Genomic DNA, 57024 nt, shown 5'->3' with positions numbered 1-57024 from the left:
CCAGTTAAACCAGCGTCAGGTTGACCTGCTGGTCGACAGCTTCCCCCACAGCGGGCAGGCGATTACGCACCATGTGCTATTTCAGGATAGCGTACATATCTTCTGCCGGGCAGGGCATCCGGCCCTCGCGCTCCCCGCAAACTCAGCAAACCTGGGCCAATATGAATTCGCTCTCCTGCAGCCCGAAGGACAGCGCTATACGACCATCCTGCGTCACCTGCAGGAGCATCTCGGCGAACGCCGCTATGGTTTCAGTAGCTATAATCTGTTAACTCAAGCAGCCCTGGTCAACGACAGCGATATGCTGGGGCTAATCACTTCCGGAATGTTTTCCCTGGTCGAGAAGATTTGGCCCTTAAAAATGCTCGATTTCCCGCCGCTGCGGGAAGAAAAAATTGATATTGCGCTGCACTATAACAAGCTCAGCGCGCAGGAGCCCTTGCTGAAAGAGATCGTAGAGACGATTCGTCAGGCTTTTTAGCCGATAAGGCACGAGAGGGAAAAGCATAAAACAACAACTATTTTACAATTTGCCCGGCCAGCAGGCTGCTTTATGCCCCGTATCAATGATATACTGCCTGCGTTTAATTCAAAAATAGTTGATAAATGCAACATTTACTTGAATTGATTCGCTTTCCTTCGTCACTCGCAACTGGAACACGCACGCTATGAGTAAACCCATTGTGATGGAACGCGGTGTAAAATACCGCGATGCCGATAAAATGGCCCTTATCCCGGTGAAAAACGTGGCAACTGAGCGTGAAGCTCTGCTCAGAAAACCGGAATGGATGAAAATCAAACTTCCGGCTGACTCGTCCCGTATCCAGGGGATCAAGGCAGCGATGCGTAAGAACGGCCTGCACTCCGTGTGCGAAGAAGCCTCTTGCCCTAACCTCGCGGAATGTTTTAACCACGGAACGGCAACCTTTATGATCCTGGGCGCCATCTGTACCCGTCGTTGCCCGTTCTGCGATGTTGCCCACGGTCGCCCGGTGACACCGGACGCCAACGAACCGCAAAAGCTGGCGCAAACCATCGCCGATATGGCGCTGCGCTATGTGGTGGTGACTTCCGTGGATCGCGACGATCTGCGCGATGGCGGCGCTCAGCACTTTGCCGACTGCATCAGCGCGATTCGCGAAAAAAGCCCGACGATTAAAATTGAAACCCTGGTGCCGGACTTCCGCGGCCGTATGGATCGTGCGCTGGAAATCCTTCAGGCGACGCCGCCGGACGTGTTTAACCATAACCTGGAAAACGTGCCGCGCCTGTATCGCCAGGTCCGCCCGGGAGCCGACTACAACTGGTCCCTGAAGCTGCTGGAACGCTTTAAAGAAGCCCACCCGGAGATCCCGACGAAATCGGGCCTGATGGTGGGGTTAGGCGAAACCAATGCTGAAATCGTAGAAGTGATGCGCGATCTGCGCCGCCACGGCGTCACCATGCTGACGTTAGGCCAGTATTTACAGCCGAGCCGCCACCACCTGCCGGTACAGCGCTACGTCAGCCCGGATGAGTTCGAAGAGATGAAAGCCGAAGCGATGGCCATGGGCTTTACCCATGCTGCCTGCGGGCCGTTCGTTCGTTCCTCCTATCATGCCGATCTACAGGCCAAAGGCATGGAAGTGAAATAATCTCTGCCTCGACCGCGGCGTGATATTTTTAGCGCAGCGGTCCGTTCTGCCGATGCGTTCCGTTACCCGCTCAAAATCCCAACCCGGTAACAGTTGGTTGCATCTTTTTCGTCAAAACCCAGTGCAAATAACAAAAAGAGGCCGCAGCGCTATCGCTGCAGCCTCTTTGCCGACGCGGTTTATCCCCGTCGGTAGCGAGCCCCCTCGTTCAGGAAACTCGTCGCGAATTACTCTTTATGAGAGAGCTTCTGCGCCGGCGCTTCTTCAGCACTGGTCTTTTTCGCACTGTCATCGTCATCGTTCATGGCTTTTTTAAAGCCTTTGATAGCCGAGCCCAGGTCTCCACCCAGCGTGCGTAACTTTTTGGTACCAAACACCAGGATAATCAGCGCTGCGACTACCAGCAGTTTGGTAATACTAATCTCACCCATAGCTAACCTTCTTCTCTAATACAAGCTGCGAATACGCCATCATACACGCATACAATTAACGGCTATTTGACGCGCGGACACAATAGCAATCTGTAACAAGGTGAATCAAGCCTTGTTTAAAAAAACGTCATAATAATTGCGGTGGCGCAAAGCGGCGATTCTGCAACACCGGCAGACGCTCGCGTACCTGCTGAATATAATCAGCTGAAAGTTCGGCAAAAATCAACTGCGGCCGCTCTCCTGCCCCGGCAAGCGTTGTCCCTAAGGGATCGACAATACGACTCTGGCCGATATTACGCGTCCCGCACTCCCCGGCGGCGACAAGATAACAGGTGGTATCCAGGGCCCGCGCCGCTAATAGCGTCGCCCAATGATGCTCCTTCAGCGGCCCTTTTACCCACGCGGCGGGCAACACGATGAGCTGCGCACCGCTGAGCGCTAACGACAGCGCCAGCTCAGGGAAACGTAAATCGTAGCAGGTCATCAGCCCGACGCGCATCCCATCCACCTCGATAAGCGGCGGAATCTGCCGCCCGGCATCGACCAGCCGGGACTCCTGAATATTGAAAGCATCATACAGATGCAGTTTCTGATATTGCGCAATAATCTTGCCCTGACGTAGCGCCACCAGCGTATTCGCTGCCCGTCCTTCGCCGGAAGGAATATGCAGGGTCAGCGCCGTCGTCAAGGCGTTGTTTTCGCTCTCTGCCAGCAAGAGCCGTAGAAAGCCGCCATCAAGGCGCTGGGCGGATTTAACCGATAAGTCCGCATCGTTATCGTCTCGCGCCAGCAGCGCTTCCGGGAGAACCAGAAGCGCGGCCCCCCGCTCCGCGGCCTGACGCATCATGCTCACGCAGGTCTGCGCGTTTTCCGTCCAGTCCGGCGTTACGGCAAATTGTCCGGCAGCAACAAGCATCTTTTCTCTCCCGTCAGGTTAGTCATAGCCAGTGAGGCCTTTCGCGCGCTACACTCGAAGTTTAGTCTCGATCAATAAACAGGGAATGACCGTGTTGCAACTCCTTTTGGCTGTGTTTCTTGGCGGCGGCACCGGCAGCGTTTTGCGCTGGTGGCTGGGTATGAAGTTTAACCCCATGCATCATGCTATCCCCATTGGTACGCTCACCGCTAACCTGCTGGGCGCTTTTATTATCGGCGCAGGGCTGGCATGGTTTAACCGCCTGACGGATATCGATCCGATGTGGAAGCTGCTTATCACCACCGGCTTTTGCGGCGGGCTGACCACCTTCTCCACGTTTTCCGCCGAAGTGGTGTTTCTACTCCAGCAGGGGCGCTTTAGCTGGGCGTTACTCAACGTACTGGTCAACTTGTCAGGCTCATTTGCCATGACGGCCGCCGCGTTCTGGCTGTTTTCACATGCGGCCAGCCGCTAGCCCCTGACCGCAGGCAAAAAAAAACCCGCCATGAGCGGGTTTTTATATTCTACTGACGCGTTGCTTAGATAGGCATTACGTTTGCAGCAGAAGGGCCTTTGGCACCGTTAGTGATTTCGAACTCTACGCGCTGACCTTCAGCCAGAGTTTTGAAACCGTTGGACTGGATTGCAGAGAAATGTACGAATACATCTTTGCTGCCATCTTCCGGAGTAATGAAACCGAATCCTTTGGACTCATTAAACCACTTAACGTTACCTTTAATCTTAGACATCAAAATTACCTTTATATGAAAAAATCGACACTAATACTGTGTCGGGTATCAGTACACCAATTGTGGTACCTTTTGTCCAGCGCAACTTTGCTAAAAAGTGATAAAAGTCTCTATCTTTTTGCACCGGGCTCACGTTAGTCTTTGTTTTTCAACAAGACAGTCCGCTTATCTCTTTTATTGCTATAAAAAATCGCATCAAAACTGAATGCGCGCCCAGGCAAAGTAAACGTTTCCGTTGTTATAGGTGCCCGGGATATAGGTCATCTGGAACGTGGCCGGGCCGTACCCGATAGAAGCCAGAGGCAGCACGACCGGAATCGGGATGTAGTTCCAGTTATCGCGCGCCGTCACGCCAAGCGTATAGCCTAAACCCAGATGGAAATTATCGTCTGCTAAGGGACGCCAGGTTTTCTCCCAGCCATAGCCGCCGATAGGCTCCCACTTATTATAAGAGTCTTTAAAGGCCATCAAATAGATGCCATGCCAGTTCCCTTTATCATCCCAGCGCGAGACGCCGAAGCCGGCGCCCCAGGGACGTTCGTTGTAGCGGTCCGTTTTCTCTTTGTCGTAGGCGAAACGGGCGTGCCAGGTCACCGCGGGGATATAAAGATCATAGTGCTCAGGCTCATTCCAGGTCTGCGCGACGTTATCGCTCAGCGTATTGTAGCCGTCACGAAGCGTCGAACTAAACGATGCATTAGCGGAGGTGGATGATAGCAGCAGGCCCAGGCATCCCAGAAACAACCCTATAAATCGACGTCGCATTACACTTTTCTCTTACCAGTATCATTTTTAAAGCGGAGTAAGATAACAAAGATAATCTTAATACTACCTTAACGGTATTAGGCAAACTCTTGATTTATCCGGTGCAAAAAATCTGAAAATCTCTCGCGTCCTGGCTTTGACCAGGCGGGCATGGTACCGCCTGACAGGAATTCTCATCGATTTATTGATTTGCGTCAGCGAGTTTCGCCCGTTTTTTAGGCACATTCCCTCACTAAATTTTTTCTTCGCTTCATTTATTAGTAGATTCTTTGGGTTAATGGTTTAGGGGTAAAAGAATGCTTACGCTAGTAGAGATCCTGATTGGGATTGTGGTCATTGTGGGCGTCGCCCGCTATATCATTAAAGGCTATTCCGCCACCGGCGTGCTGTTCGTCGGTGGCTTAGTATTACTCATCGCCAGCGCGCTGATGGGGCATAAGGTTTTACCAGGCGACGCAAAGAGCACCGGTTATTCTGCAACCGATATCGTTGAATATATTAAGATACTGCTGATGAGCCGCGGCGGCGACCTCGGCATGATGATCATGATGCTCTGCGGTTTCGCGACTTATATGACGCACATCGGCGCCAATGACATGGTGGTGAAGCTGGCGTCAAAACCGCTGCGCTTCATTAACTCCCCCTATCTACTGATGATCGCCGCTTATTTCGTTGCCTGCCTGATGTCGCTGGCCGTCTCCTCCGCTACCGGTCTGGGAGTACTGCTGATGGCGACACTGTTCCCGGTGATGGTCAACGTTGGCATCAGCCGCGGCGCTGCCGCCGCTATCTGCGCTTCTCCGGCGGCGATTATTCTCTCCCCCACTTCCGGCGACGTCGTGCTGGCCGCCAAAGCCGCCGAAATGCCGCTGATTGACTTTGCCTTTAAAACCACGCTGCCCATTTCTATTGTGGCCATTATCAGCATGGCGATCGCTCACTTTTTCTGGCAGCGATACCTGGATAAAAAAGAAAACGTCGCCCATGAAATGCTCGATGTAAACGAGATAACCACGACCGCCCCCGCTTTCTACGCCATTCTGCCGTTTACGCCGATAATCGGCGTACTGATTTTCGACGGCAAATGGGGCCCGGAGCTGCACATCATCACCATTCTTGTGCTCTGCATGCTGCTGGCGGCGGTTCTGGAATTCTGCCGCGGCTTTAACACCAAAAATGTGTTCAATGGCCTGGAAGCGGCGTATCGCGGCATGGCTGACGCGTTTGCCGGTGTGGTGATGCTGCTGGTAGCCGCCGGCGTCTTTGCTCAGGGTCTGAGTACCATTGGCTTTATTAACGGTCTGATCTCTATCGCCACGTCGTTCGGCTCCGCCAGTATCATTCTGATGCTGGTGCTGGTCATTCTGACCATGCTGGCGGCGATGACCACCGGTTCCGGTAACGCCCCCTTCTATGCTTTCGTTGAGATGATCCCGAAGCTGGCGCACTCTTCCGGCATCAATCCAGCTTATCTCTCGATCCCGATGCTGCAGGCATCTAACCTTGGCCGAACCATTTCTCCGGTCTCCGGCGTGGTGGTCGCCGTGGCCGGTATGGCAAAAATTTCGCCGTTTGAAGTGGTGAAACGGACCTCTGTCCCGGTGCTGGTTGGTTTGTTAGTGGTGATTATCGCCACCGAAGTTCTGGTTCCCGGCAGCGCAATCCGCTAAAGCTGAAACCGTGTGAAAAGGCGCCTGTTGGCGCCTTTTTTATGCTTTAATAACTCAATGTTATCAATGACCATTTGTCATCAGGAATAAAAATGTTCAGGAAGGATTTCGTTGCCATTGCCCTTTTGCTCAGCGCCGCCCAGGTCAGCGCAGATCCGCTGATCGCCACGCAATACGGTGATTTTGACCGCTACGTGCTGGCTCTCTCCTGGCAAACGGGGTTCTGCCAAAGTATGCAAGACCGCAACCGCAGCGAACCGGAAGAGTGCCGCCTGCAGCAGGAACTCAGCAATAAAGCCGATTTTCTCACCGTTCACGGCCTGTGGCCGAGCCTGCCAAAATCTATTGCCGCACGGGGGGTGGACGAGCGGCGCTGGATGCGCTTTGGCTGTGCGACCCGCCCTGTTCCCAATATGCCGGAAGCAAAAGCCGGGCAAAAATGTCGGGCGGCTGAAACCGGGCTCTCGCTGGAAATGGCGAATAAGCTTAACGGCGTGATGCCGGGTTCGGGCGGAAACTCATGTCTCGAACGTTATGAATACGCCAAGCATGGCGTTTGCTTTGGTTTCGATCCTGACAACTATTTCGGCACCATGGTGCGCCTGAACGGCGAGATAAAACAGAGCCATCTGGGCGCTTTCCTGGCCAAACACTATGGGCAAACCGTTAGCCGGGATGGCTTCAACGCCGCGGTTGCTGAGGCCTATGGAAAACAGAACGTCAGGGCTTTCAAGTTAACCTGCAACGGCAACCCCGCCTATCTGACTGAGATGCAAATCTCCATCAAAGCAGCGGCCATTAATGCCCCTCTCTCCGCTGATTCATTCTTACCCCAGCCCCATCCGGGGAACTGCGGTAAGCAATTTCTGCTGGATAAAGCCGGCTAGATTTCATACAACTCCGCTATGGTTCGTTGATGAATGTGCGTTTAATCACTTCAAACCACCAGCAAGTCTCAGTATGATGAGAGGACATTAACCCTTGCCATTTTCGGCGAGGGTTTTCTTTTACGGACAGGTTCCTGGATAACATGGAGTATGAGATGACCAGACCCGCAATTATCATTAATGAACTGGATGCAGAACGCATCGACAGACTGCTGGAACAACCGGCTTTCGCCAACTCACCGGTAGCGGACGCGCTGAATGACGAGCTTGACCGCGCGCAGATGCTGGCCCCGGAAGCCATGCCGCATGATGTTGTCAGCATGAATAGCAAGGTCAGATTTCGCGATTTAACCACCGGTGAAGAGCGCATCCGCACGCTGGTTTTCCCGGCGCAGGTCACGGATAGCGCCACCCAGCTTTCGGTGATGGCGCCGGTTGGCGCAGCCCTGCTGGGCCTCAAAGTCGGCAGCACGATTCACTGGGAATTACCGGGCGGCACCTCAACGCACCTTGAAGTGCTGGAACTGCTGTATCAGCCGGAGGCCGCTGGCGATTTTCACCGTTAATCTCCCCGCTGCCTGAAGCGTTTCGCGCTTTATTCAGAGGATGTTACTGCATCCTCTTTCTGCATCTTTCGCTCTTCTCCTCTCTTTTGACAAACTTTTACGCCGCCCTCGTACCGTTCTGACAATTTTGCGACCTGAATGGCACAATACTTTCCTATAATGTGTTGATATAAAAGCAGACGAACAAGGAGGAATGCATATGTATAAAACCATCATTATGCCCGTTGATGTCTTTGAAATGGAGTTAAGCGATAAAGCCGTTCGCCATGCGGAGTTTTTAGCCCAGCAGGACGGGGTTATCCATCTTCTCCACGTACTACCCGGTTCATCAAGCTTCACGATGAGTCGTTTTACCGCCGATCTGCGCCGCTTTGAAGAGCATTTGCAGCATGAAGCAGAAACGCGCCTGAAAACGATGGCCGGCCATTTCAGCATTGACCCGTCGCGAATCAAAATGCACGTCCGCTTTGGCAACGTGCGCGATATGGTCAATGAACTGGCCAATGAAATTAAAGCCGATGTGGTGGTGATAGGCTCCCGTAACCCTTCGATCAGCACCCATCTGCTGGGTTCCAACGCCTCAAGCGTGATTCGCCATGCGCATATTCCGGTGATGGTGGTCAGGTAGCGGCGGTAAGGTAAAAAAAGAGGCTACCCCAGGGTAGCCTCTTTGCTGTGCAGGTTTGGTCTTACTTTATTATGAATTATGCAGTCTTAGTGCGAATCAGGTAATCGAACGAGCTCAAAGACGCCTTCGCACCTTCGCCGGTGGCGATAATAATCTGTTTGTACGGAACGGTCGTGCAGTCGCCGGCAGCGAAAACGCCCTTCACGTTGGTTTCACATTTCGCATCAATGATGATTTCACCCATGCGGTTGCGCTCAATCGCGCCTTCCAGCCAGTTGGTATTCGGCAGCAGACCGATCTGCACGAAGATCCCCGACAGCGCCACGTGATGCTCATCGCCGCTCACGCGGTCGCGGTACTGCAGGCCAGTGACTTTGCTACCGTCGCCCACCACTTCCGTGGTCTGCGCGTTGAGAATGATATCGACGTTTTTCAGGCTGCGGACTTTATCCTGCAGAACCTGGTCGGCCTTCATTTCCGGCGCGAACTCCAGCAGAGTAACGTGTTCAACAACGCCTGCCAGATCGATTGCCGCTTCCACACCGGAGTTACCGCCGCCGATAACCGCCACGCGTTTACCTTTAAACAGCGGGCCGTCGCAGTGCGGGCAGTAGGTCACGCCCTTGGTACGATACTGATCCTCACCCGGCACGTTCATGTTACGCCATTTCGCGCCGGTGGCAATGATAACGCTACGCGCTTTCAGCACCGCGCCGGAGGCGGTCTCAACCTGATGCAGGCCGCCTTCAACCGTCGCCGGGATCAGTCTGGAGGCGCTCTGAGAATCGATCACATCAACATCGTATTCGCTGACGTGCGCTTTTAATGCGCCAGCCAGTTTCTGGCCTTCCGTTTTGGGTACTGAAATATAGTTTTCAATATCAACGGTATCCAGCACCTGGCCGCCAAAGCGTTCACCCATCAGGCCGGTACGAATACCTTTACGCGCGGAGTAAACGGCTGCCGCTGCGCCGGACGGGCCGGAGCCAACGATTAAGACATCATAGGCTTCACGTTTATTCAGCTCTTCCGCCGCGCGTTTTTCCGCGCCGGTATCCACTTTGGCAACGATTTCCGTCAGCGTCATGCGACCCTGACCAAATTCCTTACCGTTCATAAATACCGCCGGTACGCCCATCACGTTGCGTTCGGTGATTTCATTCTGATACGTTCCGCCGTCAATCGCCGTGTGCTTGATGCGCGGGTTCAGTACCGCCATCAGGTTCAGCGCCTGAACCACGTCCGGGCAGTTATGGCATGAAAGCGAATAGTAGGTTTCGAATTCAAAATCACCGTCGATATTGCGGATCTGCTCCAGCAGAGTCTGCGCTTCTTTTGACGGATGACCGCCGGTCCACAGCAGAGCCAGAACTAAAGAGGTGAATTCATGTCCCAGCGGAGAGCCGGCAAAGCGCGGCCCCTGGCTGGAGCCGGGGTTGGTAATCAGGAATGACGGCTTACGCACCGCCAGGCCGTTATCTTCTTTGAAGGTGACTTTATCTGACAGTTCAGCAATTTCAGCCAGCAGTTCCCTGATTTCTGCCGATTTAGCGCCGTCATCCAGCGTGGCAATCAGCTCAACAGGTTTGGTCAGCTTCTCAAGATAAGCCTTGAGCTGGGTTTTCATGTTGGTGTCGAGCATTTTTATCTCCTGGGCTTAAAACATCATCATGCAAGCGGCCTCGTTCAGGCAGCCTGACTACGCTTGCATCATGGTGTTGGAATAAAATGGGCGCCGGTGCGCCCATGACTGAAATAATTTCCCAAGTATTTCACGCCATAGCTGCGTTGGCGTGAAAGACGATGGAAATTTAGATTTTGCCGACCAGGTCCAGAGATGGAGCCAGAGTCGCTTCACCTTCTTTCCATTTAGCCGGGCACACTTCGCCTGGGTGAGAAGCTACGTACTGAGCTGCTTTGATTTTACGCAGCAGGTCAGACGCGTCGCGGCCGATACCTTCAGCGGTAACTTCGATAGCCTGGATGATACCCTGCGGGTCAACAACGAAGGTGGCACGATCTGCCAGGCCTTCATCTTCACGCATGTTGTCGAAGTTACGGGTCAGGGCGCCAGTCGGGTCGCCGATCATCGCGTATTTGATTTTCGCGATGGTTTCAGAGCTGCTGTGCCACGCTTTGTGGGTGAAGTGAGTGTCGGTAGAGACGGAGTAAACGTCTACGCCCAGCTTCTGCAGTTCTTCGTAGTGGTCTGCCACATCGCCCAGTTCAGTCGGGCAAACGAAGGTGAAGTCAGCCGGATAGAAGAAGAAGACGCTCCAGCGGCCTTCAGTATCTTTCTCGGTAACTTCGATGAATTCACCGTTTTTGAACGCCTGGTTTTTGAAAGGTTTGATTTTGGTATTAATTAAGGACATCTATACTTCCTCCGTGTTTTCGTTGAGGTCTAAGTTAACGAATTTTTCCTGACTCGACCAATGCGTTTGCATTATCGAATCAATAAGCGTTATCTAACAACCGGAACAAGACAACTTTGTGAACCTGTCAACGCGATGACAATCTTCTACCGCGTTTCGCATTATATGCGCTGAAAAGTAAAAAGGCCGCCCTCGCAGGCGGCCCCGTTACCTGAAACACCCGCAGGTAGGTTCAGCGCCAGTAGCTGGCAATGTGTTGCGCTCTACACCTTAATGTAACAGCTAAGGGATTACATCACCCGCTGAACGAAAGGGCAATCCACGCGGCGGCAGGTGTTACCTATGACTGTGATAGGTTTTACCGCTACCCCTACTTTTCCGGTGATTTCACAGAGTATCACCATGTCAAAATGCCCGTTCTTTGTGACATGTTTCCCGCGTTAGCGCGATGCAGACGCCCCCACTGCCGCTCTTCCACTTGCCATACTTGCCCGCAGGACCAGCGAAAGCCGGAGAATAAAGAATTTAATTACCGCCCGCGGTTGATGAACATCCTCAGTGCCGCTCACGTATCAGTAATTTATAATATGAATAACCAAATAAACTTCAACAAGCGTTCAGGCTTCCCGTTAAAGAAAAACTACAGATGCTAAGCGGGGCAAGGTAAGTATTTATAAATAACCCACTCCCCTGACTTTAGCGGTACACAAAAGGATCTGGTAGAATACGCAACGGTAGTATATATTTAGATAAACTTAATGACGGCGCCTGCATTAAATAACAAGAAACAAATATTCATACAATGAATATAATACAGATACATATTCACCAGTTTCCCTTACCGCCAGCTTAACAGGACGTTGATAATGGCTAATCTTTACGATCTTAAGAAATTTGATCTGAACCTACTCGTTATTTTCGAATGTATTTACCAGCATTTAAGCATCAGTAAAGCGGCGGAAACGCTATTTATTACGCCCTCCGCCGTCAGTCAGTCGCTTCAGCGGTTACGCACCCAGCTGAATGATCCGCTATTCGTTCGTTCAGGTAAAGGAATTACGCCGACCACCGTAGGGGTTAATCTCCACCATCATCTTGAAAAAAATCTTAATCAATTAGAACAAACTATTTATCTCACCAATCGTTCTGAGTTAAAGAAACGCCTGGTTGTCTATGCGCCGCAGCTTTTTATTACCCCAAAAACAACCAGCCTGATCCATATGTTATTAGATGATTCAAACTTACACGTAGAACATCACGATCTGCTGGCGTCCGGAGAGTCGGTAGAAAGCCTGTTGGCCTACCGTAAAGCCGACCTGATATTTAGCACCACGCCCCTGTCATCGCGGGCTACCGTGTGTAAACGTATTCAGGAGCTGGGCATTTCTCTGGTCTGTAGTGAAAATCATCCTCGGCTGGCATCGCTAACAACGACGAAAGCCATACTGCAGGAGCGCTTTACGTATTATATTTGCAACGATCAGGGAACGAAGTCGTTTCAAAGCCAGGCGGCCGGCATACTGTCTGACAGGAAAATTTCGTTCCGTAGCGATTCATACATAGCGATCCTTAATGTTATTCAGCAAACTGATATTATTGGGTTTGTACCCACCTGTATTTTAGAACACATCAGTTTCCATAATAAATTTAAGGTTATAGAGGCGCCATTTAAGATCCCTTCCATCACTATTTATATGATTTACAATCGGGTAAACCTTGACGACCCGAACTTTGCAAACTTTATCGACGAATGTGAAAAGAATAAAATTATTGAATAGTTAATGCCATTTAATTTGATTAACGAATAATAAGTAATCTCTTGATTAAGAAATAAATGTGATATAAGTACACAGTATCTTTTAGCATTAAAGGAATAATGGCTGTGTCTTTTATAAAACTTCCATTACCCGAGTCCGTTCTGCAGGCCAGTCAGCAGCGAATAGAATGGGTAATGGAAAACTTCTCACGTGTTTGCGTCTCTTTTTCTGGCGGTAAAGATTCTACAATCATGCTGCATCTCACGGCGCAGCACGCCCGCCGTACAGGCAAAAAGATTTGCGTCCTGTTTGTGGATTGGGAAGCGCAGTTCTCTTGCACCATTGCGCATTGTGAAAAGATGCGCGCAGAGTATCGCGACGTTATTGAGCAATTTTTCTGGGTCGCGTTGCCTCTCACTACCCAGAATTCTCTGACCCAATATCATCCCGAATGGCAGTGCTGGGAACCCGGCGCGCCCTGGGTGCGACAACCGCCAAAGGACGCGATTACCGATCCCGGCTTTTTCCCGTTTTATCAATCGGGCATGAGTTTTGAAACGTTCGTTCGCGAATTTGCCGATTGGTTTTCGCAAAACCGCCCCGCGGCGGTGATGATCGGCATCCGCGCCGATGAATCGTTAAATCGGTTTATCACCATCTCCTCGCAGCGCAAGCTTCGCTTCGCCGACGATAAACCCTGGACCACCTCCGCGCCGGGCGGACACGCGTGGTACATCTATCCTATCTACGACTGGAAAACCGCCGATATCTGGACCTGGTTCGGCAAAAGCGGCCTGTCCTACAACCCGCTCTATAACCTGATGTATCAGGCGGGCGTTCCGCTGCGCTATATGCGTATCTGCGAACCCTTTGGCCCGGAGCAGCGCCAGGGGCTGTGGCTCTACCATGTGCTGGAGCCTGAACGCTGGGCCGCCATGTGCCATCGCGTCAGCGGCGTCCACTGCGGCGGAGTTTATGCCGGTCACGATAATCAGTTCTACGGCCATCGAAAGCTGGATAAACCTGCGCAGCATACCTGGAAAAGCTACGCCCTGTTTTTACTCGACAGCATGCCGGAGAAAACGGCGGAACATTACCGCAATAAAATCGCCGTCTATCTTCACTGGTACCAAAAAAAGGGAATGATAGATATTCCGGACACGCAGCCGGCGGATATTGGCTCGAAAGACGTCCCGTCCTGGCGGCGCATCTGTAAAGTTCTGTTGAACAATGATTACTGGTGCCGCCAGCTCTCTTTCAGCCCGACCAAAGCGAATCAATATAAACGCTATCGCGAACGGATGAATAAAAAGCGCCAGCAATGGGGGATACTATGCAACGACAATTAATCCAGGATCTCGAACGCTATCTGCAATCGCTGGAAGATGAAGAGGAAAAGATTACTGCGCTTAACGCCTTTCGCCAGATTCTGCATGAATATAGCCCCTTCAAATCCCAACCGGTTGACTGCGTATTGTGGGTAAAACAGGGCGCCGTTTTGCCTAATGATTACAACCCAAATAATCTTGCGCCACCGGAAAAACGCCTGCTGTTTACCTCGCTGGAAACGGACGGCTTCACGCAGCCCGTTGTGGTAGTGAAACAGGATCAGGAGCGCTATTCCATTATCGACGGTTTTCACCGTCATGAGCTGGCGAGCGGCAGAGCGGCGCTGAAGAAACGACTGAAAGGCTACCTTCCCGTCACCTGCCTGGAAAAGAGCAGCCCCAGGCGTGATTCGCTGATGGCCGCCACCATCCGCCACAACCGGGCGCGCGGACGTCATCAGATTCATGCGATGTCGGAAATCGTCCAGGAGCTGGCGCATCTCGGCTGGTGTGACGAGAAAATCGGCAAAGAGTTAGGGATGGACTCAGACGAAGTATTGCGCCTGAAGCAAATCAACGGTCTGGTGGAGATGTTCAGCGACCGTCAATTTTCTCAGGCGTGGACCGTTAAATAACTACAGACGACACAGTCGTTCCGCCGCAGCCAGCAGCGTGGCTGGCTGTTTGGCGAAGCACAGGCGTATCAGCTTATGCGGGAACGGATCGGCGCAGAACACCGATAGCGGAATCGCCGCGACGCCGATTTCGGTGGTTAACCAGCGGCAGAAGCTGACATCATCCAGATCCGAGACCGCGCTGTAGTCCGCCAGCAGGAAGTAGGTCCCTTCGCAGGGCAAAATGTCCAGCCGACTGGCGCGCAGCGCATCAATAAACAGGTCCCGCCGCTCGCGGTAAAACGCCGGCAGCTGGCGATAGTGCTCCGGCTCGCTGCGCAGCATATCGGCAATCGCCAGCTGAGCGGGCGTATTGACGGCAAAAGTCAGATACTGATGCACTTTACGCAGCTCGGCGCTAATGGCGGCAGGCGCCACGCAGTAGCCCACCTTCCAGCCGGTCATATGGAAGGTCTTGCCAAACGAAGAGACCGCCACCGCCCGCTCGCGCAGCTGCGGATGCGCCAGCACGCTGGCATGCCCTTCGGCGGCAAAGCAGATATGTTCGTAAACCTCATCGCTCAGCACATAGATTTCACGATCGGCAATCGCCTGCCACAGCGCGGCAAAATCTTCCCGCTGCCATACCGTCGCTGACGGGTTGTGCGGCGTATTGAGGATAACCAGTCGGGTTTTGTCGCTGAGGCTCGCGGCGAACTGCTGCCAGTCAACGCGAAAATGCGGCGGCTGGAGAGCAATGCGCTTCAGCACGCCGCCCGACAGCTCAATCGCCGGGGCGTAGCTATCATAGCTAGGGTCAAAGCAAATGACTTCGTCGCCGGAACGTACCAGCGCGGTAATCGCCGCATACAGCGCTTCCGTCGCGCCGGCGGTAACGGTCACGTCGCTGTTGGCATCGGGACGATAGCCGTACAGCTCTTCCGTTTTATCGACGATGGCGTCGCGTAGCGCGGCCACGCCTGTCATCGGCGCGTACTGATTCGCCCCCTGCGCCACGTGATACGTCAGACGCTCCTGCAGATAGCGCGGACCATCGAAATCCGGGAACCCCTGCGACAGGTTAATCGCCTGATGCTGCTGGGCCAGAGCGCTCATTTGGGTAAAGATCGTGGTGCCAAGTGAAGGGAGTTTACTCTCAGGAATCAGTGGCTTATTGCTCATTCTTTTTGTACCGTCTGTCATGCTGTTGTTGAAGCCACTATAACACGATGTTAATATTTGGCAATCAAGACGCTTAGACGTCTAAATGATAATGTTATTTCGCTTATGCTTATGAGTGGAAAACAGCGAGCAGCACAACGCCACCGTCAGCACGACCTACCGCTCACTCTGGAGAACTCATGATCCGCGCTATCGTGACCGATATTGAAGGCACCACCAGCGACATTCGCTTCGTCCACAACGTCCTGTTCCCGTACGCTCGCGAACGCCTGGCCGGCTTCGTGACCGCCCAGCAGTTTGTCGATCCGGTAAAGACCATTCTCGATAACCTGCGCGAAGAGATCGCCCAACCGGCGGCCAGCGTCGAGCAGCTTATTGCTACCCTGTTCGCCTTTATGGATGAAGACCGCAAATCCACCGCCCTCAAGGCGCTCCAGGGGATTATCTGGCGCGAAGGCTACGTCAATGGCGACTTCACCGGCCACCTGTATCCTGACGTCCTGCCGTCGCTGGAAAAATGGAAGTCACAGGGTATTGATTTATATGTATATTCCTCAGGCTCCGTCGCCGCGCAGAAATTGTTATTTGGCTACAGCGACGAAGGTGATATTACTCATCTGTTCAACGGCTATTTCGATACCCTGGTAGGCGCCAAGCGCGAAGCGCAGTCCTACCGCAATATTGCTGAGCAGCTGGGACAGCCTCCTGCCGCCATTCTGTTCCTGTCCGATATCCATCAGGAGCTGGATGCCGCCGAAGAGGCCGGCTTCCGCACCCTACAGCTGGTGCGCGGCGACTGTGACCCGGCCAGCCACCATCCGCAGGTTCAGCGTTTTGACGATATTCATCCGGAGCAGATCCCAGCATGAGCGCATTAACCATTTTTTCCGTGAAAGACCCGCAAAACTCTCTCTGGCACAGCACGAACGCCGAAGAGATCCAGCAGCAGCTCAACGCCAAAGGCGTCCGCTTCGAGCGCTGGCAGGCCGACCGCGATTTAGGCCCGGCGCCAGCCTCAGAAACGGTTATTGCCGCCTATCAGCATGCGATTGATAAGCTGGTGGCTGAGAAGGGTTACCAGAGCTGGGACGTGATCAGCCTGCGTGCGGATAATCCGCAGAAAGAGGCGCTGCGGGAAAAATTCCTCAACGAGCATACCCACGGGGAAGACGAAGTGCGCTTCTTCGTCGAGGGAGCCGGCCTGTTTTGCCTGCATATTGGCGACGAGGTATTCCAGGTGCTCTGTGAAAAGAACGACCTGATTTCCGTTCCGGCGCACACGCCGCACTGGTTTGATATGGGCTCGGAGCCCAACTTCACCGCCATCCGCATCTTCGACAACCCGGAAGGCTGGATTGCCCAGTTTACCGGCGACGATATCGCCAGCGCCTACCCGCGGCTGGCGTAACGCGCCTTATCCGGGCTACCGATCTGCAGACAACTGTGAACATGTAGCCCGGGCAGGCGCCCTGCGCCGCCCCCGGGAGCAGAACGCAGCGTGGCTGAATTTCCCGGAGGCGATGCTGCGCATCTGTCCGGGCTATCCGCCCCAGGAGGGCTTTGATTCCGTAAGCCGGGAATTACCGGGCGCCTAACCCTGAATAAACATCGGCGGGTCGAAAGCGGTCACCGGCGGCAGCGCGTCCCGCCACGGCGCAATCTCCACCCAGCAGCTTTGGGCGCTGCAGCCCTGCCCCAGCCGCGAGCTGCCGCGATCTTCGGTCAACACGTTGGGATTGCCGTGCTTATCCAGAGACCCCTTTTCAGCCGGATCCAGCGGATCGTACCAGGCGCCGGTCGACATCTGCACCACTCCGGGCAAAATCTGCTCGCTGAGGTGCACCCCGGCAAGAATGGCTCCCCGGGCGTTATAGACCTTGACCACGCTGCCTTCGCTGATATCCCGCGCCTGCGCATCCTGCGGATGCATCCACAGCGGCTCGCGCCCCCGAATTTTCGTCGCCCGGCTCACGCTGCCGTGATCGTACTGGCTGTGCAGGCGGGTGCGCGGCTGGCTGGAGAGCAGATGCAGCGGCCAGCGCGCCGCCTCCTGCCGCTGCCAGGCCGCCTCCTGCTCATCCCACCACGGGTGGCCGGGACACTCGCGATAGCCAAACCCGGCGATGGTTTCGGAAAAAAGCTCGATCTTGCCGGAAGGCGTAGAGAGCGGATAGCGCTGCGGGTCGGCGCGAAAATCCGCCAGGAAAACCTGCGGTTTCTCCGGCGCGCTGTATTCCAGCACCCCCTGCCGCCAGAATTCATCAAACGACGGCAGCGCGATCCCCTCTTCCCGCGCGCGCGGCCGCGACGCTTCGTAGATCTCCCGCAGCCACTGCCCGGCGTCGCGCCCCTCGCTAAAGCGCTCGCCGCAGCCCAGCCGCTCGGCAAGGTCGCAGAAGATGGCGTAATCATCGCGCGCTTCGCCTACCGGCGGGATCTGCGCGCTCATGGCGATCATAAAACCGTCGTGACCGCCGCTGCCGATATCTTCCCGCTCCAGCGACGTGGTGACCGGCAGAACGATATCGGAAAATTTGGCCTGCGCGGTCCAGAACTGTTCATGAACGACCACCGTTTCCGGCCGCCGCCAGGCTTCACACAGGCGGTTAATATCCTGATGATGATGAAACGCGTTGCCGCCGGCCCAGTAGACGAGGCGGATGTCGGGATAGCGCAGATGCTGGCCGTCAAACTCGTATGCCTCGCCCGGATGCAGCAGCATATCGGAAAGGCGCGCCACCGGAATCACCTGGTTTACCGCGTTCTCTCCGGCGGGAAGGCGCGGGCCGGAAAAGGCCTTACGCGCCGCCCCCGCCAGATTGGTGCAGGCGTAGCCAAACCCCAGACCGCCGCCCGGCGTACCGATTTGCCCCAGCAGCGCAGTGAGCGCCACCGTCGCCCAGTAGGCCTGCTCGCCCTGGCGCGCCCGCTGAATCGACCAGGAGATATTGACCATCGTGCGCTGGCTGGCCATCTCGCGCGCCAGCGCGGCAATCCGCTGCGCCTCAATACCGGTTATCGCCGCCGCCCACTCCGGCGTTTTTGCGACGCCATCGCTCTCCCCCATCAGGTAGGCGCGATAGGGCGCGAAACCCACGGTATGGCTGGCGATAAAACCGCTGTCGTAGAGGGATTCATTAATCAGCACATAACAGAGCGCCAGCAGCAGCGCGGTATCGGTTCCCGGACGAACCGCAAGCCACTCGGCGCTCTCCACGGCGCTCAGGTCATTGCGCACCGGGCTGATATTGATAAAGCGCGTCCCCTGCGCCTGCATCTTTTCCAGCCAGTATTTCAGCATATGGTCGTTGGCGCCGCCGCCGTTGACCTGCGCATTACGCAGCGGCAGGCCGCCGAATGCGACAAACAGCTGGCATTCGCGCGCCAGCTCGGAAAAGTGGGTGTGCTGGCGGTGCAGCGGGCTCAGCGGCCCGAGAATATGCGGCAGGATGCGCTCGCCCGCCGCGCTGCTGTAGGTGTTGGTGCTGGCGGTATAGCCGCCGAAGCACTTGAGGAAGCGGTGCAGCTGACTTTGCGCGTGGTGAAAACGGCCGGCGCTGGCCCAGCCGTAGGAGCCGCCGAAAATCGCCTCATTGCCGCAGCGCGCTTTGACCGAATTCAGTTCGCGGGCCAGTAAATCGAGCGCCACCTCCCAGCTCACCTCAACAAACGGCTCTTTACCGCGCCCCTCGCGCGAAGCCGGGCCATTTTGCAGGTAGCCCGCGCGCACCGCCGGACGGCGAATGCGCGTCTTGCTGGTGACCGCATCGGGGAGCGACTGACCAATACGTGAGGGATTTTTATCCCAGGGCACCGGCGTCACCGCCTCAATGTTGCCGTCACGGGCCTGGACCTGCCAGGTTCCCCAGTGCATTACGGTCAGATTATGTTGTTTTTTCATCTTGCCTGTTTTCTTCTCACCCGATAAAGGCCGCCATAATAAAGCGTGCGAATCCTGGGAATAAAATACGTATCACCATACAATCTGCTGCTGAGAAAGGATTTTCCACGCAGAATAGCTCTACGCCATTCCAGGATGCGATATATTACAGCGACAGAATAATTTTAATTAAGCAGCAATCTTTATTTGAATAAATAAGAGTTGCAAGCAAATTAAGCCCACAAAATAAAAAGGGATTAAGCTGCATCATGAAATATTTTCAGGTTACAGATAACAAATTTACGTTTTCCTCAGGCAAATCTGCGATATAACATCGTTAATATACCCTAAATAATTCAAGTTTCAGGAAGGCGGCAAGTAAGAGAGTCCCGATGAGCTTACTCAAGTAAGTGATTCGGGTGAACGCACGTAGCCAACGCACATGCAACTTGAAGTATAACGGGTATAACTTAGACATATTTTGTATTTGAGATTGTGTGGCTGTTGTTGTCATGCTACTGCTCCGCACAGCCACCTCCATCACAGGACCATAATAAGAATGTCGCAGAAAATGAAATTATTGCCCATCGCGCTGGGCCTGCTCTCGCTCGCCTCCGTCAACGCTCTGGCGGCGGATACCTTATCACTTCAGGGAAAAACTATCGGCGTCGCCGTGGTCGGGACGCAGCACTTCTGGGATCGTGAAGCCTATAAGGGTGCGACCGAAGAGGTAGAGAAACTGGGGGGTAAAGTAATCGGCGTCGATGGCGGCCGCGATAACCAGGTTCATGCGAATAACCACGATATTTTACTGTCGCGCAAGGTCGATGCGGTAATTAGCATTCTGGGCGACAGCGCCGTTGAGCCTAAATTCAAAGCGCTACGCGATGCCGGCATTCCGGTATTTACCGTAGACCACGTTTCAAAATATTCGGTCAATAACACCACCTCCGATAACTACACCCTGGGATCGACCATTGGTCGCTATATGGCCGATGAACTGGGCGGCAAAGGCAACGTTGCGGTATTTAACGCATTCTCCAGCTCCCTGCGTATTTGCGGCATTCGTTATGACCAGTGGAAATATGTCCTCAAGGATTATCCGGATATTCACATTATTCAGCCGGAGCTGGCCGAGCAGTTTGCCAACTCGCCGGAAGATGCGCGTAAGAAAACCCTCGAACTGCTGAGCCAGTATCCAAAAGGCAAACTCGACGCCATTCATGTCGCCTGCTGGGATCAGCCGGCTATCGGTATTGTCCAGGCGCTGGAAGAGACCGGCCGCGATAAAGACGTTAAGGTCACCGCGATCGACGCCGGCCCGGAAACCCTGGAGATCATGGCCGAGCCGGGCAGCCCGTTCGTCGCCAACGTCGCCCAGCAGCCGCACCTGATCGGCCAGACCTCCGCCGATAACGTCGCGCGCTACTTCGACAAACAGAAGCTGCCGCTGCAGACCTTTATTCCGGTGGTGCCGGTGAAAGGCCCGCAGGAGGCAAAAACGGTCTACAAACAGCTGGGATATGGCGAACTGCAGTGATCACTCCATCCTCCGGCGGGGTTAACCCCGCCGCTGGTCTGGCGATGAACCAGATCGGCAAAAGCTTTGCCAACGTGACTGCATTAAATGCGGTCACGCTGCTTCTGAATCCCGGTGAAATTCACGGCCTGATCGGCGAGAACGGCGCGGGAAAATCGACGCTAATAAAAATCCTCGCGGGCGTCTATCGGGCCGACAGCGGCAGCGCCACCCTTGACGGCGCGCCGCTGCCGCTCGGCAATCCCGCGGCGATTGAAGCGCTGGGTATCCGCGTTATTCACCAGGAACTCAACCTAATCCCGCACTTTACGGTGGCGGAATCGGTGTTTCTCGGCCAGGAGTACCGCACCCGCTGGGGCGCGCTGGACCGGCGGCGAATGAACGCGGCCACCCGGGCGTTTTTCCGCGACAGCTGGCAGCTGGATATTCATCCCCGCCGCCTGATCCGCGACCTCAGCCTCGCCGAACGCAAGCTGGTGCAAATCGCCAGAGCGCTGATCGACGGCGCGGCAAAGCTGGTGGTATTCGATGAGCCCACCGCGCCGCTGGAAGCGCAGGAAGCCGGCCTGGTCACCTCCGCGATTCTGCGCCTGCGGGAACAGGGGATCGCGATTCTCTACATTTCCCACTATCTCAACGAAATCGCCGCCCTTTGCGATCGCGGCACGGTGCTACGTAACGGCGAGGTGGTCGGCTACCCCGACCGGGCGCTTCTGCAGAATACCGACGCGCTGATCAAAATGATGGTCGGCCGCGATATCGAACAGCTCTATACCCCGCGCCAGAGCAGCGCGCATCAAGTCGATGCCGCTGCCCCGGTACTGTCGGTTCGCCATCTCAGCGACGGGCAGCAGTTACGCGATATTACCTTTGATATTCAGCCGGGCGAGATCGTCGGCGTCGCCGGACTGCTGGGCGCCGGGCGCGACGTGCTGATCGATCTGCTTTACGGGCTACGCCGCGCCCGCAGCGGTACGATAAGCGTTGACGGCCAGCCGAAGCGGCTGCGGACGCCGTATCAGGCTACCCGGGCCGGACTGGCCCTGGTGCCGCGCGACCGCCGCCATCAGGGGCTGATTCTCCCCTTCACCACCGCCGACAATATCAATCTGGCCTCGCTACCGGAGACCGCCACTTTCGGCTGGGAGCACCGCGGCCGGGCGCTGGAAAAAGCGCGCAGCTGGATCGACCAGCTCTCTATCCGCCCCGGCCGTCCGGAGCTTCCGGTGCGCTTCATGAGCGGCGGCAACCAGCAAAAGGCGATTCTCGCCCGCTGGCTGGGCACCGATGCGCGGCTTTTTATTCTTGATGAACCCACTCTCGGGGTGGATATCGGCGCGCGCCGCGATATTTATCAGCGCACCCGCGAGCTGGCGGATCGCGGTCGCGGCGTACTGGTCTCATCCAGCGACGCGCCGGAGCTGCTGGGCCTTTGCGACCGCATCCTGGTGATGTGGCGCGGCGAGCTGGTGGCCAATCTCCCGACCCGGGGGCTGACGCTGGACGCGCTGCTGGTGACGATTAACGGTGGACAGGAACAACAGGTATGAGTGCAGGTATCCAGCGCCGCCCCCTTCCGGGCATCACGACGCTTATCGAAAAATTTCCCCTGATTCTCTTTTTTGCGCTGCTGATCTGGCTCAGCCTGCAGTCGCCTTTCTTTTTAAGCTGGCAAAATATCAGCATGATGCTGGTGCAAAGCGTGCCGCTGGCGATCCTCTGCTTCGGCCTGGTCTGCGTGATTGCCGTCGGCGGCGATGATGTGGTCTCCGGCGGCATCGACCTGTCGCTGCCCGCCATCGCGGTGCTCGGCGTCGCGCTGCTCAGCCTCGGCATGGCGGAGTGGAACACCCCTTACCTGGCGCTGTTGTTACTGCTGATCGCCGTTAGCCTGGCCTGCGGCGCCGTCAACGCCACGCTGGTGCTGGCGGCGGGCCTGCCGCCGCTGCTGGCGACCCTGTCAACTTCGGTGGCCTTCACCGGCCTGACCGACCTGCTGACCGGCCAGCGGCGCATCGCGGTGAGCGACCCGCTGATGGTGGCCTTTCGCGATAACGATCTGTTCGGCATTCCCTGGCCGCTGATCTATCTGCTGGCGGTATTCGCGCTGTTTCAGTTTTTGCTCCACCACTCCCGCTTCGGCCAGCATTTACAGGCGGTGGGCGGTAACCGCGATATGGCGCAGATGAGCGGACTCAACGTTCGCCGTTTGACCATTATCGTCTGGCTGCTGGCGGGCATCGCCGCCGGCCTGGCGATTTTGCCGCTGCTCAGCCAGGGCTCAGGCAGCTCCAGCGGCACGGCGACGCCGCTGCTGCTGGAAACCGTCCTCGCGACCTTTATCGGCGCGGCGTTCTCGCGGCGGCGCGTGGTCACCATCTGGGGGGCGCTGCTCGGCGCGGTGCTGGTCAACGCGCTCTCTAACGGGCTCGGCCTGCTGGGAGTGAATATTTTCTGGATGGGCGCGATCAAAGGCGGCCTGATCCTCGTGGTGCTGGCGGCTTCGGCGGTCAGACATAAAGGAGGCCATTAATGAGCCAACTGACGCTCAAGACCCCCTCAACGGGGCAAACCGGCAGCGGTCCGCTGGCGTGGCTATCGCGGGCAGGATTCGGCGTCATTACCCTGCTGGCGATTGCCCTGTTCGGCTGGGCGAACCCGGTATTTCTGACCTTCGATAACTGGGCCAATTTGCTGCAGGGCAGCGCGATTCTGCTGATCGTGGCGATGGCGATGACCCTTATCGTTAGCGCCGGGGCGATTGACCTCTCCGTCGGCGTGGCGCTGGATTTCGGCGCCGCTTTTGCGCTAGTGGCGCTGAAGACCTGGCACCTGCCGTGGCAGGCGGCGGTGGGCTGCGCGCTGCTCGGCGGGGTGATTATCGGCCTGCTGAACGCCTTTCTGATCCTTGTCTGCCAGATTCGTCCGTTCCTCGCCACCCTCGGCACCTGGTTTATCGCCAGCAGCGCCGAGCGTATCTATACCGACGGCGGCGGCTCTATCTCCTACCGCCGGATGGCGCCGGAGTATCACGATCTGGCGGTCGGCAATATCGCCGGTATTCCGACGCCGGTGGTGATTGTGCTGGCGCTGTGGCTGGTAGCCTGGCTGCTGACCGAACGCACGCTGTTTGGCAAGTACGTGCGCGCTATCGGCCAGAACGGCGAAGCGGCGCGTATCGCCGGGATCCGCGACCGCCGGACCATGCTGTGGGTGCTGGTGGCGGCCTCCGCGCTGTGCGCCGTCGGCGGCGTCATTCTCTCCGCCAACCTGCGCCAGTTTACGCCGCTGGCCGGCCAGGCCTACCTGATGGACGCCATCGCCGCGGTCTTTATCGGCACCGCCTTTAACCGGCTCGGCCGGGTCAGCATCGCCGGCACCCTCGGCGGGGTGCTGTTTCTCGCGATTATTGATAACGGCCTGAACCTGATGGGGCTGAACTACCTGGTGAAGGATGCGCTGGTGGGCGTGATTCTGGTGGTCGCGCTGGCCCTCTCCTTCTGGCAGGCGCGTCTGCGCCAGACCCATCGTTAAGCGGAGCACCTATGGCAGCTTTTGACGCCGTCTTTGTCGGCCTGACTATTCTTGATATCGCCGGTCGCCCGGTGATCGACATCCCGCCGCGCGGCGGGGTAGCCTTTATCGAACAAATTCGTCTTAACCCCGCCGGAACCGCCGCCGGGGCCAATATTAACGCCGCGAAGCTGGGCATTCGCACCGCCGCGGTGGCCTGCCTCGGTGAAGATGAAAAAGCCGATTTTATCCTCGCCAGCTACGCGCGGCTGGGGATCGACTGCTCGCTGCTCCAGCGCACGGCGCAGCAGGAAACGTCGGCGACGATCCTGCCCATCCGCCCCAACGGCGAGCGCCCGGCGCTGCACTGTCGGGGCGCTTCCGATGCGCTTTTTATCCGCGAAGAAGAGTTTGACGCGATCCTCGACTGCCGGTTCCTGCACCACGGCGGCACCGGCCTGCTGGCGGCGATGGATAGCGGGCAAAGCGCGCTGCTGCTGCGGGCGGCGAAAGCCCGCGGCGTCACCACCAGCTTTGATTTAATCGCCCCCGACGCGGGCACCCTGGATCTGCTACGCCCGCTGCTGCCGTCGGTGGACTACTTTATGCCTTCCCTTGAAGAAGCGGCGTATCTCTCCGGGGAGACCCAGCCGGAAGCGATTGCCCGCGTCTTCTTTGCGCTTGGCGTCGGAACCTGCATTCTGAAGGACGGCGAAAACGGCTCCTGGCTGCTGACCCGCGACGGCGCCGTCGAGCATATCGCGCCGTTCCGGGTCGATGCCGTAGATACTACCGGCTGCGGCGACAGCTACTGCGGCGGCTTTATTGCCGCGCTGGCCCGGGGGTTAAGCGTCAAAGCGGCGTGCGAGGTGGCTTCCGCCGTCGCCGCGCTGGTGGCGACCGGCATGGGATCGGATGCCGGCGTGGTGGACTGGCAGCATACGCAGGAGTTTATGGCGACCCACCGTCGCGGATAACAAGCTTCGCCGCCGCATTGCGCGGCGGCAAGCGCGGCTTAACGCCACTGATAGAGCAGCGGCTCTCCGGCGACATAGCGCTGGAGGTCGGCGGCAATCATCGCCGTATGCTTAGCAATGCTCTCCCGCGTCGCCCCGGCGATATGCGGCGTAATAATCACGTTATCAAACTCGGTGACAAACGGATGGTCGCGCCACAGCGGTTCGCGATGGTAAACATCCAGCGCCGCGCCGCCCAGCGGGCCGTGGCGCAGCGCGTGAATCAGCGCTTCTTCGTCCACGACCGCCGCGCGCGAGGTATTGATCAGCAGCGCGCCCGGCTTCATGCTGTTCAACAATGGCGCGTTCACCAGCCCATCGCTGTGCGGGCCGCTGCTCAGATGCAGGCTCACGATATCCGCCTCGCGGAACAGCCCCTCAAGGGTCGTCTTTTGCAGCCCCGGTTCGTTGATATCCTCGGCGGCGACAAACGGGTCCACCACCAGTACCGCCATGCCAAAGGCGCGGGCGATTCGCGCCACCCGGCGGCCAATATTACCGTAGCCAATCAGCCCCAGGGTTTTGTTGCGCAGCTCGCTGCCTTTAAAGACTTCATAAGGGCTTTGCGGACTAACGTCCCACACCACATCGCGGCGCAGTCCGCTCTGGGTGGCCTGTGCGGCGTTTTCGGCGTGGGTGAATTCGCCGCGCTTCAGCGCCGCGTGGGATTGCGGAATATGCCGCGCCAGGCTCAGCATCAGCCCCAGCGTCAGCTCGGCGGCGGCGTCCGCGTTGCGCCCCGGCGTATAGAGCACACGGATACCGCGCGCCTGGGCGGCTTTGGTATCGATGTTCACCGGATTGGCGCGGGTGCAGGCGATCACCTGTAAACGCGGGCAGGCGGCGATCACCGCTTCCGTCACCTCATCGTAGCTGGTCACCAGCACCTCGGCGTCGTGGGCCAGTTCGATCAGCTGGCCTGCGCTCAGCTTCGGCTTGCCCAGCGCCCAGCCTTCTACCCGCAGTTCGCCCAGTTGCTGAAAAGCGCTGAGGTCGCCGGCGTGTTCGGCGGTAAAAACAATTTTCATATGCGTTGTTCCTGAGAAATACGTTGAAGCGCCTCGCGGCGGGCCTGCCACACCGGGAGCATCTGCTCGCGCAGCAGGCGATACACCGGATAGAGCGCGGCGTAGCGGCTGTGCGCCTGCGGATGGGGTCGATAGCGGGTCTGCTCCAACGCCGGATAGCGGCTCAGGGCATCGACGCTGCGCGCCGCCAGAATCGCCGCGCCGCGCGCGCTAAGCTCGTTGAAAGGACTGGAAACCACCGTTCTGCCGGTGCAGTCGGCAATGATTTGCAGCCAGGTCGCCGAAGCCGCGCCGCCGCCGGTCAGGTACAGTTCGCCGCCCTGCGGGTAGCCCTGAAGCGAGTCGACGATAGCGTAAGCCAGCCCTTCAAACACCGCCCGCAGCAGCTCCGCGCGGGTGGTGTGCTGGCTAATGCCGAAATAACCGGCCCGCGCCTCGGGGCTAAAGAACGGGGCGCGTTCGCCGTTGAGGTAGGGCTGCCAGAAGACGCCGCCGCTGCCGGGCTCAACGCTGGCGATATGCTGTTCCAGCTGCTGTAAATCTGGCTCCAGCGCAATCTGCTGCTGGAGCCAGTCGATGTTCGGCGTCCCGGCCTGCATCGGAAAAAGGTTAATAAAGCTGCCCGCTTCGGTATGGGTGACGTAGCGCGTCCCCTCGTTGACCGTCTGGCGACCGTGGCAGACGATACCGGTGCAGCAGGTGGTGCCAAGAATGGTATAAATATCGCCATCGTTGACCGCGCCGCAGCCCAGCGCCGCGCTGCACACATCCAGCGCGCCCGCCGCGACCGGCGTGGCGGCGGGAAGCCCGGTCAGCGCCGCGACCTCTTCACGCAGCGTTCCAGCCTGAGCGTCCGGCGCCAGCAGCGGTGGGAACAGAGATTGTAAATCTGCCAGGCCCATCTCATTGAGCACCACCGTGGATAGCTTTCCGCTCTGCTGATTCAGCAAAGAGGTGCTGGCATCGGTAAGATCCAGCGCCGCGACGCCGGTGAGGCGAAAGCGGATCCAGTCCTTGGCGAAAAACAGATAGCGGGCCGCCGCCAGCCGCTCCGGCTGGTGATGCTTGAGCCAGTACAGCTGCATACTGGTGTTGCAGGGCTGCAGATGGGTACCGGTATCGTCAAAGAAGCGACGGTCAAAACCGGGGCGACTGAGCAGTTCGCTCATCAGGTCGCGGCTGCGGGTGTCGCTCCACAGGATACCCGGCCCGACCGGTTCGCCTTCGGCGTCGCTGAGCCAGACCCCTTCGCCCTGCCCGGCAAGGCCGATGGCGCGTAAACGCCCGCTTTGCAGCGCCGGATACCGGGCAATATCGCGTAAAATCGCCACCACCGACTGCCACAGCTGGGCCATATCCTGCTCGGCGTGACCGTTGGCCGACAGCCGCGGGCCGGTGTTCTGCGCCGCGCTGGCGCACGCCTGAAAGCATTCATCAAACAGCACCGCTTTCACGCGCGAGGTGCCGATATCGATTCCGAGATAAAAATCCATGCCTGACCCGTTGGTGAAGAGAAATTAGTCGCGCTCGTAGCGGCGGCGCATCAGCTCACATTCGAACAAAAATTCCAGTCCTTCGAGCTGGCGACGGGCTTCGTGAATGTCTTTGCCCCAGCAGGTCAGGCCGTGGCCGCGCAGCAGGAAGCCGTAGCGCAGCGGGTGGGTCTGCGCATAATCTTCAATGCGCGCCGCCAGGGCATCGATATTCTGGTCGTTATCAAAAATGGCGACCGGCACGGTTTCGAGATGGCTGTGCTGGCCGGTCAGGGTTTTCTGCATCTCATAGCCCTGCAGCGCCAGGGTGGCGCTTTTTTCAATCCGCGACAGCACGGTCGCGTTGACGGTATGCACGTGCAGCACGACATTCGCTTCCGGGAACAGGCGATACACCAGGGTATGCAGGCCGGTTTCAGCAGAGGGTTTACGTCCGGAAGGCGCTTTATTGCTGGCGATCTCCACCTGCAGGAAATCCTCCGTCGTCAGGCTGCCTTTATCACGCCCCGACTCGCTCAGCCAGCACCAGGTCTCATCCTGACGCACCGACATATTGCCGCCGGTGGCCGGTGCCCAGCCTTTCGCGCCGATCCAATGACAGGTGGTGACCAGTTGCGCGAGTCTTTCTTGCCACATAGCAGTTCCTTAGTTTAGCGATGTTGTATTTAGCCGTCTAAATGGCTATTTACCCGATACTAACACCGCCAGCGTAAGCGAACAATATTTCAGGAAAGACTTACATTGATAATGGTTATATCAGAAAAGCATATGAAATTACTGTTTTTAACAACAATACAACTGAGCATTTTCATGACGCCAAAATTACCGCCTGCGGGCGGTTAAAAAGATGGGGGATCGTGCCGCCGGGAAACGGCGTAAAATTGGCATCATTTGTCGATTCTGACCTGCCCCCTGTTCGGGTAAGACGCCAGCCGTCGTCCGCCAAAAATGCAGGGGCAGGAGTCACATCCCACTGCCCCACGGCGGTGCAAAACATGGCACTGTGCACACATTTATGGCAAACAGCGGCCGTTTAACGTCGTTTTATGTGCATACTGCCCACCCCATTGTGTTACCTCTGCCCCGCTTTTTCTGGCACACCTCTTGCTACCCCTCTGCCATCGCTATTTGGATAGCCACTCAGAGGTTCCACCATGTCAAACAGCAATGATTTTCCGCTCGTCGAAGCGCCCGCCGCCGGGCGCAAGGGCGTTTTTTCCATCTCGATGGTTCTGTTCAGCTTTACTTTTTTCACCGGCACCATGTTCGCGGGGGGCAAGCTTGGCGTCTCTTTCTCCATCGTTAACCTGCTGTGGATTGCGGTTATCGGTAACTTTCTGCTGGCCCTGTACGCCGCCTCGCTCGGCTGGATTGCCGCGCGCAGCGGGCTAAATACCGTGCTGATGGGCCGTTTTTGCTTCGGTGAAATCGGCAGCAAGCTCGCCGATTTTATTCTCGGCTTCGCCGAGCTGGGATGGTACGCCTGGGGAACCGCGACGGTCGCCATCTCGCTGGTCAAAATCCTCGCCCTGCCTGCGGCGATGACGATTCCGCTGATGATCCTGTTCGGCATCCTGTTCTGCGTCACCGCGCTGGTGGGCTATAAGGGGCTGGATGCGCTGTCGCGCGTATCGGTACCGCTGATGTTTATTCTGCTGGTGGTGTCGATGTACCTTGCCGCCCATCACGCCGGCGGCTGGCAGGCGATGACCCAAATCGAACCGGGTGAAACCATGACCTGGTCGGCGGCCATTACCATGGTATTCGGCACCTTTGCCAGCGGCGCGACCCAGGCGACGAACTGGACGCGGCTGGCCAACTCCAGCCGCACCGCCATCGTCGCCAGCATGAGCAGCTTCCTGATCGGCAACGGGCTGATGATTATCGCCGGCGCCTGGTGCGCCATCGTCTATCAGCAGGCCGATATCGTGGAAGTGCTAATTTTGCAGGGGCTGTCGGTCGCCGCGGTGATAATGCTGTGCCTCAACCTGCTGACGATTCAAGGGCCAACGATCTACAACGTCTCGGCGGCGGCCTGCCATCTGCTGCGCAGCGAGCGTCGCCGCACCCTGACCGTGGTTGCCGCCGGGGTCGGCATTCTGCTTGCCATTGGCGGTATGTATGAAATGCTGATCCCTTTCCTCGTGCTGCTGGGCAGCATCATTCCGCCCATCGGCGGCGTGATCCTCGCCGACTACTGGTTTTATCGCGGCGGCCGCTATCCGCTGCTGCACACCGCCCGTTTGCCGCGCTTTAACTGGCTGGGTCTTAGCGCCTACGCGGTGGGCGCGGCGGTGGCTTACCTGTCACCGTGGATCGCCCCGCTGGTTGGCATTACCGTTTCCGCGCTGGTCTATATCGCGCTGACGCGTCTGAGCAAACGTCAGCCCGCCGCTGATTCGGTCGCGGAGCAGTAGCCGTGAGCCTGACGGTCAGCGAAATCCTCGCCCTGGAGGGGCTCTCCGCCATGCGCCTGCGCGCCGGTAAGCAGGGGCTGCAGCTGGCGGTTCGCTGGTACTACGTGGCGGAAAATGAAAATATCGCCGAATGGATCATGGGCGGGGAGCTGGTGTTTATCACCGGGATCAACCATCCCCGCGATGAAGAAAACCTGATCCATTTGCTGATGGAGGGCAAGCAGCGCGGGATCGCCGGCATGGTGATCCTCACCGGCGACGCGTACATTCAGGCGATCTCGCCGCGCCTGATTGCGCTGGCCGACGAGCTGGGCATTCCGCTGATCGAACAGCCCTATCTGCTGAAAATGGTGATCGTGACCGAACGCATCGGTACCGCGCTGGTGCGCAGCGAAAACGCCCTGCAATCGCAGCGCGATATTCTGCTGCAGCTGTTAACCGGCGACTATCCCGACCTGCAAATCCTGCATCAGCGGGCGCTCCACCAGCAGCTGGATTTTACCCGCCCGCTGCGGGTGGCGGCGCTGCGCCTTGAGGGGATACCGCGCCTGTTTCGCCAGTTTCCGCCGGAGCAGGCCGAAGCCTGGCTGCAGCAGGCCCGCCGCACCGTACGCCAGCGGCTGCAGCAGCAGCTCAATCAGCAGGGTAATCCCTTTCCGCTGGTCGAGCGCAGCAATATGTTTCTCTTTCTGCTTCCGGATGAGGAAGGCGAGTTTTATCAGCAAAAAACGTGGCTCCAGGCGTGGCTGATCGCGCTGGCGGAGGGCGACGACGGGCTATCGCTGCTGTGTGGCCTTTCGGCGCCGGTGCAGCAGCTGCAGGGATATCAGCGCGCGCTGTCGCAGGCGCGTCAGGCGCTGGACCTCAGCGATAACCTGCGTCCGGCCCAGCGCATCAGCGACTACCAGCAGCTGGGGTTTATCAAGCTGCTCTCCGCCGTTAGCGACCCCGCCCTGCTGAGCGACTTTATGCACGACACCCTCGGCTGTCTGATTGAGCCGGATCGCAAAAGCCCCTGGCTGCTGATGGAGACCCTGGAAACGCTGCTTCAGGAGAGCGGCAACGTGGTCAGAGCCGCCGAGCGGCTGGGCATTCACCGCAACACGTTGCATCAACGCATTCAGCGTATTGAGAAGCTGACCGGCTATCCGGTCAGCCACCCGCAGTTTCATCTCAACGCCTCGGTCGCCTTAGCGATCTGGCGTATGTCGCAAAACCATTTACGGGAACAACCATGAAAATTATCAACGCTCGCCTGCGCCATCAAGAAGCGCTCTATACCCTCGACTTACAGGACGGCGTGATTAAAAGCATCACCGCGCAGGCCGCGGCGCAGGCGGCTGACGCCGACGATATCGATGCTGAGCAAAAGCTGGTCATCCCGCCGTTCGTCGAACCGCATATCCATCTTGACGCCACCCTGACGGCGGGCGAGCCGGAGTGGAATATGAGCGGTACCCTGTTTGAGGGCATCGCCCGCTGGAGCCAGCGCAAAGCGAGCGTCACCGTCGAAGATACATGCCAGCGGGCGCTGAAAACCATCGGCATGCTGCGCGACAACGGCGTGCAGCACGTGCGCACCCACATTGATGTCACCGACCCTTCCCTGACGGCGCTTGAGGCGATGCTGAGAGTGAAAAAAGAAGCGGCCCATCTTATCGATCTGCAGATCGTCGCCTTCCCGCAGGAGGGCATTGAGTCCTTCCCCGGCGGACGCGAACTGATGACCCGCGCCATCGAAATGGGCGCCGACGTGGTGGGCGGCATTCCGCACTACGAAAACACCCGCGATAAGGGCGTCAGCTCGCTGGTTTTTCTGATGGACCTGGCCCAGCGCCACGGCTGCCTGGTGGACGTGCACTGCGATGAAACCGACGACCCGCAGTCGCGCTTTCTGGAGGTGCTGGCGGAAGAGGCCCGGGTGCGCGGCATGGGCTCGCAGGTCACCGCCAGCCATACCTGCGCCATGGGCTCCTACGACAATGCCTACTGCTCGAAGCTGTTCCGTCTGCTCAAAGCGTCTGGCATCAATTTTATCTCCTGCCCGACCGAAAGCATTCACCTGCAGGGGCGCTTCGACAGCTGGCCTAAACGCCGCGGCGTGACGCGGGTGGCGGAGCTGGACCGCGCCGGGATCAACGTCTGCTTTGCCCAGGACTCCATTCAGGATCCGTGGTACCCGCTGGGCAACGGCAACATCATGCGCATCCTCGACGCCGGGCTGCATATCTGCCATATGCTGGGATACGAAGATTTGCAGCGCTGCCTCGATCTGATCACCGATAACAGCGCCCGCACCCTGTGCCTCGGCGACAACTACGGCATTGCCGAAGGACGCCCGGCGAACCTGCTGATCCTCGATGCGGAAAACGACTACGACGCGCTGCGCCGCCAGGCCAAAGTGCTGACCTCCATTCGTCACGGCAAAGTTATTTTGCAGCGCCAGGCGGAGCAGATTCGCTATCCGGCATAAGCCTGACGTTGACGCGGCCGCGATGCCGCGTCAACCCACTGCTCGCCCGGGGATTTATGTGGTACCTTTTAACGACTTTTTCCGTGCCGGCCATAGGTTCCTGCGTCGGCGCGGGCTCACTGAGGATAACCCGTACCCTGATACTATGAGCGAAAAAAAATGGATTAAGGCAGAGGACGTTGCCCGACTCGCTGGCGTCTCACGTTCCGCGGTTTCCCGCACCTTTACGCCCGGCGCATCGGTGGCGGAAAAAACCCGCCAGAAAGTCCTCGCCGCGGCGGAAACGCTGGGCTATCAGGTCAACATTATCGCCCGCACGATGAACACCGGCAGCAGCAATTTTATCGGCATCGTCACCGCCGGCTTTGATAACCCCTTCCGCAGCAAGCTGCTGTCGCCGCTGGTCCACCAGCTGGCGCTCAACGGTTTTATGCCGCTGCTGATGAACGCCGACGATCCGCAGCAGCTCGCCCCGTCTCTCAGGCAGCTGCTGAGCTATCACGTCGCGGGGGTTATTATCACCTCCGGGGCGCCGCCGCTGTCGCTGGCGGAGGAGTATCTGGAGCGAAAAATCCCGGTGACCCTTATCAACCGCCACGCCGAGCTGGCCGGCTGCGATCGCGTGTGCAGCGACAACGCGCAGGGCGCGAAGCTGGTGGCCGACCTGTTTGCCCAGCGCCAGTGGCGCCAGGCCGGGTTTATCGGCGAAAGCCTGGATAACTTCAGCACCCGCCAGCGCTACGAAGCGTTTGTTGCCCATACTCAGGGCATGGAGGTCGCCGCGCACTTCTGCGACAGCAGCGGCTATCAGGCGGGCTTTGCCGCCGCCAGGCAGCTGCTTGCCGCGCATCCGCAGCTGCAGGCGCTGTTCTGCGCCACCGATATGCTGGCGCTCGGCGCGCTGGACGGCCTGCGGGCGGACAACCCCGCCGCTTCGCTACCGGCGATTATCGGCTTCGATGATATTCCCCAGGCGGACTGGCAGCCCTATCAGCTGACTACCGTGCAGCAGAATACCGCCCTGCTCGCCCACCACGCGGTGGATCTGCTGGTCACGCGGATCGCCAAATTCAGCCTGCCGTCACGCCATCGCGAAGTGCCGGTGAAACTGATCGTTCGTCAAAGTGCGAAATGAAAAATTCATTTTATGCCGGAGCGATCACAGAATAATATTTTTAATCCATCCACACTCATTTTGCCCTTCGGGGCCGTTTTTTTCAGGCAATTTGCACACGTGTGCAAAATAGGGAGTTATGATGAAATCACTGGAATCAAATGAACTGCAGGCCCGCTACCGTTTAGCCTGCGAGCTGGCGAAGGCCGGCGCTGAACTGGCGTTCGAATACTATCAACAGCGCGACCGGCTGACGGTGGATCATAAAGGCGACGATCTGCAGGACGTGGTCAGCGTCGCCGATAAGCGGGTCGAAGCGTTTGTTAAGCAGCGCATTACTGACGCCTTCCCGCAGGACGGTTTTCTCGGCGAGGAGAGCGGGACGCAGATGCCGGACGCCCGCGTGCTGTGGGTTGTCGATCCCATCGACGGCACCAGCTGTTTTCTTAACGGCCTGCACACCTGGTGCCTGTCGCTGGCCATCATAGCCGACGGCGAACCGGTTATCGGCGTGGTGTACGACCCCAACCATCGCGAGCTGTTCCACGCCCTGAAAGGCCAGGGCGCATGGCTTAACGATGCGCCTATCGCGCCGCATCCGGCAGCGACGGTCAAAGAGGGCGTGATGGGCGTCGGCACCTCGCACCGCGTGACGCCTGCGGTCTTTCTGCCCTTCCTCGATGCGCTGCTGAGCGACGGCGGGATGTTTATCCGCAACGGCTCCGGGGCGCTGATGAGCGCCTGGGCGGCGGCGGGCAGGCTTATCGGCTACTACGAACCGCATATGAACCCCTGGGACGGGCTGCCGGGGCTGGTGCTGATGCGCGAAGCGGGCGGCCTCAGCAACGACTATCTGGCAAACGACGGGATTCGTCACGGCAACCCGCTGCTGCTGGCCAGCAAGACGCTCTATCCACAATTAAAAAACATGCTTTGTCACCCATTACCTTAACCGCATCGGGTCAGGCTTTATCTGATTATGTACTCTACACAACGACAATCAACCCTAAATAATTCGAGTTGCAGAAAGGCGGCAAGTGAGCGACAAATTCGTCGGGAACGAATTTGACCAGCCGAAGGCTGGCCTCCGGTGAGAGGCAGGAGCCTCTCATTAATCCCCAGGAGCTTACTCTGGTAAGTGACTGGGGTGAACGAACGCAGCCAACGCATATGCAACTTGAAGTATGACGGGTTAAACCTCACGGACGAACCACACTAATCAGTCAGGCCTCCGACCTTCGGAGATACCATTATGTCTGGAAGAATTATCGCATTTTTTCGCGCTTCGCCGCCCAAAGCGGGCGGAGAGTTCGATGAGCGGCGCTTTCGCAGCGTGCGCTGGCAAACCTTTATTACCATGACCCTGGCGTACGTCACGTTCTACGTTTGCCGGCTGTCGTTCACCGTCGCCAAAAGCGCGCTGGTGGAGCTCGGCATTACCCCGACGGAGCTGGGCATGATCGGCTCAACGCTGTTTTTCAGCTACGCCATCGGCAAGCTGGTCAACGGCTTTATCGCCGATCATGCCAACGTGGTGCGCTATATGAGCCTTGGGCTGCTGCTGAGCGCCGGGATGAACCTGATGATGGGGATGACCAGCAACGCCATGCTGCTGGCTATCTTCTGGGGGATTAACGGCTGGGCGCAGTCGATGGGCGTCGGCCCGTGCGTGGTATCGCTGGCGCGCTGGTACGGCTGTAAAGAGCGAGGCACCTTTTACGCCATCTGGTCGACGGCGCATAACATCGGCGAAGCGATGACCTATATGGTGATCGCGGCGGTAATTGCCGGATTCGGCTGGCAGATGGGCTATCTGTCGACCGCCGCGCTCGGCGCCGCCGGGGTGGTGCTGATGCTGTTGTTTATGCGCGACTCGCCGCAAAGCTGCGGCTTCCCGTCAATCAACGTGATTCGCGACGAACCGCTGGAGGAGACGGAAGCCCGCGGCTCGGTGTTTAAAAACCAGCTGCTGGCGCTGCGCAACCCGGCCCTGTGGGCGCTGGCGCTGGCCTCGGCGTTTATGTATATCGACCGCTACGCGGTGAACTCATGGGGGATCTTCTTCCTGGAGCAGGATAAAGCCTACTCTACCCTCGAAGCGTCCGGGATTATCGGGGTCAACGCTATCGCGGGTATTGCCGGAACGATTATCGCCGGGATGCTCTCCGACCGCTTCTTCCCGCGCAACCGCAGCGTGATGGCGGGTTTTATCAGCCTGCTCAACACCGCCGGCTTCGCGCTGATGCTCTGGTCGCCGCACGGCTACTACACCGATATTCTGGCGATGATTATCTTCGGCGCTACCATCGGGGCGTTGACCTGCTTCCTTGGCGGACTGATCGCCGTCGATATTTCGTCCCGTAAAGCCGCGGGCGCCGCGCTCGGCACCATCGGTATCGCCAGCTACGCGGGGGCGGGACTCGGCGAGTTTCTGACCGGCATCATCATCGATAAAACATCGATAATCGAAAATGGCAAAACGCTGTATGACTTCAGTACGCTATCGCTGTTTTGGGTAGGCACCGGCCTGATGTCCGCGCTATTCTGTTTTACCACCGCCGCGATTGTTGCCAGGCGACACGCGATAGAGCGTCAGACCTCACTCTCGTCATAACCTTTTAATTTATAAGGAATATTTTATGATGCCTGTACGACATCAGGTTTTGCTACGCCTGCTGCTCGCCTGCGCCCTGCCGCTGCTGGCCGCGCCGGGCCACGCCGCCGCGCAGTTTACGCTGGAAAAAGTGGTTGAGCTCAGCCGCCACGGCATTCGTCCGCCGACGGAGGGCAACCGGGAGGCTATCGAAGCCGCGACCCAGCGTCCGTGGACGCAGTGGACCACCCGCGACGGCGAGCTGACCGGCCACGGCTACGCCGCCGTCGTCAATAAAGGTCGTGATGAAGGCGCACGCTATCGTCAGCTCGGACTGCTGGCGGCGGGCTGTCCGGCGAGCGGTGAGATTTACGTGCGCGCCAGCCCCCTGCAGCGCACGCGGGCCACCGCCCAGGCGCTGGTGGACGGCGCCTTTCCCGGTTGCGGCGTGATGATTCATCACGTCAGCGGCGACGCCGACCCGCTGTTTCAGACCGATAAATTTGCCGCCACGCAAACCGATCCCGCCCGCCAGCTGGCGGAAGTGAAGAAGACGGCCGGCGATCTGGCGCAGCGTCGGCAGGCGCTGGCTCCGGTGATTCAGCTGCTGAAAAACGCCGTCTGCGCGCCCGATAAGCCCTGCCCGGTATTTGACCTGCCGTGGCAGGTGGAGCAGAGCAAAAGCGGCAAAACGTCGATTAGCGGGCTGAGCGTGATGGCCAATATGGTTGAGACGCTGCGTCTGGGCTGGAGCGAGAACCTGCCTCTCAGCCAGCTGGCGTGGGGCAATATTACCCGCGCCAGCCAGGTCACCGCCCTGCTGCCGCTGCTGACGGAGAACTACGATCTGAGCAACGATGTGTTTTATACCGCGCAAAAACGCGGCTCGATTCTGCTCAACGCCATGCTCGAAGGGGTAAAAGAGGGCGCCGCGCCGAACGTGCGCTGGCTGCTGCTGGTGGCGCACGATACCAATATCGCCATGGTGCGGACGTTAATGGACTTTAGCTGGCAGCTGCCGGGGTACAGCCGCGGCAATATCCCGCCGGGCAGCAGCCTGGTACTGGAACGCTGGCGCGACACCCATAGCGGAAAACGCTACCTGCGCGTCTACTTCCAGGCGCAAAGTCTGGACGATTTACGCCGCCTGCAAACGCCGGATAGCCAGCATCCGCTGCTGCGCCAGGAGTGGCATCAGGCGGGCTGCCGGACCACCGCCGTCGGGACTCTGTGCCCGTACCAGGCGGCGCTGACGGCGCTTGGCCGCAATATCGACCCGCAGTCCGCTCCGGCGGTAGAGATGGTGCTGCCATAAGTTGAAAGCGAAGCGAGGGAGGTCGCTTCGCCTTTTTGCTCAGGTTCAGGCCTTTTCTGGCGCAAACGCCCCGGCGGCGACCTGCTCCGGGGTCACCACGCCGCTGTCCAGCACCCAGCCGCTCACTAACGCCGCGGGCGTGACGTCAAACGCCGGATTATAAACGGCGGCCTCTTTCGGCGCCCACTGCACCGCGCCAAAGCTGCCGGCGACGCCGGTGACTTCGGCGGCCGCCCGCTGCTCAATCGGGATTGCCGCGCCGTTCGGGCAATGGCGGTCCAGGGTAGTCTGCGGCGCGGCCACGTAAAAGGGAATCTGATGATACTTCGCCAGCACCGCCAGCGAATAGGTGCCGATTTTATTTGCCACATCGCCGTTGGCGGCAATACGGTCAGCGCCCACCCAAACCGCGTCGACCTGGCCCTGCGCCATCAGGCTGGCGGCCATCGAATCGGTAATCAGCCGATACGGCACGCCCAGTTCACCCAGCTCCCAGGCGGTCAAACGTCCGCCCTGTAACAGCGGGCGCGTTTCATCCACCCAGACGTTCGCCACCTTTCCCTGCTGATGCGCCAGCGCAATCACCCCCAGCGCGGTGCCGACGCCCGCCGTCGCCAGGCCGCCGGTATTGCAGTGGGTCAACAGGCGGCTGCCCGGCGTCACCAGCGCGCTGCCCGCCTCGGCGATGCTGGCGCAAAGCTGTTTATCCTCTTCGATCAGGCGCAGCGCTTCCGCTTCCAGAGCCTGTGGAAAGCGCTCCTCCGCCAGCGCCAGCTTCATGCGATCCAGATTATTCATCAGGTTTACCGCCGTCGGACGCGCGGCGCGCAGCGTCTCCAGCGCCTCAGATAGCGCCTCGCGGGTCAGGCCGCGCTGCGCCAGCAGTGCCAGCAGCAGGCTGGCCGACAGGCCAATCAGCGGCGCGCCGCGTACCCGCAGGGCGTGAATATGGTCCACCAGCAGCGCCACGTTATCCGCCGCCAGCCAGCGTTTTTCCTGCGGTAAAGCCTGCTGGTCAAGAATAAAGAGCTGATTTTCGCTTACCCGCAGGCTGGTGGTCTGTAGTGTCTGCATTTAGTTAAATCCCTGTTGCGTTGTTGTATCACATTGTGTCAGGATGAAATCCAGAAGTATAGACGTCTGAACGGCTTAATCAGAATTTTGAGGATCGAGGCAATGTCGCAATACCATACTTTCACGGCCAGCGATGCGGTGGCTTACGCCCAACAATTTGGCGGTATCGACAATCCGTCAGAACTGGTGTCCGCGCAGGAAGTGGGCGACGGCAACCTCAACCTGGTGTTTAAAATTTTCGATATCAGGGGCGTGAGCCGGATTATCGTTAAGCAGGCGCTGCCCTACGTGCGCTGCGTGGGAGAATCCTGGCCGCTGACCCTTGACCGCGCGCGCCTTGAAGCACAAACCCTGGTGGCTCACTATCAGCACTGCCCGCAACACACGGTGCGGATTGTGCATTTCGATCCCGAGCTGGCGGTGATGGTGATGGAAGATCTCTCCGATCACCGCATCTGGCGCGGGGAGCTGATCAACAACGTTTACTACCCCCAGGCCGCCAGCCAGCTGGGGGAATACCTGGCCCAGACGCTGTTCCACACCAGCGAATTTTATCTGCATCCTCACGAGAAAAAGGCCCAGGTGGCGCAATTTATTAATCCCGAGATGTGCGAAATCACCGAGGATCTGTTCTTTAACGACCCGTATCAGGTTCACGAGCGCAACAGCTATCCAGCCGCGCTGGAAGCCGATGTCGCCGCCCTGCGCGATGATGCCCAGCTGAAGCTGGCGGTGGCCGCGCTCAAGCATCGCTTCTTCTCCCATGCCGAAGCGCTGCTGCACGGCGATATCCACAGCGGCTCGATTTTCGTCGCCGAAGGCAGCTTTAAGGCCATCGACGCCGAATTCGGCTTTTTCGGCCCTATTGGCTTCGATATCGGCACCGCCATCGGCAACCTGCTGCTCAACTACTGCGGTCTGCCGGGGCATCTGGGCATTCGCGATGCCGCCGCCGCTCGCGAACAGCGCCTCAGCGATATCCAGCAGTTCTGGACCACCTTTGCCGAGCGTTTTCAGGCGCTGGCGGCGGAGAGATCCCGCGACGCCGCGCTGGCCTGGCCCGGCTATGCCTCCGCGTTCCTGAAGAAAGTGTGGGCCGACGCGGTGGGCTTCTGCGGCACCGAACTGATTCGCCGCAGCGTCGGGCTGTCGCACGTGGCGGATATCGATACTATCCAGGACGAAGCCATGCGCCATGAATGCCTGCGCCACGCCATCACCCTGGGTAAAGCGCTGATTGTGATTGCCGATCGCATCGACAGCGTGGATGAGCTGATTGCGCGAATTCGCCAGTACGGTTGAATCTCCGTCCAGCCTTTCCCGGCTCGCGCTGCGCTTAGCCGGGCTACGGGTTCACCACCGTCTGGGATCAGGTAGCCCGGACAGGCGCGTCAAGCGCCGCCTCCGGGTATGTGCCTCTTTCCCCGGAGGCGATGCTTCGCATCTGTCCGGGCTACGGGTTCGCCACCGTCTGCGATCCGGTAGCCCGGGTAAGGCGCGTCAAGCGCCGCCTCCGGGTATTTGCCTCTTTCCCCGGAGGCGATGCTTCGCATCTGTCCGGGCTACGGGTTCGCCACCGTCTGCGATCCGGTAGCCCGGGTAAGGCGTTTACGCCGCAACCCGGGAAGGCAACAACCCACAATCCCCTACCCCAGATACTCAATCACCGACAGCCCGCCGTTATAATCGGTGCTGTAAATAATTCCCTGCGCGTCGACGAACACGTCGCAGGACTGGATCACCCGCGGGCGACCGGGGCGGGTATCCATCATTTTCGCCGGCGCGGCGGGCACCAGCGCCCCGGTTTCCACCGGTCGATAAGGGTTGGAAATATCGTAAGCGCGAACGCCCGCGTTCTGATAAGTGGCGAAAATCAGCGTTGAGCTGACAAAGCTGCCGGGACGATTCTCATGCAGGTTATGCGGGCCAAAGTGCGCCCCTTTCGCCACGTAGTCAGCTTCGTCCGGCTGCGGGAAAGTGGCGATACTCACCGGATTCGTCGGGTCGCGAATGTCGAACAGCCAGATCAGCTTCTCGCCATCCTGCTGGTTATCCAGCACCGCCTCATCAAGCACCACCAGCAGATCCCGATCCGGGAGCGGCAGCGCGGTGTGGGTGCCGCCGCCAAACGGCGGGCTCCAGTTACGGTGGCTAATCAGCTTCGGCTGGGTGCGGTCCTGCACATCGAGCAGGGTCAGGCCGCCGTCGCGCCAGCTGCCGTAGGCGGTGTCGCCGGCGATAATCGCGTGATGCAGGGCATAGCGCTTACCTTCCGGCCACTGCGCGGTCTCCCCCGCCGCCTGGTTCATCCCCGGCAGCCACCAGCGCCCGGCGACCTCCGGCTTGCGCGGGTCGGCCAGGTCGATAGTCAGAAAAATGTAGTCGCTAAAGCCGTCAATCAGCGCGGAAACGTAGGCCCAGCGTCCGCCGACGTACCAGATTCGGTGGATACCGATGCCGTTAAGCGACAGAAAGGCGATCTCTCGCGGTTTATCCGGAGTGGAAATATCAAAAATCCGCAGCCCGGCGCTCCAGCCCCTATCCCGTACGTCGCTGACCGTCTCGCCCACCGAACGGGTGTAGTACACCTTCTCGTCGGCGAAGCGGGCATCGGCGAACAGATCCCGGGCGTTGATCACCAGCAGCAGATCGTCGTGCGCCTGTAAATGGACGTTCCAGGTACCGGGCGGCGCGGCGATGTAGTTGACCGTTTGCGGATGTTTAGGGTCGCGCACGTCCACCACGGAAAAACCCTGCGAGACCATATGGCCGATATAGGCAAAACCACGATGGACCATCAGCTGAACGCCGTCCGGGCGTCCTCCCTGATCGCTATGCCCGATCAGCCGCATATTGCGGCTGTATTCTGGTGTTGGCAAAACACTCATTTGTTTTTCGCTTCCAGGGTAGCGAACCACGGGGCGATAAAGTCTTCGGTCTGGCCCCAGCCCGGGATAATTTTACCCAGCGAGGCGACGTTAACCGCCCCCGGCTGCGCCGCCAGCAGCGCCTGCGGGATCGCCGCCGCCTTAAAGTCGTAGGTCGCAGGCGTCGGTTCCCCGGCAATCTTATTGGCGATCAGCCGCACGTTGGTAGCGCCGATAAGCTTCGGATCCACCGCTACGCTCACCTTCCACGGGCTGCCGGATTCGCGCATCAGCTGCAGATCCTGATTGGAAATATCGATGCTGTAGAGTTTGATCTCAGTGCGGCCGTTCTCTTTCAGCGCTTTATAGGCGCCCTGGCTGAACGCGTCCCAGGTTCCCCAGATGGCATCAATTTTACCTTTCGGGTATTTCGCCAGGATCGCGCCGACCTTGTTGGCTGTATCGCCCTGCACGTCGGAAGAGACCGCGCCGATGGATTCCAGCTCTTTGATGCCGGGGTTTTGTTTAAGCAGCGTCTGGTAGGCCGCCTGGCGGCGCTCCATCGGCGGGAAACCCGCGACCCACAGTTTGACGATATTGGCTTTGCCGTTGAAATCTTTCACCAGCTGGCCAAAGGAGAGCTCGGTCAGCGAAGCATCATCCTGCTGGGTGACGGTGACGCCCGGGATCTGGCCGTTTACCGCGGTATCGAAAACCGAGACTTTGATCCCGGCGTCCACCGCTTTTTTCACCAGCGCGGTGGCGTAGGGATCGCGCCCCTGAGAAAGGATAATGCCGTCGTATTTCTGGCTAATCGCCTGGTTAACGAAGTCCTGGAATTTGGCGTCATCACCGTTGCTGAGGAAGGTACTGATTTTAAAGCCGAGCTTTTTCCCCTCCTGGATCGCTCCGGAGACAAACTGAGTGGTGTTATCGTCGGAGCCCAGGTTGCGGATCACCGCAATGCGAATCGGCCCGCTGTGTTCAGCAATGGCAGCCGGAAGCGGCGTCGGGGTTTCAGCAAAGGCCGCCGCAGCGTTGAACAACCCCAGCGCGATGAGTGAAAATGTTATCTTTTTCATAGTGTTTCCTTTTTGTTACCCTAAATAATTCGAATTGCAGGACGGCGGCAAGTAAACGAATCCCGATGAGCTTACATAAGTAAGTGATTCGGGTGAGTGAACGCAGCCAACACACCTGCAATTTGAAGAATGACGTGTAAAATATTAGGTACGGCGCTGAAAATAAGTCAGTGCGAGCGCGCCAGCCAGCACCAGCCCTTTAATAATGTCCATCGCGTAATAGGGCACCGAGAGCATCACCAGGCCGTTGGAGAGCACGCCCAGAATTACCGCCCCCACCAGCGTACCGAGCGCGTTCGGCTTACCGGAACCGGCCAGCGAGAAGCCAATCCACGCCGCCGCCACCGCATCCATCAGGTAGCCGCCGCCGGCGTTCACCTGCGATGAGCCGATGCGCGACGCCAGCAGAATGCCGCCGAGCCCCGCCAGCAGAGAGGCGATGACGTACGCCGCCACTTTGTAACGGGTGATGCGCAGGCCGGAGAGGCGCGCCGCTTCCGGGTTGCCGCCGATGGCGTACATCCGCCGTCCGTGGGTGGTAAAAGAGAGCGCCAGCTGAGCGATAACGGTCACCACCAGCATAATGATCACTATCGTTGGCACCTGCCCCAGCGAACCGAACGCCGCCGGAATCACGCCTTCCGCCATATCGCCGCTCGGCAGCACCATGTTTTCGGTGATCGACCCGCCGTAGCTGTAGGTCATCGCCACGCCCTGAATCACGAACAGGCTGGCAAGCGTCGCCAGCATGTCGGGAATACGCAGGATCACGATCAGAAACGCGTTAAACAGCCCCACTAAGGTGCAGAGCGCGAGGGTGATAAGGATCGCCTCGGTGGTGCCGAAGCCGTGCCAGACAAACAGCGAAATCACCAGCGCATTGGCCAGCGAGGCGGTGGAGCCCACGGATAAATCGAAACCGCCGATGGTCAGCGATATCGATACGCCGATGGCGATCACCGTCACGATGGCGATGGAACGCAGGATGTTGATGATGTTAAACGGGTCGAGGAAGTTGTCCGACGCCAGGCCAAAAACGGCGATCAGCAGGACGACGGTCAGCAACATGCCCCATTTGTAGAGAAAATCGAAAAATCGCTGACGGCCCGATACCGTCGCGTTAACTGCCAGGGCCTTACTCACGCTGCTGCTCCTCCGGTGGAGTAATAAAGAATGTTCTCTTCCCGGGCCTCTGCGCCCGGAATTTCCGCCACGATGCGCCCGTCCCACAGCACGCAGATGCGATCGCACAGGCCGACCAGTTCGGCGAACTCGCCCGAGGCGTAAATCACCCCTTTGCCTTCCCGCGCCAGGCCGTCGATCGCGTTGAATAAATCCGTTTTGGCTTTGACGTCGACCCCTTTGGTCGGCTCATCGAAAATCAGGACGTTGGCGTTGCCGCGCAGCCATTTGCCTATCGCCACTTTTTGCTGATTGCCGCCGGAGAGACGGCGCAGGGTTTGCGCCGGACCCGATGTCCGAATGCCCACCCGGGCGATCACCTCTTCCGCCCAGCGCCAGGCCTGACGATGGCCAAACAGGCTCCAGCGGGAGAAGCTGCTATCGGCGCTGACCGCCAGGTTCATCGCCACCGGTTCTTCGATAAAAATGCCCTCTTTGCGCCGCTCTTCCGGCACCAGCGCCAGACCGCGCGCCACCGAGTCCGCCGGGTCGCGCGGTCGCCACGGCTGGCTGTTCAGTTCGCCGCGGGTCAAACGGCTTTTGCTGGCGCCAAACAGCGCCTTGCACAGCTCGGTTTTCCCGGCGCCTGCCAGCCCGGCGATCCCCAGAATCTCCCCCTTGCGCAGACGCAACGAGATATCCTGCAGCAGCCCTTCGTCGTGCAGCCCTTCAACCTGTAGCAGCACCTCATCGCTATGCGGCGGCCGCTTCGGCGGAAAGATATCGCTCAGCTCATGCCCGAGCATCTTCTCGACGATCTGCTCGCCGCTCAGGTCGGCCATCGGCCCGCTCTCAATCAGCCGGCCGTCGCGCAGCACCGTCAGGGTGTCGCAGACCGCTTTTAATTCATGAATGCGGTGCGAGATAAACACGATACCAATGCCCTGCCGCTGCAGACGGCGAACCACCGCAAACAGGCGCTCGCTTTCGTTTTGATCCAGCGGCGCGGTCGGTTCATCGAGGATAAGAAAGCGGCAGTGATGCGACAGCGCGCGGGCCAGCAGGATTTGCTGTTTTTCCGCCAGCGTACAGCTGTCGATGGAGCGGCGTACGTCGAGGCTGACGTCAAGCTGAGCCAGCGCCTCGCGCGCCAGCTGGCGCAGCCGCCCCCAGCGGAAGGCGATCCCCGGCTCCGCCAGCCTGTCGAGCATGATGTTTTCCGCGATGCTGAGGCCCGGGACCAGCGCCACGTCAACCTCCTGCTGCACCAGATGGATCCCCAGCTGTTTGGCATCGCGCGGCGAGCGAATGCTTACCGACTGGTTGTTAATCACCACCTCGCCTTCGTAATGGGCGTGCGTGCCGCACAGCACCGCCATGAGCGTGGACTTACCCGCGCCGTTGGCGCCGGTCAGCGCATGCACCGATCCCCCCGTCAGGGTGAAAGCCACGTTGCTGAGCGCCCGAAAGCCGGAAAAGGCCAGGCTAATATTTTGCATCTCAAGGCGATTGCCGGTCATCCCCTGCACCCTGTCGATTAATGTTCTGATTTAACGAATTTTTCATAGCTGTCCTTGACTGACAAATGCATAAAAGGCATAAGATAAAGCGAAATAATATTAGCCATCCGGATGTCCAGACATAACATCGGGTTAGCGAAACAGCACAAGGACAGCATTGATGAGTCACAGCGATATCCGCGTGGTCCCCGGCCCCGCCAACTACTATTCCCATCCCGGCAGCCTTGCCCGGCTGCAGGATTTTTACAGCGAAGAACAGCTTTCACGCGCGGTGTGGGTTTACGGCGAGCGGGCTATCGCGGGCGCGCAGGCTTTCCTGCCGGCAGCGTTTAACGCGCCTGGCGCCAAAAAAATATTATTTAAAGGCCACTGCAGCGAAAGCGACGTCAGCGAGCTGGCCCGCGCATCCGGCGACGATCGGTCGGTGGTGATTGGCGTGGGCGGCGGCGCGCTGCTCGATACCGCGAAGGCGCTGGCCCGTCGCCTCGGCCTGCCGGTGGTGGCCATCCCCACCATCGCCGCCACCTGCGCGGCGTGGACGCCGCTGTCGGTGTGGTATAACGATGCCGGTCAGGCGCTGCAGTTTGAAATCTTCGACGACGCCAACTTCCTGGTGCTGGTGGAGCCGCACATTATTCTTAACGCGCCGGCGGAATATCTGCTGGCGGGCATCGGCGATACGCTGGCGAAATGGTATGAAGCGGTGGTGCTGGCTCCGCAGCCGGAGACGCTGCCGCTCACCGTGCGCCTGGGTATCAACGGCGCGCTGGCGATCCGCGATGTGCTGCTGGAAAGCAGCGAAACAGCGCTGGCCGACCAGCAGCGCGGCGAGCTGACCCAGGAGTTTCGCGACGTGGTGGATGCGGTTATCGCCGGCGGCGGTATGGTCGGCGGGCTGGGCGAGCGCTATACCCGCGTCGCCGCCGCCCACGCGGTGCACAACGGGCTGACGGTACTGCCGCAGACCGAGAAGTATCTTCACGGGACCAAAGTCGCCTACGGCATTCTGGTCCAGAGCGCCCTGCTCGGCCAGGACGACGTGCTGGCGCAGCTGGTGCAGGCGTACCGGCGCTTTAATCTGCCGACTACGCTGGCGGCGCTGGAGGTGGACATCAACAACCGCGAACAGCTGGATAAGGTGATTGCCCATACCCTGCGCCCGGTGGAGTCCATCCATTTTCTGCCGGTTGAACTGAACGCTGAAACCCTGCGCGCGGCGTTTGAGAAGGTCGAACGTTTCGCCGGTTAATCCCCCGTTTTATTCGCCTCTGCCGCCCGGCGGAGGCGCTTTCGAGCCGCCTCGCAAAGCCGATGTTTCTGCCTTCGCCAGAAGACGATTCTGCGTTAGGGTACCCTCATAAGAAAATAACAAACTTATCTTATAAACTTATTATTTTCTTATGTTCAACTGAGGTGTACAGTGGAGGTACATAGCATGCTCATCTGGTCAAAAGTGGCAAAAAAGGAACTGGCAAATATCGATTATCGCTATCAGCAGAGAATCAAAAGCAGGCTAGCTGATTTAGGTGACCGTACGGCTCCTCGGCCCGATGTCAGAAAGTTATCTAAACCAGAGAATCATTACCGTCTTCGGGTAGGGGATTATCGGGTCATTTTCACACGTCAGGGGCTGACGCTGAGCGACCTGTTTATCGTGTCCGTTAAGCGCAGAACCTCAACAACCTATTTGCATGAGGAGAATATGCCATATGGCTGTTCAGATAATTAAGGATGATGAAGGGAAAGCGCAGTACGCGGTGATCCCCTACGACGAATACTTCCAGATGTGTTTGCAGCTAGCCGAGCTGGATGATGAAACGGAAGCCGATCTTGAAGATATTCCGGTAGAACACGATATCTACGACAACGTGATGCTGCCGGGTGACGTCTGCGACATCATGGATAAAGAGAAAGTCAGCCTGCAGGCGGCCTGGCGCATTTTGCGCGGCCTGTCGCAGCAGGAGGTGGCCAATAAGCTCGGGATTAGCCAGTCGGCGGTATCCCAGCTAGAAGCTATCGATTCCCGCCCGCAAAAGCGCACCCGCGAAAAGCTGGCGGCAATATACGGCTGCACCCAGGAGCAGATCAGCCTGTATCTGCCGAAAGAGGGTTAACAGCACTTCGCGCCGCCTTTACCGCCGTAGCGCGCGTCCTGACGTTCGCGGAAAAACTCTTCATAGGTCATCGGCGTTTGTTCCGGATGGGTCGCGCGGATGTGCTCCACGTAGTTGTCGTAATCCGGGACGCCGATCATCATTTTCGCCGCCTGGCCTAAATATTTTCCGGCTTTCGAAAGGGTATCAAACATTTTCAACTCCCATCATCGCCCCCCTTCTCGCAAAGGAGGGCGATAACGTCATGGCTTAGTGGGCGCGTTTCGCCTGGGTCACCAGGCTATCAGCATCAGCAGGCATCGCCTGGTAAGGGGTCTCTTTCGCCGTCGGTTTGTCCTCTTTCAGCGCCGCCAGCGCGGTCTTAATCGAGAACAGCGCCAGCACGACCACCACCACCATAAAGAAGATGGTCAGCCCGGCATCCAGACGGTTGTTAAACACCAGCTGCGCCAGCTGCGACTCGGTGTACTGCGGCGGAATATTGCCGCTGTCAATCATCGCCTGGAACTTGTTGGCAATCGCCAGGAAGCCCACTTTGGTATCGGTGCTGAACGACTTCTGCCAGCCCGCGGTCAGGGTACAGATCAGCAGCCAGGAGGTCGGCAGCAGCGCAACCCAGGCATAGCGCTGGCGCTTCATCTTAAACAGTACCACCGCGCAGAGCATCAGCGCCATCCCCGCCAGCATCTGGTTGGCAATACCAAACAGCGGCCACAGCGTGTTGATGCCGCCAAGCGGGTCAACCACGCCCTGATGCAGGAAGTAGCCCCACGCCAGCACGCACAGCGCCGTGGCGAGAAGGTTCGCCGGCAGCGAGCTGGTTTGCTTCAGGCCCGGGCTAATCACCCCGAGCAGATCCTGCAGCATAAAGCGCGCCGCGCGCGTGCCGGCATCCACCGCGGTCAGGATAAACAGCGCCTCGAACAGAATCGCGAAGTGATACCAGAAAGAGACGTCCATCAGGCCGCCCAGCGAACCATGCAGAATATAGGCCATGCCCACCGCCAGCGTCGGCGCGCCGCCCGCACGGGAGATAATCGACTGTTCCCCCACTTCGGTCGCAATCTGGTTAAGCGTATCCGGGGTTACGGTAAAGCCCCAGCTGCTCACCACCTGCGCCGCCGACGCCACCACATCGGTCACGCCCGCCGGGGCCAGCACCGCCATTGGGCTGTTCATCGCGAAGTAGACGCCCGGGTCGATAATACAGGCCGCCACCAGCGCCATAATCGCCACGAAGGACTCCATCAGCATGCCGCCGTAGCCGATAAAGCAGGCCTGGCCTTCATTAGCCAGCATCTTCGGCGTCGTGCCGGAGGCAATCAGGGCATGGAAGCCGGAAACCGCGCCGCAGGCGATGGTGATAAACAAGAACGGGAACAGGCTGCCGCTCCATACTGGCCCGGTGCCATCGATAAATTTGGTCAGCGCCGGCATCGTCAGCGTCGGGCGCATAATCAGAATCCCAATCGCCAGACCGACGATGGTGCCGATTTTCAGGAAGGTGGAGAGGTAGTCGCGAGGTGCCAGCAGCAGCCAGACCGGCAGCACCGCGGCGATAAACCCGTAGCCCACCAGAATCCAGGTGAGCTGTACGCCGGTGTAGTCAAACCACGGCGCCCAGGTCGGGCTTTCCGCCACCCAGCCGCCGGAAATGATGGCGAACACCAGCATCACCAGGCCAATCACCGACACCTCGCCAATGCGCCCGGGGCGCAGATAGCGAATATAGATCCCCATGAAAATCGCCAGCGGGATGGTAAAGGCCACGGTGTAAGTCCCCCACGGGCTGTGGGTCAGCGCTTTCACCACGATCATCGCCAGTACCGCGAGGATAATCACCATGATCATAAAGCAGGCCACCAGCGCCAGTACGCCGGCGGTCGGGCCCATCTCCTCTTTCACCAGCTCGCCGAGCGAACGTCCGTCGCGACGGGTGGAGACGAACAGCACCATAAAGTCCTGTACCGCTCCGGCCAGCACCACGCCCGCGAGGATCCAGATCATTCCCGGCAGATAGCCCATCTGCGCCGCCAGCACCGGACCAACCAGCGGCCCCGCGCCGGCAATGGCCGCAAAATGGTGACCGAACAGCACTTTCTTGTCGGTTGGAACGTAGTCGAGGCCGTCGTTGTGACGCACCGCCGGAGTCATGCGCGTCGGGTCGACAGCCAGCACGTTTTTAGCGATATACAGGCCGTAAAAGCGATAGGCGATCAGATAGACGCAGACTGCCGCGACGACAATCCACAGCGCGTTAATCTGTTCACCCCGGTTTAGCGCGATATAGCCCAGGGCAAAGGCTCCCATAACGGAGAGCAGTGTCCAGATGAGGTATTTCCCTGAATTATTCATCATTGTATTCCACAGGTAGGGTAATCAGGATGTTACAAGTTGTTTCTAGAACACAATGGAAGTTTTAACAACTTTGAAACGTTGCAGATGTCGCCTGACGGCAAGGATTTATCTCACATTGCAAGCGAGATCACTTCTGGCAGGAAAATGGATGAAAACGGGGAGGGATAATCTGTCACTGCATCGCATCCTGCTTCCCCGGAGGCGGCGCTTGACGCGCCTGTCCGGGCTACCGGTCCGCAGACGATGATGAACCCGTAGCCCGGGTAAGCGCAGCGCGACCCGGGAACAGGCTATGCCTCAGCCGAGGACCGCCGTGCCCAGACGGCAGGTGCAGCAGCGTCGTCCTCGCTCGTCGAACACCGCAATTTCCCAGCTCTGGCCCTGACGCCCGAGATGCAGCGCCCGGCATTCGCCGCGGACTTTGCCGCTGGAGACCGCCCGGTGATGGGTGGCGTTGAGCTCGGTCCCCACTACGCACTGCCCCTCTTCGGTCATCAGCCACCCGGCCATCGAGCCCAGGGTTTCCGCCAGCGCCGCGGAGGCGCCGCCGTGCAGCAGCCCGAACGGCTGATGGGTTCGCACGTCAACCGGCATTTCCGCTTCCAGCACGCCCTCCTCAATCCGGGTATAAACGATGCCCAGATGCGCGACCATCGTATTGACGCTGGTCGCGTTGAGTTCATCCAGCGTCAGCTGACGTTTCCAGGCCATTTATGCCCCCAGCGTCGAGCCGCCGTCCACCACGATATCCTGCAGCGTGATATGGCTGGCGTGGTCGGAGGCGAGGAACAGAATGGTATTGGCAATCTCCTGCGGGCGGGCGATTTTGCCCAGCGGAATGCCCAACTTAAACTGCTCGCCGAAGCCGCGAATGCGCTGCTGCTCAGCGTCATCGCTCACCCACAGCGTCCGCTGCATATCGGTATCGGTAGAGCCAGGAGAAACCAGATTACAGCGTACGCCGCTGCCCGCCAGCTCCAGCCCGACGGTCAGCGCCAGGCTCTTCAGCGCCGCCTTTGATGCGCCGTAGGCGCTCATGCCAATGCGCGGCGTATGCGCAGCGTCGGACGCCACGGTCACAATCGCCCCGCCTTTTTGGCGGCGGAACTGCGCCATCGTCTGCTGGAACAGGTTAAACGCCCCGCCAACGTTAACGGCAAAGGTCTGCTGCCAGTCTTCCTGGCTCAGCGCATCGGTCGCCCCCATCCGCAAAATACCGGCGGCATTGACCAGCACATCCAGCCGCGCGATCCCTGCCAGCAGGCGGCCGCACGTCTGCGCCACCTGCTGCGCGTCGGCAACGTCCAGCGTCTCGGTGGCGAACGGGTAGCTTTCGCCGTCGAACGCCAAATCAAACCCGGTTACCTGCGCGCCGGCCTCAACGAACGCCAGGGCGGTGGCGTAGCCGATCCCCTTGCCCGCGCCGGTGATCCACACGGTCCGGCCGTGAAAATCGAGCCCGTTCATTATTTCACCTCGCGGGAAAGCAGCGCCCACCAGGCATCAATGGTCGGATTTTTCGCCAGCACCACGAAGTCGATATCGCCGTGCACTTTACGCCAGCGGGCGGCGAGCGCCATCATGCGTACCGAATCCAGGCCGTAGTCGATCAGGTTTTCGTCATCCATCGGTTCGTCGGATTCATCCAGCAGCGGCAGCACCAGCGCCCGCAGCGCCGCTTTCGATGCCGGCAGCGGCAGCAGCTCTTCGGTCATCACCACTCGACCGGAGCGACCCGCCACGTAGTTGAGCGCCATCAGGTGCTCCTCGCGGCTGAAATCGGCCAGCGCGTCGGCAACGAAGAACGGCTTAATATCGCGCATAAACGCATCGGTCGCGGTGGTCATGCAGCCGATATGGGCGTAAACGCCGGTGATGATTAGCTGATCGCGCCCCGCGTCTTTCAGCATCTCCTCCAGCGGCGAGCGATGAAACGCGCTGTAGCGCCACTTCACCAGCACGGTATCGTTGTCGTCCGGCGCAAGCGCGGCAATCACCTGCTGCTGTTCCGGCGAACGGGTCAGGCCCGGCCCCCACATGTCGTTCAGCAACGCGCGGTCTTCATCGCTCTGCTCTTTCGGCTGGGCGGTATAAAAAACCGGAATATGGTTCTGTTTGCAGAACTCGCGCAGGGCGGCGATGTTGGCCACCACTTTCTCCATCATCGCGCTGTTTTCGCCCCAGAAGTTAAGGAAATACTCCTGCATATCGTGGATCAACAGCGCGGCACGGGACGGCTCAAATGCCCAGTTCACTTTATTCGCCGGGATATCGCTGGCTTCCGGCAGCGCGTAAGCCTGTAATTTTGGGATTGCCATTCTGTCTTCTCCTTCAGCCCAGCTTGCGTTCAGCCAGCCACTGACGTAATTGTTTTTTATCGACTTTGCCCACCGGCGTCAGCGGCAGCGCATCAACGCACTCCACGCGGTCCGGCAGTTTAAATTCTGCGACCCCTTGTTCCCGCAGGAAGCGGCGTACCGCCACCGCGCGCAGAGGCTCTTTTACCACCAGATATGCGCAGCTCTTTTCCCCCAGCAGGCTATCTTCCATGCTGACCAGCGCGACGTGGATCACCGCCGGATGGCGCAGCAGCAGGTTTTCGATCTCTTCCGCCGCGATCTTCTCGCCGCCGCGGTTGATCTGATCTTTTTCCCGCCCCTGCACGGTGATATAGCCATCTTCATCGATCGAGATCAGATCGCCAGAGCAGTAGAAACCATCGGCATCAAAGGCCTCGGCATTATGCTGCGGGCTCTTGTAGTACCCGCGGAAGGTATAAGGGCCACGGGTCATCAGGCGCCCGACTTCGCCGCGCGGCAGCGGATTACCCTGCGCATCGGCCACCCACACTTCGTCATCAGGACACATCGGGCAGCCCTGGGTATTGATAATGCGCTCGGGGCTGTCGTTGAGGCGGGTATAGTTCACCAGCCCCTCCGCCATGCCGAAGACCTGCTGAAGCTGACAGCCGATTTCCGCCGGAATACGCGCGGCGAGGGTCGCGGACAGGCGTGCCCCACCTACCTGCAGCAGCCGCAGCGACTGCAGACGGGCATTGCTGCCGGACTCATGGATCTCCTGTAACCACAGGCTTACCGCCGGCGGAACCAGCGAGGTCAGGTTAATCTGGTGCTTTTCGATCAGCGGGAAGCAGAGGCTGGCGCTCGGGTCGTGCGCCAGCACCACCACGCCGCCGGCGAGGAAGACGCCGAGTGAACCCGGCGAGCTCATCGCGTAGTTGTGGGCGGCGGGAAGCGCGTTCAGGTAGCGCGTTTCGGCGCTTACGCCGCACAGCTGGTTGCTGCGGCGAATGCTGTACTCGTAGTCGTTATGAGTACGCGGAATGAGCTTCGGCGTACCGGTGCTGCCGCCGGAGAGCTGGAAAAAGGCCACTTCGTCAGCGGGCGTCGGATGCGCGACGAAATTATCGTCAGGCCGGGCGATGGCCGCCACCAGGCTGCGTTCGCCGCCGTCGTTCAGCAGCAGGGCCACGCGTACCGACGCATGCTGGGCGACAAAAGCGTTAAGAAAATCATCATCGGCAAACAGCGCGTGTTCGCGGTCGGCAATCAGCAAAGCGGGTTCAATCTGCGCGGCGTAGGCGTTCAGCTCGCTACGCTGGTGGCTGAACAGCGCGTTGACCGGCGCAACGCCGATCCGCAGCAGCGCGAAAAAGGTGATATAAAATTCCGCAACGTTGCCCAGCTGCACCAGCGCCGTTTCGCCGCGCTTCAGGCCCTGACGCTGCAGCGAGGAGGCGAGGTTATCCACCAGGCGGTTGAATTCACGGTAGCTGTAGCTTTTGTCGCCGTCGATAATCGCAGGAGCGTCGTTTTCCGCATGACGGGTAATCAGATAGGTTAGCGGCAGATCCTGCCAGTAACCTTTTTGCCGATAGCGGGCCGCAAACTCTTCCGGCCAGCGGGTAAATTCGATCATCATAGTCCCTTATTGCAAGCCGAATACGTTCAGCATGGTGGTCAGTTTGACGCCGGTTTCGCGCCACTCGCCTAGCGGCGAAGAGGCCGGGACGATACCTGCGCCAGCAAATAGCCGCAGGGTGCGCTGCTGCAGGCGCGCGCAGCGGATGGTCACCACCCACTCGCCGTTGCCTTCATCATCGCACCAGCCGACAATGCCGCCGAACAGCTGACGGTCGAACGGCTCCAGTTCGTTAATCAGGCGTTTCGCCGCCTGATGCGGGAAGCCGCTCAGCGCCGGCGTCGGGTGCAGCAGACAGGCCAGCGACATGGCGTTCTCATTTGCCAGCGCGGCGCCCTGAATCTGCGTCGCCAGATGCCACAGGGTCGGCGTGGTGATCAGCTGCGGAGAGTCCGGCAGGGAGAGTTCGCTGCTGCGCGGCGCTAATACGGCCTTCATCGCCTGGGTCACCAGCTCATGTTCGTGGCGGTCTTTTTCCGATGCCAGCAGCCTGTGCCCCGCTTCGCGGTCCAGCACATCGTCCGGCTGGCGACGGGCCGAACCGGCCAGCGGCAGAGAGCTGAAATGCGCGCCTTCTTTACGCAGCAGCAACTCCGGGCTGGCGCCCAGCAGCACGCCGCCGTCCGAGAGCGGCACGTGGAAGTTATAGCTGGCCGGGTTCTGGGCGATCAGGCGCTCGAGCAGCGCCCCGCTATCCACCCGTTCGCGGGTGGTGATATCAATCAGGCGCGAGAGGACCACTTTGTCCACTTCCGGCGTCGCGGTGAGGGCCGCCGCGCGCGCCACCATCGCCATGAAGGTGTCCTGTTCAGGGATCTCCCGGCGCTGCACCACGTCCATCGGCTGCTGCCCGGACGCATAGCGCGCGGAGTGCTGCTTTTCTGGTCGGGAGAAGGTTTCCCAGCTTGTGGGTATAAACAGCTCGGACGGCTCGCTGGTATCAAACGGAATGGCGCCGACCATTATCGGCTTAGCGATCCCGGCAGCCCGCGCCGCTGCAAAGGCGGCAGCCATTTTGCGCTGGAATTCCCCGTCCAGATTTTCGCCATCGGCGGCAGGATGAGAAAACCGACTAAAGCAGCCAGCGGTGGTGAAGCTGCGGTACGGCGACATAAAGAAGAAGCTTTCCGGCGGCAGAGTCATTTTTTTCTCCCGTACTTCCTCAGCCAAAGACGTTTCCATATCATCCTCCAAAAACGATAAAGATATTACGAATAATTATCATTTATATTTTGGTTGGGTAACCTAAAAGGTATTGCGCGCTATGTCAACCGTACAGGTAGCATGTTGTGCGACTTAAGCTTGCATCGACGCCGCTCACAGCTGAAAATGAGAAGCATTTATCACTACTTAACCAGGATGCGAATACGTGAATTTCTCCACCTTTTGCCGCCGTACCCTCCTCGCCAGCGGCCTGGCGATTTTCGGAATTAGCTCAGCGCTGGCGGCAGACTGGCCGCGCCAGATAACCGACAGCCGGGGACCCCATACGCTGGAAAGCCAGCCGCTACGCATTGTTTCCACCAGCGTGACGCTGACCGGCTCGCTGCTGGCGATTGACGCGCCGGTGGTGGCCAGCGGGGCCACGACGCCCAATAACCGCGTCGCCGACGGTCAGGGATTTTTACGCCAGTGGAGCGATGTGGCGAAAGCGCGCAAGCTGTCGCGCCTCTATATTGGCGAACCGAGCGCTGAGGCCGTCGCGGCGCAAATGCCGGATCTCATTCTGATTAGCGCCACCGGCGGCGATTCGGCGATGATGCTCTACGACCAGCTTTCCACCATCGCCCCGACGCTTATCATTAACTACGATGATAAAAGCTGGCAGGCCCTGCTGATCCAACTGGGGGAGATTACCGGCCACGAAAAACAGGCGGCGGAGAGAATCGCGGAGTTTGATAAAAAGCTGGCGGCGCTGAAAGAGAAAATGAAGCTGCCGCCGCAGCCGGTCACCGCGCTGGTCTACACCGCCGCGGCCCATAGCGCCAATATCTGGACCAAAGAATCCGCTCAGGGACAGCTGCTCGAGCAGCTGGGCTTTACCCTCGCCGACCTGCCCGGCGGGCTGCATGCCAGCCAGAGCCAGGGAAAACGTCATGATATCGTGCAGCTGGGCGGGGAAAACTTAGCCGCCGGACTTAACGGCCAGAGCCTGTTCCTGTTTGCCGGCGACCAAAAGGATGCCGACGCGATTAACGCCAACCCGCTGCTGGCGCATCTGCCTGCCGTTGAAGGCAAACGCGTTTATCCGCTGGGGACGGAAACCTTCCGCCTGGATTACTACAGCGCCGTGCTGGTGCTGCAGCGCTTAGCGGCCCTCTTTGCGTAAGCCACGCTTCCCGGCGCCGGTCGCCGGGATCTCATCGCGCCTCATTTCATACATCATCGTGTTGTTATAACAGGCTTTTTCACCGTTTAACGCCTTATCACCCTCATCGCCCATCAGCCGAAATATCATCGTTTCAGGTGTTAATTTGTGATTAGCCCCGGCCGCCGCGTTGCCCGATTATCTGCCCCACACCGCTTGAGGTGGTCATTCAACACAGAAGGAAATTAACGTGGCAACGAGCAAATTGATTAAGGGCGATACGCTGACCGAAACCAGCAACGCCGCTGACGGCTTTAACCCGGCAACAGAAGTGAGCGCATACAGCTATACCTCCGCTCGCGTCGCTAAACCGGTCTATAACAAATACAAAGCCTCCACCACCAAACCCAAAGTCTTCGGCTACTACACCGACTGGTCACAGTATGATGGTCGTCTGCAGGGCGATAATTCAAAAGATAACCGCGGTCGCGGCTACGACCTGACCAACGTTTCTCCTACCGCCTACGACAAGATCATCGTCGGTTTCGTCGGCGTGACCGGCTTCCACAAAGTGGACAACCTGTGGCGCGACGTGGTTGCCGAAGGTGCCGATCAGTGCGGAAAAGTGAAGTACGAGCCCACCTTCCTCGACCCGTGGGGCGACTTCCAGTCTTACGTTAACGTTGGCCATACCGTCAGCGGCTGGGATGTCGATCCGAAGACCGTGACCCAGAGTAATACTAAGGGCCTGCT

The 57024-nt window shown here is 58.6% G+C and carries 52 protein-coding genes and 1 pseudogene (2 of these 53 cut by a window edge); 30 read left to right on the top strand and 23 right to left on the bottom strand.

The features are described from left to right. Positions 1-481, top strand: the 3' portion of a protein-coding gene (locus BJF97_RS08520) for a YbeF family transcriptional regulator (RefSeq protein WP_014837806.1). It extends 473 nt beyond the left edge of the window; 481 of the gene's 954 nt are visible here — the last part of the coding sequence; its start codon lies off the left edge, out of view; its stop codon occupies positions 479-481. Positions 482-668: 187 nt separating this feature from the next. Beyond that, positions 669-1634 (top strand): lipoyl synthase, encoded by a 966-nt coding sequence (gene lipA, locus BJF97_RS08515; RefSeq protein ID WP_004848774.1) that lies wholly within the window; start codon positions 669-671, stop codon positions 1632-1634. 227 nt (positions 1635-1861) lie between these two features. Here lipA and tatE read toward each other — a convergent pair whose 3' ends face one another. Continuing rightward, positions 1862-2065, bottom strand: a complete 204-nt coding sequence (gene tatE / locus BJF97_RS08510) for a twin-arginine translocase subunit TatE (RefSeq protein WP_004130411.1) — start codon at positions 2063-2065, stop codon at positions 1862-1864. Positions 2066-2192: 127 nt separating this feature from the next. Beyond that, positions 2193-2981 carry a deaminated glutathione amidase gene (locus BJF97_RS08505; RefSeq protein WP_014837805.1) on the bottom strand — a complete coding sequence of 263 codons (789 nt, stop codon included), beginning with the start codon at positions 2979-2981 and terminating at the stop codon, positions 2193-2195. 91 nt (positions 2982-3072) lie between these two features. Between BJF97_RS08505 and crcB the strand changes: the two genes are divergently transcribed. Beyond that, positions 3073-3456, top strand: a complete 384-nt coding sequence (gene crcB, locus BJF97_RS08500) for a fluoride efflux transporter CrcB (protein ID WP_004848768.1) — start codon at positions 3073-3075, stop codon at positions 3454-3456. 64 nt (positions 3457-3520) lie between these two features. Here crcB and cspE read toward each other — a convergent pair whose 3' ends face one another. Together cspE and pagP are read right to left on the bottom strand one after the other, a co-directional pair. Next, entirely contained in the window at positions 3521-3730 is a 210-nt protein-coding gene (gene cspE, locus BJF97_RS08495; RefSeq protein ID WP_004100146.1) for a transcription antiterminator/RNA stability regulator CspE, read from the bottom strand. A 195-nt stretch (positions 3731-3925) separates the two neighbouring features. After that, positions 3926-4495, bottom strand: a complete 570-nt coding sequence (gene pagP, locus BJF97_RS08490) for a lipid IV(A) palmitoyltransferase PagP (protein ID WP_014228393.1) — start codon at positions 4493-4495, stop codon at positions 3926-3928. A 296-nt stretch (positions 4496-4791) separates the two neighbouring features. On the opposite strand from pagP, the gene dcuC reads away from it, so the two are divergent. The 4 genes from dcuC (at position 4792) to uspG (ending at position 8246) form a co-directional block, all read left to right on the top strand. Continuing rightward, positions 4792-6165: an anaerobic C4-dicarboxylate transporter DcuC gene (gene dcuC / locus BJF97_RS08485; protein ID WP_014228392.1), complete on the top strand. Its 1374-nt coding sequence runs from the start codon at positions 4792-4794 to the stop codon at positions 6163-6165. A 92-nt stretch (positions 6166-6257) separates the two neighbouring features. Beyond that, positions 6258-7052, top strand: coding sequence for a ribonuclease I (gene rna, locus BJF97_RS08480; protein WP_014228391.1), 795 nt, complete (start codon positions 6258-6260; stop codon positions 7050-7052). 155 nt (positions 7053-7207) lie between these two features. Beyond that, complete coding sequence (rnk, locus tag BJF97_RS08475; protein ID WP_014228390.1) at positions 7208-7618, top strand: nucleoside diphosphate kinase regulator; 411 nt, start codon at positions 7208-7210, stop codon at positions 7616-7618. A gap of 199 nt (positions 7619-7817) precedes the next feature. Beyond that, positions 7818-8246: a universal stress protein UspG gene (gene uspG, locus BJF97_RS08470; RefSeq protein ID WP_004100140.1), complete on the top strand. Its 429-nt coding sequence runs from the start codon at positions 7818-7820 to the stop codon at positions 8244-8246. A 76-nt stretch (positions 8247-8322) separates the two neighbouring features. Here the strand turns inward: uspG and ahpF are convergent, their stop codons facing one another. Further along, positions 8323-9888 carry an alkyl hydroperoxide reductase subunit F gene (ahpF, locus tag BJF97_RS08465; RefSeq protein ID WP_004848755.1) on the bottom strand — a complete coding sequence of 522 codons (1566 nt, stop codon included), beginning with the start codon at positions 9886-9888 and terminating at the stop codon, positions 8323-8325. Positions 9889-10057: 169 nt separating this feature from the next. Then, positions 10058-10621, bottom strand: a complete 564-nt coding sequence (gene ahpC, locus BJF97_RS08460) for an alkyl hydroperoxide reductase subunit C (RefSeq protein WP_002894394.1) — start codon at positions 10619-10621, stop codon at positions 10058-10060. A gap of 866 nt (positions 10622-11487) precedes the next feature. Here ahpC and citR point away from each other — a divergent pair. The 3 genes from citR (at position 11488) to BJF97_RS08445 (ending at position 14341) form a co-directional block, all read left to right on the top strand. Then, on the top strand, positions 11488-12399 hold the full coding sequence (gene citR / locus BJF97_RS08455) for a DNA-binding transcriptional repressor CitR (RefSeq protein ID WP_014228389.1): 912 nt from the start codon (positions 11488-11490) through the stop codon (positions 12397-12399). A 104-nt stretch (positions 12400-12503) separates the two neighbouring features. Next, a complete protein-coding gene (locus BJF97_RS08450; protein ID WP_014228388.1) occupies positions 12504-13727 on the top strand; it encodes a phosphoadenosine phosphosulfate reductase in 1224 nt (407 codons plus the stop codon). Continuing rightward, positions 13712-14341, top strand: coding sequence for an IbrB-like domain-containing protein (locus BJF97_RS08445; RefSeq protein ID WP_014228387.1), 630 nt, complete (start codon positions 13712-13714; stop codon positions 14339-14341). Before BJF97_RS08450 ends, BJF97_RS08445 begins: the two co-directional genes overlap by 16 nt. On the opposite strand, the gene BJF97_RS08440 is transcribed toward BJF97_RS08445, so the two are convergent. Further along, positions 14342-15487, bottom strand: coding sequence for a pyridoxal phosphate-dependent aminotransferase (locus tag BJF97_RS08440; protein ID WP_177341173.1), 1146 nt, complete (start codon positions 15485-15487; stop codon positions 14342-14344). Between the two features lie 194 nt (positions 15488-15681). Here BJF97_RS08440 and mtnC point away from each other — a divergent pair, with 194 nt between their 5' ends. Together mtnC and BJF97_RS08430 are read left to right on the top strand one after the other, a co-directional pair. Next, a complete protein-coding gene (gene mtnC, locus BJF97_RS08435; RefSeq protein ID WP_032694334.1) occupies positions 15682-16371 on the top strand; it encodes an acireductone synthase in 690 nt (229 codons plus the stop codon). After that, the gene (locus BJF97_RS08430) at positions 16368-16910 is read left to right on the top strand and encodes a 1,2-dihydroxy-3-keto-5-methylthiopentene dioxygenase (protein WP_014228384.1); all 543 of its coding nucleotides are present in this window, start codon (positions 16368-16370) and stop codon (positions 16908-16910) included. The genes mtnC and BJF97_RS08430 overlap by 4 nt, the downstream gene beginning before the upstream one ends. Before the next feature lie 183 nt (positions 16911-17093). On the opposite strand, the gene BJF97_RS08425 is transcribed toward BJF97_RS08430, so the two are convergent. Continuing rightward, complete coding sequence (locus BJF97_RS08425; RefSeq protein WP_064388438.1) at positions 17094-19403, bottom strand: molybdopterin-dependent oxidoreductase; 2310 nt, start codon at positions 19401-19403, stop codon at positions 17094-17096. A gap of 538 nt (positions 19404-19941) precedes the next feature. Between BJF97_RS08425 and BJF97_RS08420 the strand changes: the two genes are divergently transcribed. The 5 genes from BJF97_RS08420 to BJF97_RS08400 are packed head-to-tail and all read left to right on the top strand — an operon-like array spanning position 19942 to position 25412. Next, positions 19942-20922, top strand: a complete 981-nt coding sequence (locus BJF97_RS08420) for a sugar ABC transporter substrate-binding protein (RefSeq protein ID WP_032694337.1) — start codon at positions 19942-19944, stop codon at positions 20920-20922. A gap of 44 nt (positions 20923-20966) precedes the next feature. After that, on the top strand, positions 20967-22472 hold the full coding sequence (locus BJF97_RS08415; RefSeq protein ID WP_047725149.1) for a sugar ABC transporter ATP-binding protein: 1506 nt from the start codon (positions 20967-20969) through the stop codon (positions 22470-22472). Next, the gene (locus tag BJF97_RS08410; protein WP_032694338.1) at positions 22469-23455 is read left to right on the top strand and encodes an ABC transporter permease; all 987 of its coding nucleotides are present in this window, start codon (positions 22469-22471) and stop codon (positions 23453-23455) included. The genes BJF97_RS08415 and BJF97_RS08410 overlap by 4 nt, the downstream gene beginning before the upstream one ends. After that, positions 23455-24456: an ABC transporter permease gene (locus tag BJF97_RS08405; RefSeq protein WP_004848729.1), complete on the top strand. Its 1002-nt coding sequence runs from the start codon at positions 23455-23457 to the stop codon at positions 24454-24456. Before BJF97_RS08410 ends, BJF97_RS08405 begins: the two co-directional genes overlap by 1 nt. Before the next feature lie 11 nt (positions 24457-24467). Further along, positions 24468-25412, top strand: a complete 945-nt coding sequence (locus BJF97_RS08400) for a carbohydrate kinase family protein (RefSeq protein ID WP_032694339.1) — start codon at positions 24468-24470, stop codon at positions 25410-25412. Positions 25413-25450: 38 nt separating this feature from the next. Here the strand turns inward: BJF97_RS08400 and BJF97_RS08395 are convergent, their stop codons facing one another. Genes BJF97_RS08395 through BJF97_RS08385 form a run of 3 tightly spaced genes read right to left on the bottom strand, consistent with a single transcriptional unit; the run spans position 25451 to position 28608 of the window. Next, positions 25451-26479, bottom strand: a complete 1029-nt coding sequence (locus BJF97_RS08395; RefSeq protein WP_004848726.1) for a 2-hydroxyacid dehydrogenase — start codon at positions 26477-26479, stop codon at positions 25451-25453. Next, positions 26476-27972: an FGGY-family carbohydrate kinase gene (locus BJF97_RS08390; RefSeq protein ID WP_014228379.1), complete on the bottom strand. Its 1497-nt coding sequence runs from the start codon at positions 27970-27972 to the stop codon at positions 26476-26478. Before BJF97_RS08390 ends, BJF97_RS08395 begins: the two co-directional genes overlap by 4 nt. 24 nt (positions 27973-27996) lie before the next feature. Further along, positions 27997-28608 (bottom strand): methylthioribulose 1-phosphate dehydratase, encoded by a 612-nt coding sequence (locus tag BJF97_RS08385; protein WP_014228378.1) that lies wholly within the window; start codon positions 28606-28608, stop codon positions 27997-27999. 518 nt (positions 28609-29126) lie between these two features. On the opposite strand from BJF97_RS08385, the gene codB reads away from it, so the two are divergent. From codB to BJF97_RS08350, 7 genes are all read left to right on the top strand, one after another. Further along, a complete protein-coding gene (gene codB / locus BJF97_RS08380; protein ID WP_032694340.1) occupies positions 29127-30389 on the top strand; it encodes a cytosine permease in 1263 nt (420 codons plus the stop codon). A gap of 2 nt (positions 30390-30391) precedes the next feature. Next, entirely contained in the window at positions 30392-31627 is a 1236-nt protein-coding gene (locus tag BJF97_RS08375) for a PucR family transcriptional regulator (protein ID WP_014837790.1), read from the top strand. Next, complete coding sequence (codA, locus tag BJF97_RS08370) at positions 31624-32862, top strand: cytosine deaminase (protein ID WP_032694341.1); 1239 nt, start codon at positions 31624-31626, stop codon at positions 32860-32862. The genes BJF97_RS08375 and codA overlap by 4 nt, the downstream gene beginning before the upstream one ends. Before the next feature lie 145 nt (positions 32863-33007). After that, a complete protein-coding gene (locus BJF97_RS08365) occupies positions 33008-33997 on the top strand; it encodes a LacI family DNA-binding transcriptional regulator (protein WP_014228374.1) in 990 nt (329 codons plus the stop codon). Positions 33998-34118: 121 nt separating this feature from the next. Beyond that, on the top strand, positions 34119-34928 hold the full coding sequence (locus BJF97_RS08360; RefSeq protein WP_032694342.1) for an inositol monophosphatase family protein: 810 nt from the start codon (positions 34119-34121) through the stop codon (positions 34926-34928). A gap of 300 nt (positions 34929-35228) precedes the next feature. Beyond that, the gene (locus BJF97_RS08355; RefSeq protein WP_032694343.1) at positions 35229-36590 is read left to right on the top strand and encodes an MFS transporter; all 1362 of its coding nucleotides are present in this window, start codon (positions 35229-35231) and stop codon (positions 36588-36590) included. A 25-nt stretch (positions 36591-36615) separates the two neighbouring features. After that, positions 36616-37884 carry a histidine-type phosphatase gene (locus BJF97_RS08350; protein WP_032694344.1) on the top strand — a complete coding sequence of 423 codons (1269 nt, stop codon included), beginning with the start codon at positions 36616-36618 and terminating at the stop codon, positions 37882-37884. Positions 37885-37929: 45 nt separating this feature from the next. Here BJF97_RS08350 and mtnA read toward each other — a convergent pair whose 3' ends face one another. After that, the gene (gene mtnA, locus BJF97_RS08345; RefSeq protein ID WP_014837785.1) at positions 37930-38958 is read right to left on the bottom strand and encodes an S-methyl-5-thioribose-1-phosphate isomerase; all 1029 of its coding nucleotides are present in this window, start codon (positions 38956-38958) and stop codon (positions 37930-37932) included. A 102-nt stretch (positions 38959-39060) separates the two neighbouring features. Between mtnA and mtnK the strand changes: the two genes are divergently transcribed. Further along, positions 39061-40260, top strand: a complete 1200-nt coding sequence (gene mtnK, locus BJF97_RS08340; protein WP_032694345.1) for an S-methyl-5-thioribose kinase — start codon at positions 39061-39063, stop codon at positions 40258-40260. A gap of 344 nt (positions 40261-40604) precedes the next feature. Here mtnK and BJF97_RS08335 read toward each other — a convergent pair whose 3' ends face one another. The 4 genes from BJF97_RS08335 to BJF97_RS08320 all read right to left on the bottom strand — a co-directional run bounded on the left by BJF97_RS08335 (position 40605) and on the right by BJF97_RS08320 (position 45549). Beyond that, positions 40605-41846 (bottom strand): LVIVD repeat-containing protein, encoded by a 1242-nt coding sequence (locus BJF97_RS08335; protein WP_004848703.1) that lies wholly within the window; start codon positions 41844-41846, stop codon positions 40605-40607. Further along, a complete protein-coding gene (locus BJF97_RS08330; RefSeq protein ID WP_014228368.1) occupies positions 41843-42907 on the bottom strand; it encodes a sugar ABC transporter substrate-binding protein in 1065 nt (354 codons plus the stop codon). The genes BJF97_RS08335 and BJF97_RS08330 overlap by 4 nt, the downstream gene beginning before the upstream one ends. 144 nt (positions 42908-43051) lie before the next feature. Then, on the bottom strand, positions 43052-44050 hold the full coding sequence (locus BJF97_RS08325) for an ABC transporter permease (RefSeq protein ID WP_032694346.1): 999 nt from the start codon (positions 44048-44050) through the stop codon (positions 43052-43054). After that, entirely contained in the window at positions 44047-45549 is a 1503-nt protein-coding gene (locus BJF97_RS08320; protein ID WP_014228366.1) for a sugar ABC transporter ATP-binding protein, read from the bottom strand. Before BJF97_RS08320 ends, BJF97_RS08325 begins: the two co-directional genes overlap by 4 nt. 160 nt (positions 45550-45709) lie before the next feature. Between BJF97_RS08320 and BJF97_RS08315 the strand changes: the two genes are divergently transcribed. From BJF97_RS08315 to BJF97_RS08310, 3 genes are all read left to right on the top strand, one after another. After that, positions 45710-46798 (top strand): oxidoreductase, encoded by a 1089-nt coding sequence (locus tag BJF97_RS08315; protein WP_032694347.1) that lies wholly within the window; start codon positions 45710-45712, stop codon positions 46796-46798. Between the two features lie 186 nt (positions 46799-46984). Then, on the top strand, positions 46985-47278 hold the full coding sequence (locus BJF97_RS32295; protein ID WP_071889425.1) for a type II toxin-antitoxin system RelE family toxin: 294 nt from the start codon (positions 46985-46987) through the stop codon (positions 47276-47278). Next, positions 47259-47663 (top strand): helix-turn-helix domain-containing protein, encoded by a 405-nt coding sequence (locus tag BJF97_RS08310; RefSeq protein ID WP_004100084.1) that lies wholly within the window; start codon positions 47259-47261, stop codon positions 47661-47663. The genes BJF97_RS32295 and BJF97_RS08310 overlap by 20 nt, the downstream gene beginning before the upstream one ends. On the opposite strand, the gene BJF97_RS08305 is transcribed toward BJF97_RS08310, so the two are convergent. The 7 genes from BJF97_RS08305 to entC form a co-directional block, all read right to left on the bottom strand. After that, positions 47660-47857 carry a YbdD/YjiX family protein gene (locus BJF97_RS08305; protein ID WP_004130340.1) on the bottom strand — a complete coding sequence of 66 codons (198 nt, stop codon included), beginning with the start codon at positions 47855-47857 and terminating at the stop codon, positions 47660-47662. The two genes, BJF97_RS08310 and BJF97_RS08305, sit on opposite strands and share 4 nt — an antisense overlap. A 55-nt stretch (positions 47858-47912) precedes the next feature. Next, entirely contained in the window at positions 47913-50018 is a 2106-nt protein-coding gene (cstA, locus tag BJF97_RS08300; RefSeq protein ID WP_032694348.1) for a pyruvate/proton symporter CstA, read from the bottom strand. Between the two features lie 300 nt (positions 50019-50318). Further along, on the bottom strand, positions 50319-50732 hold the full coding sequence (gene entH, locus BJF97_RS08295) for a proofreading thioesterase EntH (RefSeq protein WP_032694349.1): 414 nt from the start codon (positions 50730-50732) through the stop codon (positions 50319-50321). Then, on the bottom strand, positions 50733-51488 hold the full coding sequence (gene entA, locus BJF97_RS08290) for a 2,3-dihydro-2,3-dihydroxybenzoate dehydrogenase EntA (RefSeq protein ID WP_014837779.1): 756 nt from the start codon (positions 51486-51488) through the stop codon (positions 50733-50735). It lies immediately after the preceding gene. Further along, positions 51488-52339, bottom strand: coding sequence for an enterobactin biosynthesis bifunctional isochorismatase/aryl carrier protein EntB (entB, locus tag BJF97_RS08285; protein ID WP_014228361.1), 852 nt, complete (start codon positions 52337-52339; stop codon positions 51488-51490). Before entB ends, entA begins: the two co-directional genes overlap by 1 nt. A gap of 13 nt (positions 52340-52352) precedes the next feature. Next, positions 52353-53960 carry a (2,3-dihydroxybenzoyl)adenylate synthase EntE gene (entE, locus tag BJF97_RS08280; RefSeq protein ID WP_042944597.1) on the bottom strand — a complete coding sequence of 536 codons (1608 nt, stop codon included), beginning with the start codon at positions 53958-53960 and terminating at the stop codon, positions 52353-52355. A 9-nt stretch (positions 53961-53969) separates the two neighbouring features. Further along, positions 53970-55145, bottom strand: coding sequence for an isochorismate synthase EntC (entC, locus tag BJF97_RS08275; protein ID WP_032694351.1), 1176 nt, complete (start codon positions 55143-55145; stop codon positions 53970-53972). Positions 55146-55332: 187 nt separating this feature from the next. Between entC and fepB the strand changes: the two genes are divergently transcribed. Both fepB and BJF97_RS08265 read left to right on the top strand, forming a co-directional pair. Continuing rightward, positions 55333-56292 (top strand): Fe2+-enterobactin ABC transporter substrate-binding protein, encoded by a 960-nt coding sequence (gene fepB / locus BJF97_RS08270; RefSeq protein WP_014837776.1) that lies wholly within the window; start codon positions 55333-55335, stop codon positions 56290-56292. A 229-nt stretch (positions 56293-56521) separates the two neighbouring features. Then, positions 56522-57024, top strand: a pseudogene (locus tag BJF97_RS08265) (glycosyl hydrolase family 18 protein) (it continues 1614 nt past the right edge of the window).

Source organism: Klebsiella sp. LTGPAF-6F (assembly GCF_001753185.1).
GTDB lineage: Bacteria > Pseudomonadota > Gammaproteobacteria > Enterobacterales > Enterobacteriaceae > Klebsiella > Klebsiella michiganensis.
This window is presented reverse-complemented; position numbering and strand designations above follow the sequence as displayed.

Coding starts and splice junctions, on each gene's coding strand:
- tatE (WP_004130411.1), bottom strand. CDS start 2,065: ATGGGTGAGATTAGTATTACCAAACTGCTGGTAGTCGCAGCGCTGATT.
- lipA (WP_004848774.1), top strand. CDS start 669: ATGAGTAAACCCATTGTGATGGAACGCGGTGTAAAATACCGCGATGCC.
- BJF97_RS08330 (WP_014228368.1), bottom strand. CDS start 42,907: ATGAAAAAGATAACATTTTCACTCATCGCGCTGGGGTTGTTCAACGCT.
- BJF97_RS08385 (WP_014228378.1), bottom strand. CDS start 28,608: ATGTGGCAAGAAAGACTCGCGCAACTGGTCACCACCTGTCATTGGATC.
- entE (WP_042944597.1), bottom strand. CDS start 53,960: ATGATCGAATTTACCCGCTGGCCGGAAGAGTTTGCGGCCCGCTATCGG.
- BJF97_RS08425 (WP_064388438.1), bottom strand. CDS start 19,403: ATGAAAAAACAACATAATCTGACCGTAATGCACTGGGGAACCTGGCAG.
- BJF97_RS08400 (WP_032694339.1), top strand. CDS start 24,468: ATGGCAGCTTTTGACGCCGTCTTTGTCGGCCTGACTATTCTTGATATC.
- uspG (WP_004100140.1), top strand. CDS start 7,818: ATGTATAAAACCATCATTATGCCCGTTGATGTCTTTGAAATGGAGTTA.
- BJF97_RS08305 (WP_004130340.1), bottom strand. CDS start 47,857: ATGTTTGATACCCTTTCGAAAGCCGGAAAATATTTAGGCCAGGCGGCG.
- BJF97_RS08420 (WP_032694337.1), top strand. CDS start 19,942: ATGTCGCAGAAAATGAAATTATTGCCCATCGCGCTGGGCCTGCTCTCG.
- BJF97_RS32295 (WP_071889425.1), top strand. CDS start 46,985: ATGCTCATCTGGTCAAAAGTGGCAAAAAAGGAACTGGCAAATATCGAT.
- BJF97_RS08405 (WP_004848729.1), top strand. CDS start 23,455: ATGAGCCAACTGACGCTCAAGACCCCCTCAACGGGGCAAACCGGCAGC.
- BJF97_RS08415 (WP_047725149.1), top strand. CDS start 20,967: ATGAACCAGATCGGCAAAAGCTTTGCCAACGTGACTGCATTAAATGCG.
- codB (WP_032694340.1), top strand. CDS start 29,127: ATGTCAAACAGCAATGATTTTCCGCTCGTCGAAGCGCCCGCCGCCGGG.
- entH (WP_032694349.1), bottom strand. CDS start 50,732: ATGGCCTGGAAACGTCAGCTGACGCTGGATGAACTCAACGCGACCAGC.
- BJF97_RS08360 (WP_032694342.1), top strand. CDS start 34,119: ATGAAATCACTGGAATCAAATGAACTGCAGGCCCGCTACCGTTTAGCC.
- BJF97_RS08320 (WP_014228366.1), bottom strand. CDS start 45,549: ATGACCGGCAATCGCCTTGAGATGCAAAATATTAGCCTGGCCTTTTCC.
- dcuC (WP_014228392.1), top strand. CDS start 4,792: ATGCTTACGCTAGTAGAGATCCTGATTGGGATTGTGGTCATTGTGGGC.
- citR (WP_014228389.1), top strand. CDS start 11,488: ATGGCTAATCTTTACGATCTTAAGAAATTTGATCTGAACCTACTCGTT.
- ahpF (WP_004848755.1), bottom strand. CDS start 9,888: ATGCTCGACACCAACATGAAAACCCAGCTCAAGGCTTATCTTGAGAAG.
- BJF97_RS08350 (WP_032694344.1), top strand. CDS start 36,616: ATGATGCCTGTACGACATCAGGTTTTGCTACGCCTGCTGCTCGCCTGC.
- rnk (WP_014228390.1), top strand. CDS start 7,208: ATGACCAGACCCGCAATTATCATTAATGAACTGGATGCAGAACGCATC.
- entC (WP_032694351.1), bottom strand. CDS start 55,145: ATGGAAACGTCTTTGGCTGAGGAAGTACGGGAGAAAAAAATGACTCTG.
- pagP (WP_014228393.1), bottom strand. CDS start 4,495: ATGCGACGTCGATTTATAGGGTTGTTTCTGGGATGCCTGGGCCTGCTG.
- entA (WP_014837779.1), bottom strand. CDS start 51,488: ATGAACGGGCTCGATTTTCACGGCCGGACCGTGTGGATCACCGGCGCG.
- entB (WP_014228361.1), bottom strand. CDS start 52,339: ATGGCAATCCCAAAATTACAGGCTTACGCGCTGCCGGAAGCCAGCGAT.
- BJF97_RS08505 (WP_014837805.1), bottom strand. CDS start 2,981: ATGCTTGTTGCTGCCGGACAATTTGCCGTAACGCCGGACTGGACGGAA.
- cstA (WP_032694348.1), bottom strand. CDS start 50,018: ATGAATAATTCAGGGAAATACCTCATCTGGACACTGCTCTCCGTTATG.
- mtnK (WP_032694345.1), top strand. CDS start 39,061: ATGTCGCAATACCATACTTTCACGGCCAGCGATGCGGTGGCTTACGCC.
- BJF97_RS08395 (WP_004848726.1), bottom strand. CDS start 26,479: ATGAAAATTGTTTTTACCGCCGAACACGCCGGCGACCTCAGCGCTTTT.
- BJF97_RS08445 (WP_014228387.1), top strand. CDS start 13,712: ATGCAACGACAATTAATCCAGGATCTCGAACGCTATCTGCAATCGCTG.
- BJF97_RS08315 (WP_032694347.1), top strand. CDS start 45,710: ATGAGTCACAGCGATATCCGCGTGGTCCCCGGCCCCGCCAACTACTAT.
- BJF97_RS08365 (WP_014228374.1), top strand. CDS start 33,008: ATGAGCGAAAAAAAATGGATTAAGGCAGAGGACGTTGCCCGACTCGCT.
- rna (WP_014228391.1), top strand. CDS start 6,258: ATGTTCAGGAAGGATTTCGTTGCCATTGCCCTTTTGCTCAGCGCCGCC.
- mtnA (WP_014837785.1), bottom strand. CDS start 38,958: ATGCAGACACTACAGACCACCAGCCTGCGGGTAAGCGAAAATCAGCTC.
- codA (WP_032694341.1), top strand. CDS start 31,624: ATGAAAATTATCAACGCTCGCCTGCGCCATCAAGAAGCGCTCTATACC.
- BJF97_RS08390 (WP_014228379.1), bottom strand. CDS start 27,972: ATGGATTTTTATCTCGGAATCGATATCGGCACCTCGCGCGTGAAAGCG.
- BJF97_RS08430 (WP_014228384.1), top strand. CDS start 16,368: ATGAGCGCATTAACCATTTTTTCCGTGAAAGACCCGCAAAACTCTCTC.
- BJF97_RS08410 (WP_032694338.1), top strand. CDS start 22,469: ATGAGTGCAGGTATCCAGCGCCGCCCCCTTCCGGGCATCACGACGCTT.
- ahpC (WP_002894394.1), bottom strand. CDS start 10,621: ATGTCCTTAATTAATACCAAAATCAAACCTTTCAAAAACCAGGCGTTC.
- BJF97_RS08310 (WP_004100084.1), top strand. CDS start 47,259: ATGGCTGTTCAGATAATTAAGGATGATGAAGGGAAAGCGCAGTACGCG.
- BJF97_RS08335 (WP_004848703.1), bottom strand. CDS start 41,846: ATGAGTGTTTTGCCAACACCAGAATACAGCCGCAATATGCGGCTGATC.
- mtnC (WP_032694334.1), top strand. CDS start 15,682: ATGATCCGCGCTATCGTGACCGATATTGAAGGCACCACCAGCGACATT.
- BJF97_RS08355 (WP_032694343.1), top strand. CDS start 35,229: ATGTCTGGAAGAATTATCGCATTTTTTCGCGCTTCGCCGCCCAAAGCG.
- cspE (WP_004100146.1), bottom strand. CDS start 3,730: ATGTCTAAGATTAAAGGTAACGTTAAGTGGTTTAATGAGTCCAAAGGA.